The organism is Novosphingobium sp. FG90, assembly GCF_057808725.1.
Genome location: NZ_JBMDIO010000025.1, coordinates 1 through 57671 on the forward strand (window position 1 = coordinate 1; position 57671 = coordinate 57671).

A 57671-nucleotide genomic window follows, 5' to 3' on the forward strand; every position below is an offset into this window, starting at 1 on the left:
TGACGATGGCCCACGGCCACAGCCGAAATTACACCACCTTGACGGACGCGACCCGTATAGGCAGGGCTGGTATTCTTCCAGGTGCCGAACCAGAGCAACACCACGCGCTTGTCGTGGGCTCTCGCCTGGTCGAGCAGTTCCTGCAGGAACGTGAAATCGTACCGCCCTTCTTCGGGTTCCACCTGCTCCCAGGCGATAGGCACTTCAACGGTATTGGCCTGCATCGCATCGAGCACCGGCCACGCTGCCTTGAGCGGCTGCGCATAGTTGCTGGAATTGTTGACCTGCCCTGCCAGCATCACGAACGGCGCGCCGTCGACGATCAGGGCATGGCGCCCATCGCGCGTTTCGATCCGGGGGAGCGGCGCCGCCGGCTCGGCAACCGCGGGAGCTGCCAGTGCGAGAGCGAGCGTAAATGCTGCGATTGCCGTCGTTTTCTTCATCATTCCCCCTTGGCCGGATCGCCGGCAAGCAAGCCGCGTCCGTCCGTTGCCACATAGACGCGACCGAACAGGCGCGGATCGCCCGAAACCATGCGGATGCGCATGCCCCATTGATGTCGGTCGTCGTTAATTCTTGTCCACTGCGCGCCGCCGTCGATGGATCGCCAGATCGCACGCAACCCGCCGACCGAGCCGAGCGCATAAAGCGCCGGATCGGCCTTGCCCGGCGCCCCCTTGCCGAGACCGAAGCGTTCGACGCGAATGTCCCTTCCGGCGCGCTGCCAGCTTTCGCCGAAGTCGACCGAATGCCAAAGCCCGCCGTCGAGGTTGAGCCACAAGGCCCCCGACCGCCCCGCCTGCGCCAGTATCGGCGCAGGGGCCTCGCGGTTCGCGGAGCGCAGTGGGATCAGATCGGCCGGAAGTCCCCTGCCCTCGACTGCTCGGAAGGTCGCGCCGCCGTCGTCGCTGCGCACGATATGCCCCTTGTCGAAATCGACTGCGTAGAAGCGCCGCGCGTCATCCTTGTCGGAGGTCACCCGCACCCGCCGAGGCAGGCCCACGACCGGCTGCCACGTCGCACCCCGATCGCGCGACAGCAGCGGCACATCGGTCTCGACAAGGAATGTTGCCCCGTCGGCCGACACCGTGATGGCCGCATCGCCCGTCGCTTCAGGGCAAGGCGTGCCATCCGCGTGCGGTTGGCACGCCGGCACATGCAGGCCCGTCCAAGACCCGCCTCCGTCCGCCGACCATGCGAGCGAGGTATCTGGAACCACCGGCGCATGGGTATTGCCGCTGCGCACCATGATCTGCGGCGCACGGCCCGCGTAATCGAGCGTATTGGTATTCGTGAGGAATGGCTGAAGATGGATGCGCGGCGGGGAGACGGTCAAGTCGTCGTGCCGGAAGCCACCGATGTCTCCGAACCCGGACACGAGGTGCGCCCCGTCGGTCGGACTTGTGAACGTGATGACGGCAGTCTGCTCGATCCCCCGCGTCCAGGGATTCCAGCGCATCTCGCCAGGCTTGTCGAGATCGTGCGTGTCGTAGACGGTGGCGCCGGTGACATAGGCGGCGTGCCCCGGATCGAACGGATCTATGGCCAGCCCCGCGATCCAGTGGCCGAAGTTCGCCTTCCCGTCGAAATCGAGGAACGGCGTTTCCGACACATCACGGGTAGAGCGGCGCCAAAGCTCTTCCCAGTGTGCGCCTCCATCATGGCTGAGCCAGACGGTATCGACGGGCCGAGCACGATCCACGGTGCTGACCGCGATCGTCTTGGGATCCATTGCGGAAACAGACACCCCCATGTAGCCGCCTGTCGGCGCATCACCTGCCTTGAGGGGGGTCACATCGGTCCAGCCTCCGCTTGCCATGTCGAGCCGCCAGACCGCGCCTCGGCCGATGCCGTTAGGCCCGATCCCGTCATTCATCGTGACGGTAAGCATTCCGTCGCGGCCGGGCACTGCCTTGGCTGCCAGAAGGTCGGCGGCAGGCCCGCCGGTATTCGCCGCCCAGGTCGCGCCGCCGTCTTCCGATCGGTACATACGAGCCCCGAGTGGGTCCGCATTGCCTACGAAGATCCGCCCTTTGACAACCGGATCGAAGACCACGAACGACAGGCCCCCATGCGTCTGGCGCCGCGTCGTCGGCAGCCCCAGACCCTTGAGCGGGAAAGCCGCGACCTGCCGCCAGTGCCGCCCTGCATCCTCGCTCGCCCAAAGGCCCTGATGACGAGAGCCGAAGAACAACCGACGATTGTCGAACGGATCCACCGCCAGTCGCTCGCCCAGCCCCCGGCCGTCCTCGTTGCCCCCCATCGCAAAGGGCACCGGCGTCACCTGCCAATGCCCGCCGCGATCGGTGGATCGGAAAATAGCAGCCGGCAGGCGCGCAGCCATTCCGACCGCGAGGTACACCGTGCCCGCGTCGACAGGATCGGCCGCGATGCTCTCCACCCCCATGTAGCTACCCTCGGCGACGCCGTCCTGCAGGGGAATCCACGTTTGCCTGTCTGAATCCCAGCGATAGGCACCGCCCATGTCGCTGCGCAGATAGGCAAGGCCTGCCTCAACCGGGCTGAACACGATGCCCGGCGCAAAACCGCCGCCGCCAACGCGAACGTTGCGCCAGTCATAAGCCTGGACACCGCGTTTCTCCTGCGCCGAAGCAGTCCCACTGCAAATCGCCGTCGTCGCGAGCGCGATCATGAACGCACGCCCAACCCCCGGAATGCCCACGGCCCTATCCTCTTGCCATCGCACCGTCCGGCATGATGGCCTGTCTGACGACACCCTCACCGGATCGAGCCTAACGATAACGCTAACAATATCTCAGGGGAATACCTTGAAGCAGATAATCATGTGATTTATCGCAAATAGCGGAGTTCGAGAAAAGCCGACACGATAGCGCAATCATCGAGCATCGGTGGCCTCGTCCCGATCGCTCTGGAGAGAACGACGAGATGAACGACACAACCACATCCCGGCGAGCCCTGCTGGGGGGGATGACCATGCTGGCCGCCGCAAATTCCATCCCTGTGGCAAGGGCCGGATCGCGCAGGATTACGTATGCCGGTCCGTCCGTCGCGTTGTGGCCCGGCGACGCTCCGGGCGCGCCCGCGACATTACCGACGCCCGCGGTCGAGCAACGTTCTTCCAATCCTGACTTCGACGACCGCTGGGTTACCGGCGTGGGCAAGCCAACAATCGAAGTCCGGCGCCCCGCCTATCAGGACGGCTCTGCCGCGCTTATCATTCCCGGCGGCGGCTACGGTTTTCTCTCCGTCGACAACGAAGGAGAAGAACAGGCCCGTTGGCTCAGCGAACGCGGCGTCACCTGCTTCATCCTCTACTATCGCCTGCCGGGCGAAGGCTGGAAAGGTCGGTCCAAGGTTCCGCTCCAGGATGTGCAGCGTGCTATCCGGGTGGTGCGGTCGCGCGCCGCAGAGTTCGGCATCGACCCCAGGCGGCTTGCCGTGCTCGGCTTTTCAGCGGGCGGCCACCTCGCCGGCAGCATCGCCACCCGCTTCGATGAGCATGCGTATCGCCCGGTCGATGCGGCAGACCAGATTTCCGCCCGCCCCGATCTGGTTGGCATGATCTACCCGGTAGTGACGCTGGCCCAGCCGTTCGTCCATGCCGGCTCGCGCGATGCGTTGCTCGGTCCCGGCTCCAACGCGACGGAGCGTAACGCCGCATCGGTCGAAAACCGCGTGACGGAAGAGACGCCGCCCGTCTTCCTGACCCATGCCAGCGATGACGGACTGGTCCCCATCGCAAATAGCGTGGCAATGTATGGCGCAATGCTGGCGAAGAACCGGCCGACCGAATTCCACGGGTTCGACAAGGGCGGCCATGGATTCGGCGCACGCCTTGGGGCCGATGTGCCGGCACACACCTGGCCAGACTTGTTTCACACCTATGGCCGCAGGCAAGGCATCTTCGCTGGGTGAACCGCAAAAAAGCCGCCATCGAAATTACGATGCCGGCTTTTTCGTCTCCGGATGAAGCGGATCCGGATCGACCCGCTTCATCCGCTAGGTCAGAAGGTGACGTTCAGACCCATGCGGTAGCGACGATCGCTCTGGAACCAGCTGCGTCCGTAGAGACCACCCGGATACCCCCCCATGAGAGTCTTCTGAGTAGCGTTCAGGATATTGGTGGCCTGAAGCTGGACACTCACGTTCTCGTTGGCTCGAATGGTGAGCCCCGCATCGAGAGTGCCGTAATTATCACCATAGATAGGCAGGTTGGTGGCTCGGGGGTCACAGACGGCAGGCGTCGATTCACCATTGCAGGTGCCAGGGGTCAGATAATAGTTATAGCTCTGGTTGGTGCCATTGGCATTGGTCGACTGAAGGTACTTGGAGCGCCAGCTATACGCGATCCGAAGCGAGAACGGATTGTGTTCGTACAGGAACGCCAGATTGACGTTGTGCTTCGACAATCCCTGTAGCGGCACGTCATTATGCGCAACGCCGTCGATGTCGTAATACAGGTCTCCCGGGTTCTTGCTGTCAAGGAACGTATAGTTCGCTTCGAGACCGATGCCGGAGAGCCAGCCCGGCAGCTTGTCGAGGAACAGGCGGCCGCCAACTTCGAAGCCCTTCACCGTGGCCGCCTTGTCAGCCGTCCGCGCGTCGTTTGTCGTGGCCAGCGCCTGCTCGCTCGTCCCGTCCGCAAACTGGACCGTGAACGTGCGCTGGAACGAACTGTAGACTACAGAGTCGGTGATGCGCTTGTAGAAACCGGCGATATGCAGGCTCGTTCCGGCGCTTGGATACCATTCCGCCGAAAGGTCGAAGTTATTCGACATGGTGGGCTTCAAGGTCGGATCGCCGGTGCTGGTGGTGTAATTCGCGAACTCCGGCGGATTGCCTTGGCCCGTGGTCTGAACGCTCAGGTTGCCCGATGCACGCAGCGCGTTGAACGACTGATTGTCCATCGTGATATTGTAGGCTGCACGGATCTTGACCGGATCGATGGGAGAGTATGTCACGTTCACGGCAGGCAGGACGCGGGTAAATTCTGCCCCGCCGCTGCGCACTTGTGCCGCATCGGTCATGGTGAAAACCACACCGTTACGAACGAACTGCGCCGTATTCTGCTGGAAGTAGCCCGAGCTGGCGTTTTTCACGTTGACCACGCGCGCACCGATATTGCCGGTAAGCGTAGACTGATCCCACTCAGTGCCGAAGTTGAGCATGGCATAGCCGGCCAGCGTCTTGGTGCTGTAATCAGTCCGATCGTTCGGAAGTACGAAACCTTCAGGACGCCCTGCTTCGCCGCCATAGATGTCGTGGATCTCGTCCACGCCTACGGTCCTGGCGAAATCGGCGTCCGGGAAGTACTGGCTGGCCGGTAGCGAAATGCCGCCATGGAAAAAGTTCTTGAACGTATAGAGCTGGTAATCGCCCGGCCTCCCTTCCGAGAACGGGATGATCGGATAACCATTCCACACCTGTCCAAGCGCGGCCCAGGCATAACTGTTGTTGAAGTCGCGCTCGGTCCGCTTGGACCAGCGGCCTCCGACCTTGATCGACTTGAGCAAGCCGTCGCCAAGTGCGTAAGTGAGATCCATCTGCGCGGAATCAAGCTTGCCGCGATTATCCTCATCATGCGGCATGGCTGCCTGCCAGCTGTAGTTGGCAGGATCGAGAAGCGAGGGCACGAAGTTCGGATCGACGCTGATCGAAGGCAGCTTTCCACTGAGATCCAGGCCGAAGCTGGTCGGAAAGTCGACTGTCCGGAACAGGTTCATGCGATGCTGCTTGGACGACGAGGTGATGTGCTGGTACGCCGCATCCACGGTAAGCGGGCCGCCACCGGGGTTCCACTTGACCGAGCCGGAAATATCCTGCGTTTTGGTCCGGCTGTTCCACGCACCAGTGGTGCCGCCCGTGGTGATCGGAGCACCGCTTGCCCCGAAAGTCGAATTGTCACGCTGGAACACGGCAGGTGAAGAAATCAAACCGCCGAAGTCGTCGAACGTGCTCTGGCTGGGATCGACAGCCAGGTTCTGCGAGGTGACGAAAGAGCCGTATTCGTCGGAGCTGCTGCGATAGCGCGACTGGAAAAATACGCCGGTAAAGGTCAGGTCGTTACTGGGCGCCCACTGCACGGCACCGTAGATACCATCACGCTTGCGCTGGAAGTTCTCCTGGCCGTAAGCATACCCCCCGGGAATAAAGTAGTCGTCTCCATCGATACGGGTACGGAACATGGGCTCCATGCGAACAAACTGGGATACCGACGTAAGCTGGCTGTAGGCACCATCCAGGACGAAGCCGATATCACCGATACCGGTGTGCCATTTGCCTGCAACGAGGCCAGAAAGCGAGTAATCGGTCTTGTTTGCCAGATCTCCGAAGCTCAGATCGCCGCTGCCCGCGAAATGAAGGCCTTCGCTGAAGTCGAACGGCAATTTGGTGCGCAGATCCACCGACCCGCCTGTTCCGCCCTCGATCTGATCGGCGGATGACGACTTGTAGACATCAACCGCCTGCATCAGTTCGGGCGTAACGTCGCCCCAGAGAAGCGAACGTCCCGCGTTGGCACTGAATATCTCACGTCCATTCAGACGCGAAGCGACGCCCGACAAGCCACGAATCTGGATACCGGAGCCTTCGACCGAATAATGATCGGGGTCGTTGATCGCGGCAAAGCGGACGATGGTGACGCCAGGAACTCGCTGAAGGACTTCGGTAATGGAGTTATCGGGCAACTTGCCCGCATCATCCGCGACGACGGAGTCCACGATCGTGATCGCGTTCTTCTTGCGGTTCTCGGCGGATTCGAGCGCCGCTCGACGCCCCGTGACGATGATTGCCTCGGCTTCTTCGCCGCCCTGCGCGACGCTGTCACCCTGGGCTTGCGCAAATGCCTGTGGCGCGCCCGCCATGGTCATGACGGCCACGCAGATCGTGCTCGCACGGGTATAAAAATTCGATTTACGCATGTTCCCCTCCTGAAAGTTTATGGGAGGGCCTACTCCCCACCCCGCATCAACCATGTCGTTGTCACGACTATTTGTCAGACAAACGACTAGGACGCAGTTTTGCTGTCGTCAAACATTTTATGAGAGCGATAACATTTTTTGCGGCACGGCAGAAAATGTGGACTTCTGCAGGTTTCGGGTGCCTGACAACGGGCGTCCCGTGTCATCTTTTTGATCGAAAGATTCTGCCGTCAGAAATGTTTGCCGCATCGCATTTTGCCAACGCTGGCAACTAAGGTTTCACGCGGATGCGGAATGAGAAGCGTGAGCGCACTCTACCTCGAACATTCCATTCTGACAGCGCCATGGGCAGCCATGCCTGGCAGAGCCGGGGCGGCATTTGAGCCCATTCCGAGCGTTCGCGATTCCGCAAGTGCGAAGAACCGATTTACAATCCGCTTCGTCAGAAACGATGCAAATTGATCACAGTCAGTACGTCGAAAGAGGTCATGAAAAGCCGACCCGGAGCCAGTGCGCAGTTGGCCACCGGCTTGCCGGTCCCAATGATTCCCAACAGCCTTCCGTCCGCACTGCATACATGAACGCCCCCCGGACCGGTCGCGAAGACGTGGCCTGATGCGCTGACCTTGATGCCATCAGGCAAGCCGGGAAGGCCTTGCTCGTACTGCGGGCGCATTTCGCGGAAAACCCGTTTCGCAACAACCATCCCAGTATCATCGAGTTGATAGCAAAGGACTTCAGGCCGCCGCTCGTCGGAAAGTGCAAGATAAAGCGTGCGGCCATCCGGGCTGAGCGCGACTCCGTTTGGTCGACGGTGAGTACGATCGAGCAGCGCGACCTTGCCATCTGGCGTCAGTCTGTAAAGGCCGCACCATTCAAGTTCGCGTAAGGCTGATTCGTCGCCACCGGCGAGGCCGTAAGTGGGATCGCTGAAGTAGATCGCGCCGGATGGAGCAAGGCACAAGTCATTCGGACTGTTGAAACGCCTGCCTTCGAACCGATCGGCGAGTGTTACCCTCGTTCTTGTAGCAAGATCGACACGGACGATCGATCTCGATCCACTGTTCGCTGCTAGCAAGCCCCCCTTTCCATCCAGCGCAAGACCGTTGAGGCCCGGTTCGGCGATATTCGCCGGTACGGGAGCCGGGTGGCCGGACGGCGAAAGGAAGACCGAGATATCCCGCCCTTCCTGCCAGCGATAGACGATATTGTTGCCGGGGTCGCCAAAGAGAAGGCAATCGAGGTCCGGCACCCAGACCGGTCCTTCGGCCCAGCGATATCCCTTGCCCAACTCGGTCGGCATCGCATCTACCGGGACGATCCGATCGAGCCCGGGATCCAGCCGACGGACACCCGCGAAAGCAGGTTCCACAGCAGGCGCCGGTACGGCATCGAGCAACGGCAGTGTCGCGAGTCCGGCAAGCACGGTGCGCCGGCGCATCATGCAGAAAGGCTCACCTGGCATCGCTCTGCAACCGAGCGGTATATGGCCTCGATCACCCGCAAGTCCGCAAGGCCTTCTTCACCGCCGACGATCGGGTTCGTGCCCTCCAGGATGCACTGGGCCAAATGATCGAGTTGGCCTGCGAACTGGTTCCTGCCCTGGACCGGAAGCACACGTTGCTCGATCTTGTCGGCATTACGGATCCTCATCGCTTGCCCGACATAAGAAGTGGCAGGCTCCAGTTCGATCCAGCCCCGCGTGCCGATCACGCGATAGCTGTTGTGCGCCGAACTATAGCTGGAGATACAGTTGGCGACCGTGCCAGAAGGAAAGCGCAGCGCGAACGTCACCCTGTCTTCGACAGTCAGAAAACGGGGGTCCGAACGATCGGTGGATTCCACCGCGCTGACCGCCACCGGTTCCTCTCCCGTCAGGTAACGCGCGGCATTGAGGCTGTAGATGCCAATATCCATCATCGAACCACCGCCAGAGAGCGGCTTGTCGAGCCGCCACTGCTTAGGCTGGATCGGAAAGCCGTGTTCGGCGGTGATGAGGCGAGTCGCCCCGACATGTCCGCCGCGGGCCAGTTCTATTGCATGTCGATTGTACGGCTCGAATCGGGAACGGTAGCCGATCATCAGCTTCTTGCCCGCCTTGCGGCAGGCAGCGATCATCGCTTCGCATTCAGCCGTCGAAACTGCCATCGGCTTTTCGCACATGACATGCTTGCCAGCTTGCGCAGCCCGAATCGTGTACTCCGCGTGAAGGCTGTTGGGCAGCACGATGTAGACTGCATCGATATCCGGATTGTCGCGGATGCGATCGAAGTCGGCATAGCTGTAGCGATGGGTCCTGGGGATGCCGTATTCGGCCCCATACTGTTCCAACTTGGCAGGCGTGCCACTCACCAGCGCGACCAGGCGAGATCGCTCGCACCCGGAGAAATTGGGCATGATTTGCCGGGTCGCGTAGTAGCCGAGCCCGACCACCGCGTAGCCGATCTTGCGTGGTGCGCCCATGGCCCTGCCCGCACCCGTTCCCGCAAGCACGAGACCGGCGCCAAGTCCGCCCAGAACGTCGCGTCGAGTTCCTGCCGACATCACCTTCTCCCCGGTTCGGACCGACAATTCGGCCGAGCGTAGCTCAGAACGCCGCCGCGCCTTCAAGACGTCCTGCCGCGATCGCCGCCTGGGTCCGGTTCCGCACGTTGAGCTTGCGCATCAGAGCGGTCATATGGACCTTTACCGTGGCTTCCGCCATGCCAAGTTCGTAGGCGATCTGCTTGTTCAACAGGCCCGAATGGACACATCGCAGCACCTTGAGCTGCGTGGGCGTGAGATGGGGCGCCTCAGGCGCGTCCCGAACGACACAAGAATCCGCAACAAGGTGCATCTCTCTCTCCCTAGAAATGGCCCGGCTTGATGGCAGCAGCAGGGATATCGACCGCCGCTGCCGGATATCATTGAAGGCGATGATAAGGGAATCAGTCTGACAGGTTCAAGCGTAAAATCGCCGATACTTCGAAATTATCTAGTACATCGCTCAATTGAAGCTATAACCTGTCCAACAGATTTTCGGAAAAGCGCGCCGCAACGGCAGTCCGAATCGTCGACGAGGGAGAGGGAACGGATGACATCGTCATTACGTCGTATGCGGTTGCCCGAGGGCCAGCCCACACAGCATCTGGCAGGATGGAGTGCCCGTCCATGACGCCGGAGGACTATCGGCTCATCCTGTCCGCCGTCGCCGGTATCGCACTTTCGATCCTGCTGATCGTGCGCGGCCGCCTGCACCCGTTCATCGGCCTTTTGTGCGGCGCATTCACCGTGGGTCTACTTGCCGGCATTCCCCTCGACAAGACGGCGGAGGCCGTGGAGAAGGGCGCAGGGACAATTCTTGGCGGCACCGGCCTGGTGGTCGCACTCGGCCTTGGCCTCGGGGCGATGTTGCAGCTCTCGGACGGCGCAGGCGGTCTGGCACGGGCGGCATTGCGCGTCTCGGGCGTTCGCGGGGCACCATGGGCAAGCCTGTTCACCGCGCTCCTGATCGGCCTGCCGCTATTCTTCGAGACCGGACTGGTTCTGCTACTGCCAATCGTGGCTTCGGCGGCCGCTGCATTGCCAAGTGGGCAGAACGACGACACTGCCAAGCTTCGGCTGATGTTGCCGGCGCTGGCCGGCCTGTCGGTGGTGCACGCGCTGGTGCCGCCTCACCCCGGCCCTCTGCTGGCGGTCGATGCACTTGGCGCGAACCTTGGCCTGACACTCTTCTACGGCCTCATCGTCGGCATTCCGACGGCGATCATCGCCGGACCGGTGCTGGCCCGCTTTACCGCGCCGGGCGTAACATTGAGCCCGCCGCCGCTGCCGCCATCGACCGTGGACGTTGCCGCACCTCCGGTCGGTCGTGCCCTGACGGCCGTCCTGCTGCCGGTCGTACTGATCGCGGCCGGGCAGGCTCTGGCGCTTATGCCCCCTGCTCTCGCGACATCGATGGCGTGGCTGGGCTGGGTAAGCGATCCGGTCGTGGCGCTGCTCATCGCCAACCTGGTCGCGCTGCCGCTGCTGTTCGGGCACCGGTTGAGCGACCGCGCCATCCACGGCGCGATCTGGACCGAGGCCATGGCCCCTGCCGGCGGCATCCTGCTCGCCATCGGTGCGGGTGGCGCGCTGAAACAGGTGCTGGTGACGGCGGGGCTGTCGGACCTGCTTGTGCGCCTTGCGGGAGACGGGGCCATCTCTCCCCTGTTGCTGGCATGGGGCGTGTCTGTGTGCATCCGACTGGCGACGGGATCCGCAACCGTGGCGACAATCACCACCGCCGGCGTGATGCAGGGCCTGGTCGCGACCTCCGGCGTCGAGCCTGAGTGGATGGTGCTCGCGATCGGTGCGGGCTCGCTGTTCTTCTCACACGTCAACGATCCCGGCTTCTGGCTGGTGAAAAGCTACCTCGGCACTGATATGCCGGGGACTTTCCGCACATGGTCGATCATGGAAACTGTGGTCGCGGTGGTTGGTCTGCTGCTGGTGCTTGCCGCGAGCAGCATCTTCTAACAAAGGTGCAAACCATGATTCTTGCAGGCAGACAGGGGCTCCGATGAACCAGGAGCGGCTTTCGGACCATGCCTATGCGGGTATCGTCGAGATCATCAACTCGCGCGATCTGGAGGTCGGTGCGCGGCTGCCTTCCGAATCCCGGCTGGCCGAGATCTTCGGAGTTTCCCGCGCCATCGTTCGCGAGGCTCTGGTGCGCCTCGCGTCCGACGGCATCACCGAAGCGCGACGCGGCGCGGGCTCCTTCGTCAAGAGCCGTCCGTCCGAACGCCTCGCCGCCTTCGTGCCCGCGGCCGAACTGCCCTCGACGCTGGGCAGCTACGAAGTCCGCTTCGTGCTGGAGGCGGAGGCCGCACGACTGGCGGCAACGCGCCGCACCAGTCAGGAGATGGCGCATGTGGAGGAAGGGATGGACCTTCTGCGCCAGGCGCTCCTGTCAAATGCACCTGCCCACGCGGAAGACATGGAACTGCACCGCCGCATCGCAGCGGCGACCGGCAATCCGGCGTTCCTGATTGCGTTCGATGCCCTTTGGGCAGACGTCGAGAAGATCATGCGCGCTGGCGTCGACATCTCCCGTTCCCGCCCGCCCGAAGTCATTGCCACCATGCTGCGCGAACACGAGGTCATCGTCGGCGCCATCCGCGCACAGGACCCCGACGGAGCGGCGCTGGCTATGCGCTGGCATTTATGGGAAGGCCGACGACGCCTGATGCCCTGAACGGTCAGACGCTGCGCAGCCAGTCGAGGACCATGTCCCGCAAGGTTTCAGGCGATGCCTCCAGGGCCAGCGTCATCGTCGCCTGCTCCCGCTCGGGCGGCTCGAGCGTGGCGAGTTGGCTGTCAAGCAAGCTTGCAGGCATATAATGGCCCGGACGCTCCCCGAGACGCGCCAGCAGGCGCTCGCGGCTCTGCGCGAGGAAAACGAAGCGCACGGGCGCATCGATCGCAGCGCGCAGGCGATCGCGATAGGCAAGGCGCAGCGCCGAGCAGGCGACTACGACGACCCGATGATCCTGCAGGCCCTTTTCCGCCGCCACGCCAAGCCGGTCAAGCCAGGGCCAGCGATCTTCATCGGTTAGGGCCTCGCCGCCGCGCATCTTCTCGACCGCCTCCGCCGAATGGAAGCTGTCACCCTCAAGGAACCGCCCGCCCAGCGCGTCAGCCAGCAGGGCGCCAAGCGTCGATTTTCCGCAGCCACTCACACCCATCACGACGATGACGCAGGGAGAGATGGAAACATGACGGGGCGTGGCAGGCAAGACGGCGTCCTTCGTGACCCATGGGGGCGGAATGCCCTGCCTATACGGGCACGCCCAAAGGCTTGGGAACTACGACCTTTGTCGCAAGTGCGGTGATCTATGCGGCGCTCTACCGAAAAGCCAGGCGCAGCAAAGGCGCGATCGGATTTACACGCCGGGACAGGGGAAGCGATATGATCGGACGCAGCAGCGCGATGGCTATGATGCTGGCCGGGACGGCGCTCGTGCAGGCGAGCCCCGTGCTCGCATCGGGGGCCTCGGTGTTCCCGATGGCGCCGGACGAGCCCACCGCAGTCACCGTTCGCGCCCGCGGAGACGGCAAAGCCGACGACACGGACGCGATCCAGCAGGCGCTCGACAAGGCGCGGGACCGGACCGGTCACGGCATCGTCTTCCTTCCCTCGGGAATCTATCGCATCACGCGCAGCCTCGTCGTTCCTGCCGGTGTACGCATCTACGGCATAGGCCGGACGCGGCCGACGATCCTGCTCGGTGCCCGCACCCCGGGGTTCCAGAAGGGCGTCTCGACGATGATCGTCTTTGCCGGAGACGATCAGTACAACGTCGGAAAGGTTCCCGTACCCGTCCCTACCGTAGTTCCGCGCAACAAGGTCGTGCGTGACGCCAATTCGAGCACTTTCTATTCGGCGATGAGCAACGTCGATATCGAGATCGGCGCGGGGAATCCTGCTGCGGCGGGCGTGCGGTTCCGCCTTGCTCAGCACGCCTTCCTCAGCCACATGGATTTCCGCCTGGGCACTGCCTTCGCAGGCGTCTATCAGGCTGGCAACGTCATCGAGAACGTCCATTTCCACGGCGGTCGCTACGGCATCGTTACGGAGAAGACTTCCCCCGCCTGGCAGTTCACCCTCCTCGATTCCAGCTTCGACGGCCAACGCGATGCCGCCATCCGCGAGCATGAAGTCGGCCTCACGATGGTCAATGTCGCGATCCGCGATACGCCCGTCGGGATCGAGGTGGATCGCGGCTATGGCGACTCCCTCTGGGGCAAGGATGTGCGCTTCGAGAACGTCAGCGGTGCGGCGGTGGTGATCTCGAACGAGAGAAACGTCTTCACCCAGATCGGCTTCGAGAACGCCCTCGCGGCCGGCACCCCCGTCTTTGCCCGCTTTCGCGACAGCGGGCGGACGGTTTCGGGCAAAGGAGCCGTCTACAAGGTATCTGCCTTCTCCCATGGCCTCGCCGTGCCGGAACTGGGCAAGACCGGCGATTACGCGACGCAGGCGCAAATCGAAACGCTTGGCGCCATGCCCGCGCCGCGCAAGTCGGCCATCCGCGATCTTCCGCCGATGCCTGAATGGGTCAACGCCCGCACGCTCGGCATTGCGGGGGACGGCAAGGCGGACGACACTGCCGCGATCCAGAAAGCGATCGACGGGCACCGCGTGCTCTATTTCCCGGTCGGGTTCTATCGTGTCACGGATCGATTGAAACTGCGACCCGACTCCGTGATCGTCGGGCTGCACCCGGCGATCACGCAATTCACCATAAACGATGGGAATCCGGCTCACGCCGGGCTCGGATCGGTTGTGCCAATCATCGAGAGTCCGCGCGGCGGTGACAACATCCTTTCCGGCATCGGCCTGTTCACCGGAAGGGTGAACCCTCGCGCGGCGGCGATCCTGTGGCGTTCGGGGGAAGACAGTCTCGTCGAGGATGTGAAGATCATGGGGGGAGGCGGCACCCCCACGGCGGACGGGAAACCGCTTGGCGCGCTTGCTGCCCGCAGTGGCGATCCGGTGTCGGATGGACGCTGGGACGCGCAGTATCCCAGCATCTGGGTGACGGACGGCGGCGGCGGCACCTTCGCCGACGTCTGGAGCCCCAACACGTTCGCGCAAGCGGGCTTCACCGTCACCGACACCCGCACGCCCGGCCATGTCTACGAGATGTCGGTCGAGCACCACGCGCGTAACGAGTTCGTGCTCGACAACGTGGAGAATTGGGAATTCCTTGCGCCGCAGACCGAGCAGGAAGTGGGCGACGGGCCGGATGCGGTGTCGCTGGAAATCCGCAATTCGCGCAATCTGCTCTTCGCCAACTACCACGCCTACCGCGTCACGCGCAGTTACCACCCGGCCAAGAGCGCCGTTAAGCTGTTTAATTCAAGCGATATTCGCTTCCGCAATGTCCACGTCAATGCCGAGAGCGGCTACGCCAGCTGCGATGATGAGGGTTGCGGCACATTCCTGCGTGCGAGCAAGTATCCGTTCGACAATGCGATAGAGGATGTCTCGCGCGGCCTCCTCGTTCGTGAGCGGGAGTTTGCACGCCTGGATGTCGGACCGGCTGGCGGGGGCTCCACCCCTCCACCCCCATCGGCCGGTCCGGCGATCGAGAGGCTGGCTGACGGATTCTGGTCGATTTCCGGCGCGGCGGTGGATGCGAAGGGGCGGCTCTATTTCATCGACCGCAGATTCCAGCGGATTCATCGGTGGAGCAGTGCCAAGGGCCTGGAAATCGTTCGGGATCATGCACTTGATCCGGTAAATCTCGCGGTCGACGTATCCGGGCACCTGCTTGTCCAGTCGTCGCTGGGGGCCAAGGGCGGGGTCTATTCGATCGACCCTGACGGGCCGCAAGACCAGATAACGGTGATCGCGCCGACACCTGTCCGCAGCAACTCCGGCGCGCGCATCCTGTTTCCGGTAAACTGGTGGAACAACGGGGAATTCCGCGATCAGCTCGACCCGAGAACTTACGAATTTACCACGCTTTCCCAGATGTTTATACGCGATGTGGGGACACCGAAGGACCGCGAGTACGTATCTCCGGACGGCAGCCTTGCCCTGCCCGCATTCCGCACGTGGCAGCAGGGGCCGACCGACCACGTCGGCTGGCGCTGGTCCGACAGCCTCAACGCCAACGGCCTGATCGGCGGAAAACCGGGCGATCCGGTCTTCGTGACCAACGCATCGGAAAACGTCACGTACCGTGCAGTGATCGGCACAAAGGGGACACTGAGCGGCACCAAGGCGTTTGCGAACCGGGGTGGAGAGAGCGTCGCGGTCGATCGCAAGGGTCGCGTCTACGTCGCGAACGGACAAGTCTTCGTCTATGCCCCCGACGGCTCCGAGCAGGGCCGCATCGACGTGCCCGAACGCCCCTTGCAGATCCTGTTCGGCGGCGAGGACGGAGGCACCCTGTTCATTCTGACGCACCACGCCCTCTACGCCGCGCGGCCATGACCATGCAGCATCTACGACCTAAGTGGTAAGTGCAGTGAGAGCGCTAGCAGGATAACCAGAAAACAACGCCTCAGGGCGCGGCCGAGTCCGGAAAACCGGCGGCCGGGGAGATCGAAGGGGAAGGATTTCATGAGCAGGATCACCTCAGCGCACCGGCAACGCGCCGGCGTCAGTTTCGCAGCACTGGTAGCGGTTGCGCTCGCAGGCACGGCGCAGGCGCAGGAAGCCCCGCCCGCGCCGCCGCCCGCTTCCGAAGACAGCGCAGCGCCCGCAACCGCCGCCGAGATCGTCGTCACCGGCTCTCGCATCACCACCAGCGGCTTCAACGCCCCCACGCCGACCACTGTGATCGGCGAGGCGCAGATCACGGCCAATGCGCAGCCCAACATCTTCACCACCATCGCGCAGCTGCCCTCGCTGCAAGGCTCGACCGGCGCATCGACCGGCACCTTCAGCACCTCGAGCGGGCTCCAGGGCCTCAGCTCCTTCTCGCTGCGCGGCCTTCAGCCGATCCGCACACTGACCTTGCTGGACGGACAGCGCGTTGTCGGCGCGAATGTGACCGGCGTGCCGGACATCAGCATGTTCCCGCAGTTGCTGGTCAAGCGTGTGGACGTCGTCACCGGCGGCGCTTCGGCATCCTATGGCTCCGACGCGGTGGGCGGTGTCGTCAACTTCATCACCGATACCCGGTTCGAGGGCTTCAAGGGCAACATGCTTGGCAGCATCACCAAGTACGGCGACGATGAAACCGCGCTGGTACAAGCCGCCTGGGGCAAGTCTTTTCTCGACAACCGCCTGCACGTGGTCGTGAGCGGCGAATACGACCACGAAGGCGGCGTCGGCGCGGGCGACTTCGGCACCGACCTTGCCGGCAGCCGCGACTGGTATCGCGCGACGACGCTGATGAACACCGGACAGACCAACAACGGCCTGCCCCAGTTCAACTATCGCGACTATGCGCAGCCCTACCAGTATGCCCGCTATGGCCTGATCAACAACGGCCCGCTTCAGGGTATCGCCTTCGATGCCAACGGCACGCCCTACAACTTCAACTACGGATCGAACGGGCAACCGCTCGGCAACGGGCAAGTCAGCAACTGCTATCGCGGCAACAGCTTCTGCGAAGGTGGAGATCTTTCCGGCGCCCCGGGTTCGGGCGCCTCGCTCAAGTCCGCGCTGCAGCGCATCAACGGCTATGGCCGCATCGGCTACGACTTCGCCGACAACAACGAAGCCTACATCACCGTCAACATCGCACAGGTGAAGACCGACAACCAGCCGAGCCCGGGCTACGGCAGGCCTTCGCTGACGGTGCAATGCGCCAATCCGTTCCTGCCGCAACTGGTTCGGGATCGGTGTGCCGCGGCCGGCATCACCAGTTTCGGGTTCGGCACCAGCAACGCCTCGTTCCCCGACCCGCGCGTCTATACCGACCGCAAGCAGTATCGCTTCGTCGGCGGCCTCAAGGGCGCGTTCGACATGGCCGGCACTTCCTGGAACTACGACGCCTATTACGAGCACGGCATCACCATCTCGGACATCCGGGTGCGCGATATTGTGCTGCAGAACCGCTACGTGGCGGCGACCAATGCGATCTCCCTCGATGGAGCCATCGTCTGCGCCGATCCGGTGGCTCGCGCCAACGGGTGCCAGCCGATCAACATCTTCGGCAACTTCGCGCCCTCGGCTGCCGCGCTCGCCTATGTCGCCCCGCACGATAACGGCCCGTTCCAGCACACCAAGCTGACGCAGGATGTGCTCAGCGCGAACTTCTCGGGCAATCCCTTCGATTCCTGGGCCGGCCCGGTGTCGGTCGCGTTCGGCGGCGAATATCGCCGCGAGTTCTACCGCGTGAATGCCGATCCTTATGGCGCGGGCGTCTCCGATCTCAGCCCCAACAGCCCGGACTATCCGGCCGACCCGCTGCTCAACTCCACGCTGGGCAGCAACTGGGCGGCAGGCAACTACAAGAACGGGCGCGGCAAGTACGAGGTCTATGAGGGCTACGTCGAAGTCGATCTGCCGCTGCTCAACAGCGATGCGATCGGCCGGGCCAACCTCAACGGCGCGGCGCGTGCCACGCATTACAGCACGTCCGGCACCGTCTGGACGTGGAAGGTCGGCGGCACCTGGGATACCCCGCTCGACGGCATCCGCCTGCGCGCCGTGACCTCGCGCGACGTGCGCGCACCCAACCTTTCCGAACTTTTCGCCGCGCCGACCGTCACAACGGTGCCGAACTTCAACGATCCGTTCCGAAACGTGGCGGTGCAGATCTTCCAGAACACGATCGGCAACACTGCCCTCAAGCCGGAAGTCGCGCGCAATACGGAACTGGGCATCGTATTGTCACGGCCGTCCTGGCTGCCGGGTCTCAGCCTGTCGTTCGACTATTACCACATCAAGCTGGACGGCGTGGTCTCGACCCTTTCGGCCGACCAGATCGTGCGGTTCTGCTTTGACGGCAACCAGGCCTTCTGCGGCGGCTTCCAGCTTGACGGCCCGCAGGGCACGAACTTCGTCAACGTCCAGCCGTTCAACCTCGCCTCGTGGAAGACCAGCGGCTTCGACATCGAGGCCAGCTACCAGTGGCAACAACCGCTGGGCCTGCCGGGCAACTTCACGGTCCGCGCGCTTGCGACCCACATCCAGAAGTTCATCGTCAACGCGGGTGTTGCCGGCGTCGACCCGATCGACCAGGCGGGCGCCAACAACGGCGCGACGCCTGACTGGAAGTGGCTCGCGGTACAGACCTACGATAGTGACAGATTCAGCCTGACCGTGCAGGAGCGCTGGATCAGCGACGGTACTTTCGGCAACCAGTACGTCGTCTGCCAGACGTCATGCCCTGCCTCCACCGGCAACCATCCCACCATCGACTACAACAAGATGAAGGGCGCATTCTACGTGGATGTCGGCGCGACGATCAAGTTCGGCGACAACCTGCAGTTCTATGGCAAGATCGACAACCTGTTCGACAAGGATCCCGTTGCCTCGCCGCAGACCAACACCGGGCTCGACATCAATCCCGCACTCTACGACACGCTGGGACGGATCTATCGCGCGGGTGTCCGGTTCAATTTCTGACGCTTTCCGATACTGCCCCCCACAGACTGTCCCGGCCGAGCGGCCGGGACATTTTTGCCTTACGAAAGAGCCCTGAGATGAAACGCGGACTGATCGGAGCCTCCACCACGGCACTGGCCCTGCTGGCCGCCGCGCCGCTCGCCGCATCGCCCTCGGTCTACACGACCATGCCGGACGAACCCACCGCCGTCACAGTCGTTGCCAAGGGCGACGGGCAGGCGGACGACACCGCCGCGATCCAGCAGGCCATCGACAAGGCCGCCCAGGGGCCTGCTGGCAAGGGCGTCGGTGGCGGCATCGTGTTCCTTCCGCAAGGGACCTACCGCATAAGCCGCACTCTGTTCCTCTGGCCCGGCGTTCGCATATTCGGCGTGGGAGAGAAGCGCCCGGTCATCGTCCTCGGCGCCAGGACCCCCGGCTTCCAGCGCGGCGTCGGCCACATGCTCGTCTTCGCCGGTTCGGCGCGGGAACGCGACCCCAAGGATGCTCGCAAAGTCGCTTTCCCGCCGCCCGGCTCGGTGCCGTTCAACAAGGAAGTCGCGGACGCCAATCCGGGCACGTTCTACTCGGCGCTCGGCAACATCGACTTTCGTATCATGGACGGCAATCCCGCCGCTACCGCGATCCGTTTCCACTCGGCGCAGCACAGCTTCGTCAGCCACGTCGACTTCGATCTCGGCACCGGCCTGGCGGGGCTCTATCATGTGGCCAACGAGGCGGAAGACCTGCACTTCAAGGGCGGCCGATACGGCATCCTGGCCGAGAAGACCTCCCCCGCATGGCCCTTCGCGCTGGTGGATGCCACATTCGAAGGTCAGCGCGACGCCGCCATCCGCGAACATGAGGCAGGGCTGACCCTGCTCAACGTCGCGATCCGCGACACGCCGGTCGGGATCGAGATCGACAAGGGGTATGGCGACTGGCTCTGGGGCCAGGACGTGCGGTTCGAGAATGTCTCGAAGGCGGGCGTCGTCATCTCCAATCCGGGCAGCGTCTACACGCAGGTCGGCTTCCAGAATGCAGTGGCAGCGAACACGCCCGTTTTCGCCCGCTTCCGGGAGAGCGGAAAGACCGTTCCGGCCAAAGGCAATATCTATCGGGTATCATCCTTCACTCACGGTCTGACCCTGCCCGCCCTCGGCCGGATGGGCGAATACAGGACGCAGATGCAGGCCGAGGCGCTCTCCGCCCTGCCCGCGACCGGCGTGCCCGCGATCCGTGCGCTGCCGCCGGTATCCGAATGGGTCAGCGTTCGCAGGTTCGGCGCGAAGGGGGACAACGCGACCGACGACACCGCCGCGATCCAGAAGGCGATCGACAGCCACCGGGTCGTCTATCTGCCTGCCGGATTCTACACCGTCAGCGAAACGCTGCGCCTCAAGCCCGATACGGTGCTTGTCGGCCTGCACCCCAGCCTCTCGCGCATCGTGCTGCCCGACGGCACTCCCGCATGGCAGGGCGTCGGCGCTCCCAAGGCGCTGGTCGAAAGCGCGAGCGGAGGCGAGGCCATCGTGGCGGGCATCGGCATCGATACCGGCGGCGTGAACCCGCGCGCCACCGGCCTGCTCTGGAAGGCGGGCGCGGCCTCGATGGTCAACGACGTCAAGTTCCAGAACGGCCACGGCACCAACCGCTTCGACGGCACCCGGGCGGACCCGTACAACAACAATGCCACCGCCGATCCCGATGCCGCCAGGCGCTGGGACGGCCAGTACGCGAGCCTCTGGGTCACGCAGGGCGGCGGTGGCACTTTCGCCAACGTCTGGAGCCCCAGCACGTTCGCCAACCCCGGAATCCTCATCTCCGACACCCAGACCCCGGGCCGCCTGATCCAGGCCTCGGTGGAGCATCACGTCCGCACGGAAATCGGCCTCAACCGCGTCTCCAACTGGGAATTGCTGGCGCCCCAGACCGAAGGCGAGGCCGGGGAAAGCGGTGATGCCGTGGCGCTGGAAATCCGCAACTCCAGCAACATACTTGTCGCCAACTTCCATGGCTACCGCGTTACCCGCACGCGAAAGCCCGCGCCGGCGGCGGTCACGCTGTACAACTCCCACGATATCCGCTTCCGCAACGTCCACGTAAACGGTGAGAGCGGCGTCGGTACTTGCGACGAGAACGGCTGCGCGACGTTCCTCCGCCTCACCAAGTTCCCGTTCGAAAATGCCATCCGCGACGTCACTCACGGCATCGACGTGCGCGAACGCGAGTTCGCGGTGCTGGACGTGACGGCCAGCCCCGCCCCGGTCTCTGCCTCCACCTTCCAGGGTTCGAAAGTCGAGAAACTCGCAGACGGCTTCTACGCTGCGGGCGGCGGCGCGGTGGATGCGGCAGGCAAGCTCTACTTCATCGACCGCCAGTTCCAGCGCATCTGGAGCTGGTCGGACACGGGCAGGCTGGAGATCGTGCGCGACGCGGCACTCGACCCCGTGAACCTGACGGTCGATGCCTCGGGCAATCTGCTGGTGCTGTCCTCGTTCGGACGCAACGGCACCGTCTACAGCGTAAAACCGGGTGCGCCGGACACCGAGGTCACGATGATCGCCCCCACACCTGCCGCCAAGGGTCCGGCCAGCACGGTCCTGCCCGTGAACTGGTGGAACAACGGCGAATTCAGGGACCAGCTGGACCCGAAAACCTACGAATTCACCACCCTTGCCCAGATGTACTCGCGCGACATGGCCGCCCCCAAGGCGCAGGAATACCGTTCTCCCGACGGCAGCCTGGCACTCCCTGCATGGCGGGTCTTCGCGCAGGGGCCGACCGACCATCGCGGCCTGCGCTTCTCGGACTCGCTGGACAGCTACGGCTTCATCCAGGGCAAGCCGGGGGAGCGGGTCTTCGTCACCAACGGCTCGGAGAACCGCACCTACACCGGCATCGTCGGGGCGGGCGGCACGCTGACCGGTCTCAAGGTCTTCGCCGAGCGCGGGGGCGAAGGTGTCGCCAGCGACGCGCAAGGCCGCGTCTATGTCGCCAACGGGCAGGTGTTCGTTTACGCTGCGGACGGCAGCGAGATCGGCCGGATCGACGTGCCCGAGCGTCCGCTGCAGCTGGTGTTCGGGGGCTCGGAGGGGAAGACGCTGTTCATCCTGACCCATCACGCGCTCTACGCCGCGCGCATCGACTGAGGACTGGCATGATACGTTTCCTGCTGACGCTGTTCGCCTTCGCCCTTCCGGCAAGCCTGTTCCCGGCGGACGCCCGGGCCGATCCGCAGTACAAGCTTCTCGTCGTCGCGATCCCGAACAAGTACCACTACGAGTACATCCCGGTAGCGCGCGACAGCCTGGAACATCTCGCCAGACTGCATGCCTTCGACATGACCTGGACCAATCGGCCCGAAGTGTTCGAGGGCGACCTGAAACCCTATGCCGCCGTGATGTTCCTCAACACGTCCGGCGAAGAGCTGAACGCGGGGCAGCGCGCCGGGTTCGAGGCCTATATGCGCGGTGGCGGGAACGCCGTGATCGTCCACCGTGCGCTCATCATGCCGAAAAAGGACTGGCCCTGGTACGAGCAGCTGGTGGGCCGCAGCTTCGTGACCCATCCCATGCTTCAGACCGGGGTGGTGACGGTTGCGGACCCAGGCTTTCCAGCGACCTTCAGCCTGCCCGCGCGGTGGATATGGAGCGACGAGTTCTACGTAACCTCCAACCCATACGGCATCCGGATCAACACCGTGCTCGGCGTCGACGAGAGCAGTTACGATCCCACCCGCATCTGGCCGGGCCAGGTCGCCGGACCGATGGGCCGGGACCATCCCATCGCCTGGTACCACACCTGGGAGAAGGGCCGCGTCTTCGTGACCACGCTCGGTCATGACGTGGAGATGTACCGGGACCCGCAGTACCTCTCACACCTGATGGGCGGGATCTATTGGGCGTCGACAGGGTTGGGGCAGCGGAAGTAAGGGACGCCCCTTCTCCCCCTCCCTCAAAGAAACATGATCCGGCATCGCCGGTCGTGCACAGGCAACCTTGCCGCATCGGTCCGGCCGCAATCAGATCGAGATCATGATGCCGTCATCGGCGCACCGCCCCTTTGGAGGAGGGATCGGGGCGGTGCGCCGTGACCGTCGCCTTGCGCTGCGACGGTCAGCCGGTCCGGGCGTTGCCGATTGCCCGATACCGGAAATCCCGCAGCTTCGCCTGCCCTGCGCCCGCAACGTAGATGCCCAGGCGCAGGCTGAGAAAGCCGCCGAAGACGTTGTGATGAATGCCGGATACCTCCATGCGCGTGCCGTGGCGCTGCCACGTGCGACCCTCGTCGTAGGAGTAATGGTGCGTGACCACGTTCTCCTCGTTCGTCACGCGAAGGCGCACGCTGCGCGCCTGGTGCGGTACCGCCGCCCAGGGCAGGTCTTCGGAATATTCGTAGACCTTGAGCTTGTCCGGCGTGAAACCGAGCCCGACGAAAGCCTTGTGGTTGTAGAACAGCAGCACGCCCGCCTCGGCATCACCCGCAAGGTCGATAGAGATTTCAGCCTCGTAGCTGCGATCGCCGACCAGGCATGTCAGCGGCGAGGAATCGACCGGCGAGGTCCCGCTCGCGGCGATGACCAGTCCGCCCGCTTCGTAGCGCGCGCGTTCCGCTTCGCCGCGCCGGGGCGCGTGGAAGCTCCACTGTACCCCCATGCGGTCCTTCGCGAAGTCGTCCGACAGTCCGGGGGCCGATGCGCTCGGCCTCCCTCCCCGAGGCTTGGGCAACGGCATCGAGAGATCGCCGCCCCTTGCACGGAACCAGCCGTCCGCAGTCCATTCTACCGGCTCCAGCAGGGTCTGGCGACCAAGCGTCCTCATGCCGTTCTCATAGCCGTGATAGACCATCCACCAGTCGCCAGCCGGTCCTTCCACCAGCGTGGCATGGCCGCGCGACCACCATGGTTCGTCCGTGCTTACCGTGCGCACCAGGGGGTTGTGCGGGCAATGCTCCCACGGGCCGTGGATCGACTTCGCACGCGCGGCGATGACCATGTGCCCGGTCACCGGCCCCGCCGTGCCGCCGATAGCGGTGACGAGGTAGAACCAATCGCCCTTGCGCAGCAGCTTGGGTCCTTCGGGCGCGAAGTTTTCGACCACCCAGTCGTCCGGGTAGCGCCACGGATCGTAGGCCTTCTCCAGCGGTCCATCGGTGGCCAGACCATCGTCCGTCAGTCGGATTTTGCGAATGCCGTTGGTGAAGAGGTATCTCCTGCCGTCCTCGCCGACGATATGACCGGGGTCGATGCACCCGCTGATCTTCAGGTCGACCGGCTCGCTCCACGGCCCGGCGATGTCATCGGCCCAGATCACGAAGATCGACCAGCCCTCGCCTTTGGGATCGGCGGGGATGTAGATGAAGTAGCGACCGTCGTGCCTGACGAGGTCCACCGCCCAGATCGTGCCCAGGTTCCTGTGCAGCGCCGGGCCGACGGGTGCCCAGTTGACCAGATCGGTCGAGCGCCAGATGACCAGTCCCGGATAGGAATCGAAGGACGAGAACGTCATGTAATAGACGTCGCCGTCCTTTAGGATCGTAGGGTCGGGGTGGTCGCCGGAGACGATGGGGTTGCGGTAGAACCCGTTGCCGAGGTCCGCCTTGCGCTGCCCCTCCGCCCCGGCACCCCACTGCGGCGCGGATGCACCCTTCCCTGTCGTCAGTGCATGGGCGATCGTGGGGGCAAGCACAGGGGCGAGCGCGGGCGCTGCTGCGCCGGCAAGCGCTCCCTGGAACATGGTGCGGCGGGTGATGCTCATCGCGGTGTCCTCACTTGCCTGTCGGCTCCAGCGTGACGAGTGCCACGTCGTTGCTGCGCATCGCGACTTCGACGGTGGCGGTGCCATCCTTGCTGACGCGGATGGGCTTGTCCTGCTCGGGCCTGTCGGCGGTTTCGCGCTGGAGTTGCTCCAGTTGCACGGGGCTGAGCGAGGCCGGCATCCCCATGTCGATATAGGACGAGAGCGGATCGTTCAGCCGATAGCCGGTCTTGTGGACCTGCAGCCGATACGTGCCCTTGGCCAGATGCGAGAAACGGAATGTCGCCTTCCTGGCCGGCGTCGCGGGAACCTGCCGCGTGTAGAACGGCTTGTTACTGACGGCCTGCACCGGTTGCTGGAAGTCCCATACGAGCGCCGTCACCCGCTTGCCGTCCGCGGCCGCCATGGCCTGCGCGTCTCCGGTGGCGAGCGCCTGCCCCCTGATCGCATTCAGATACTTGTAGGCAAACCACGCGGGCTTGCGGATGCCTTCGCGGTTCATCAATCCGAAACCGCCGTGGAAGGGAGTGGGCGGCGGGCCGGGTTCCTCGAACAGGTCGGTATAGGCCCAGTAGCTCATGCCCTGCACCAGCCCCTGCGTCGCCTTGAGCTTGCTGAGGATGTAGGGCGCGCTCACATAGCTGTCGTGGACGAAGTCGCGCGGGGTATAGCTGGTGCTCCACTCGGTGAAGAACAGCGGGATTCCGGGGAAGGCCGATGCCTCGATTTCCCCGCGCACCTTGCGAACATCACCAACCACGGCGTCGGGCGAGGGTGAAAGCTTGGTGTCCTGCTTGCCTTCCTCGTCCAGGAAGCCGCCATCGACACCATAAGTATGCGTCGCCACGAAATCGACCGGCAGCTTGTTGTCCGCAGCATACCCGAGGAATTCAGGCACCCACGCGGCGCCCGCCGTCGCCGGGCCGCCGACGCGCAGCGCGGGGTCGATCGCCTTGATGGTCCGCACGGTGTCGGAATAGAGGGCGAAGTATGCGGCCTGGTCCGCCTTTTCCCAAAATCCGTCCAGGTTCGGCTCGTTCCACAATTCGAAATACCACTGCCGCACTTCCTCAGCACCGTAGCGCTCGCGCACATGCGTGACGAAAGCGGTGACGAGATCGCGCCACATCGCCGCATCGGGGTGCGAGGTATTGCCCTTCCAATAGAACAGCTGTTGCGGCGAGGTGCGCATCACCGCCGGCGTCCAGCCAAGTTCGACGAATGGCCGGATGCGCTTTGCCTTGAGGGCATCGTAAAGCTGGTCGATCTTCGTCCAGTCGTAGACGACCTTGCCGTCCACCTTGCGCACGGTGCCCAGCGCGTCATGGAAAATGTCGTGGAACCGGATGTAGCGGAATCCCAGCTCATCCGCAGCGATCTTGAGCTGCGCCTGGCTGTCTTCGCGGATCAGCGTACCCGGAAAGTCGGAACCGACCGAGAGGTCGAAGAACCTGTCCACCGGCCCGGTCGGCGCCGCAACATCGATGCGGATTTCGCGCGGTGATTGGCCCTCCGCCGCGACGGCCTGCTGCGCCGTCGCAACGACGGCAGCTGCAGCAAGTAGTCCGATCCTCACCATCCACTCCTCCATCGCATTCAATTCTGGCAGAACTGCCATTTCCCGGCGCCGTGCCGCAGCCGCTTCGCCCCGGACATTCTCCGGGGCTGCCGGGCATCAGACCAGCCGGTTGGTCCGCACCAGTTCCCGATACCAGTCAGCGCTGAGCTTGGGCGTGCGCTTCTGGGTCTTGAAGTCGACATGGTGGATGCCGAACAGCTTGGTGTAACCGTCCTCCCACTCGAAATTGTCCATCAGGCTCCAGAGGAAGTAGCCCTTGACCGGCAATCCCTCGCGCGCAGCGCGCTGGAGGTGAGTGAGGTAATTGCGCAAGTACATCACCCGATCGGCATCGTAGACCTTGCCGTCCTGAGCCACCGGATCGTCGGCGGAACAGCCGTTCTCCGAGATGTAGATCTTCTTGGGCTTCCACAGATCGTTGACGGTCCGCACGCCCCAGTACAGCGCCTCCGGCCCGACGTAGAGCCAGGGCGACGCCATCCGCGGCGAATTCGCGAGGTGCGGCAGCACCTCGTAGCCGCTCTGCGTATCGGCCGCGCGCACGAAGTTAGGCGTGTAGATATTGAGCGAGACGAAATCGAGCGCGCTGCCGATCGCCTTCATGTCACCGTCCTTCACCTTTGGCGCGTCGGCGCCCTGTGCGGCAAGGTAACTGTCGAGATAGCGGCCTTCGAGAATCGCGGTGAGGAACATCGCGTTCTCCTCGCGCATCGCCTTTCTGGTTGCCTCGATGTGCTCTTCGGTTTCGATGACCGGTACGAAGATCGTCGCATTGTCGGCAAGGCCAACCTCGGTTCCCGGCTTCGCCGCCGCACGGATCGCCTGCACGCCAAGGCCGTGGGCCAGGACTCCGTGGTGACGGACCTGGTTCACGTCGGCCATCGGCAGTTTCAGACCAGGCGCCTTGCCGCCGGTCATGTAGGACAGGTCGGTGAAGCAGCGCAGCTCGTTCACCGTCATGATGTGCTTCACGCGGTCGGACACCTTACCCGCCATGTACCCGGCGTAATCGGCGAAGGCGTAGGCGGTGTCACGCGATTGCCAGCCCCCCTTGAGACCGGTCGGCAAGTCCCAGTGGAACAGCGTCATGTGCGGCTCGATCCCCGCAGCGAGCAGTCCGTCTATGAGGCGATTGTAGTAGTCGAGCCCCTTCTGGTTCGGCTTGCCCCGGCCGCTGGGGAAGATGCGCGACCACGCGACCGAAAAGCGATACGCCTTGACGCCCAGCGCCTTCAGCAACGCGATGTCCTCGGCGTAACGGTGATAGCTGTCGCACGCGACGTCCCCGGTGCCGCCATCCGTGGTCTTGCCGGGCGTGTGCGAAAACACGTCCCAGTTGGTTTCGCCGCGACCGTCTTCCTTGACGCCGCCCTCGATCTGGTAGGCGGCGGTAGCGCATCCCCAGAGGAAACCCTGGGGGAACGAAAGCCCGTCCGCGCCCGGTCCTGCAGCAGCGGCGGCGACACCCTGCACTTGCGCCGCAGCGCCACGTCCGCCGAGCGCCGCGCCGAGTGCCGCAGCACCGAGCCCCATGCCAAGCTGGCGGCGGTTGATTCCGGTCATCGATTACTCTCCTGAAACGCTTGCGAAGACCGGCTTACCGCCCGCCCATGATCCTGACGAGGCCGGTCAGCGCCTGTCCGGTCGGCAGCGGCTGGCGGCTGGTGAGTTTGCCCGTGGCGTCGTCCCAGACGAGTTCGGCTTTCCTGCCGCCTTTGCCGCGATAGGCATTGGTGGTGCCGTCGTCGTCGTAAAGCGTGAAGGTCGCATTCGCGCCCGGATAGACACGGATGCTTTCCAGCGCCTGCTTGCTGGCGGTACTCTCCACCTGCGCGCCCAGCGGCACGATCGAACCGGCCTTCACGAAGACCGGGATCCGTTCGATCGGGGCATCCACCTCGACGGTCTGGCCGCCCTCATAGCGCTGGTTGGTCCAGTAATCGTACCATGCGGTGCCAGCGGGCAGGTACACGGACTTGCGGGTCTGTCCCTGCTCGGTCACCGGCGCGACGAGGAATGCCTTGCCCAGCATGTACTGGTCACCGATTGTCGTCACCTTGGGATCGTTCGGGAAGTCCATGAACAAGGCACGCATGAACGGCGCGCCGGTTTCATACGTGCCCCGGCCCAGCGAATAGAGGTACGGTATCAGCGTGTAGCGCAGGCGCAGGTTCTCGGCGAGGATGGGCTCTGCCGCCTTGCCGTATTCCCAGAGCGCAGTGCCGGGCCGCTGGCCGTGAATGCGCAAGGTCGGCGTGAAGACGCTGTATTCGAACCATCGGACAAAGAGTTCGGGATAATCGGTATAGTCCGCGCCCATCGCCGTCGCGCCCGCCGGATCGACAAGCGGCGCGTGCTGCGCCTTCGGCCCGCTCGGCCACTGCCAGCCGCCGATATCGCTGCCCCAGTAGGCCAGCCCCGTCGCCGTGAAGCCCAGGCCCGCCGGCACCTGCCGCCTGAGCGCATCCCAGGTCGAACGCACGTCCGACGACCAGAACAGCCCACCCGTCCGCTGCGAACCAAGGTAGGCCGCGCGAGAGAGGATCAGGTTGCGGAAGTTCGGACGATCACGCTCCGACCCTTCCGCGACGCCGCTCGTATGCACCAGCGGAAAGAGGTTGTGATATCGGTCGCCCGAACCGACCGAATAGAAATAACCGTCCGGCACCAAGTCGGGCTCGGTCTCGTCGAGCCAGAACCAGTCGAAGCCCTCGGACGCGATATTGTCGCGCAGCTTGCCCCAGAACCACGCCCGCGCCTCCGGGTTGGTGCTGTCGATCAGGGCGCCGGCACGGTCGAAGCGGACGGGCAGACCGTCGACCGTTTTGCCTTCCTTGTCCTTGAGCAGCCAGCCCTTGGAGTCGAGCATGTCGAAATAGCGCGATTCTCGTTCGAACCGCGGCCAGACGCTGATGATCGAGCGCATGCCCATCGACTTGAGCTGGTCGTTCATACCCTTGGGGTCGGGGAAGTAAGTCCGGTCGATGTCGAGTTGCCCCATGCGCGACCAGTAGAACCAGTCGAGCACCATGACGTCGATCGGCAGCTTGCGCTGGCGATAGCCCTGCGCGATGTCGAGCAGCTCCTTCTGCGTCTCGTATCGGGCCTTGCTCTGGATCAGACCGAACGCTGCCTTGGGCGGCAACGGCGTGGCGCCGGTCAGCTTCGCGTAACCCGCGTAAAGCTCGTCCGCGGTCTTGCCCGTGATGATGAAGAACGACACGCGCTCGCCGACCTGCGACTGAAAGCGCGTGCTGCCGTGGAGACCGGGCCAGACGGTGGTACGCGCCGGGTTGTCCCAGACGATGCCGTAGCCCTTGTTCGTGACCATGAACGGCACGCAGACGGTTTCACCGGCAGGGGCATCGTAGTTGTGCGCGCAGTCGATCTGCCGGCCACGAAGATCCAGCGTGCCCTCCTGGTTCTGGCCGAGCCCGTAATAATGCTCGTCTGCAGGGGAATCGAAGGTCGCCCCCATCTTGAACGTCTTCTCGCCGTTGACGGTAACGGGCGCCATCTCCCACCCGGTCATGCGGGCCAGCGGGGCGCCGTCGGCGGCCTTGACCGACAAGCTGACGGGCGGCAGCGAGGGCGCGAAGTAGCGCTCCATCATCGTCGGCGCCGGGGGATAGGGTTTGGCATCGACGGTCAGCGTCAGCGCGGAGGAGGTAAAGATGTCGCCAGAGGCATCGGCGCGATGGCTCCAGCCGGTAGTGTCCGCCTTAGCGTTCGGCCCTTCGCCGGGCGCAGCACTGGCAAGCTCGGGGTCGAGTGCGATCGTGACGCGCACGATGTTGGGGGCATAAGGTTCGATCGCCACGCGGCTGCCGTTGCGGTCCAGCAGCGCCATCGGCTCGGCCATGGCCGTACCCGCCGCCATACCCAGCGCGATCCAGGAGAGTCCCAGCGCCATCGCTGCCTTGCGCGCGAACACGCCCGCAATCGCCTTGTCCTTCATATCCCTCTACTCCCTCTACTTGCTCTCGCCTCCGGAGTTCGAACACGCCGTCTTGACGACGGTGCGCGACTTCCCAGGAAGCGCATTTTACGATGCGCTATTCCGCCTTTAGCGGCGCACACGGAGACGCGCCGCAGGTGCGACAGTCATCGCGGCCAAGACACCGGCCTGTCAAAATCACTGATCTTCACAAACGCATCCTCTCTTGCGCCTCGACCTCGCCGAAGTTCGTACTTCGGTCCGTCAACGCGAACAGACGAACGCATTGTTATCGCTATCATCAAAGTGTGTCGAGGGGGTGCGGCGCATGACGACGGTTTTTTCTCGGACTAAATGAAATCCAGGTGCACGCGAGCGCTCAACCTCGACTACGGTTACGCGGCCTTCTACGAGGCGCGGCATCGGACTGACGCCGGATTAGCGCATAATCCAGTACGACATGTGTCGTATGTCCGGACAGGTCTGCTTCCTTGCCACCCTCGTTGCGAAGGTGCCGGACGATCATGTCCACGGCCTTACGGGACATGTCGCTGATCGGCTGGCGGATCGTCGTGAGTTCAGGCCATATGGTCGTCGCAAGCAAGGTATCGTCGAATCCGCAAACCGTAAGATCGCCCGGAACATCGAGACCACGGCGATGGGCGACGGCAACCGTCGCGGCTGCCATGTCGTCGTTACTGGCGAAAATCGCCGTCGGCGGGTCCTTGAGATCGAGAATCTGTTCGGCTGCATCCAGTCCCGAGCGATATGTGAAGAAGCCCTGCGCGACCAGCGCCGGTTCGAGTTCCAGCCCGGCTTCCGCCAAAGCCGCCAGATAGCCTTCGTAGCGACGCTCGCTGGCCTGCTGGTTGGGGTTGCCCTTGATGAAACCGATCCGGACATGCCCCAGCGCGATGAGATGCCGCGTCATCTCGCTTCCGGCATGGAAGTCATCGATGCTGACGATCGCACCACCCTTGGGCGAGTAGCCGGTTGCGACAGAAACGGACGGAATTCCCGCGACCTGAAGCGCCTCCAGCATCTCGGGTGAATCGCATAGCGGCGGAGGCAGAATGATGCCGTTCAGTCGCCCTCGCTGCAGGTGCCGGACGAGCTCGTCCACCGACCGGCCATCCTCAAACTGCTCGACAAGCAGATGGACATTGTACCGGCTGGCCTGGTCCAACCCCCCCACGAGGAACTCGCTGAGATACGACGAAGAAGGATTGCTGTAGAGCAGCCCGATCCGCATTTCCTCACCGCCGGCCAGTGTCCGGGCCGCAACGCTCGGCGCATAGTTCAGCGCCCTGATTGAATGCTCCACCTTTTCCCGGGTGGACGGGCGAACGGTGGTCCGGTTGTTGATGACGCGCGACACCGTCATCTGCGATACGCCTGCATGCTCAGCGACGTCGCTGATCGTCGGCACGTCGCGATGACGGCGCGATGCCTTTGCGGAACCCTCGTTCTTTATCTTCTCGGACATTCCGGCCTTGTGAACCATCGCAACCGGCACGGCAATAACGACGGGACCATCATGCGTTGTCGCAAGGGATCGCTAACGCAACCTTCTCATCAGGCAAACGAAAGCGATTCCATCGATATCCCACCTTCGCGCCGAGTGATCATTCCAGACGGAAGATGGCGCTACCATGAGATGACAGCCGCGCCGTCAACCTGCCGTCTTGATTGCCGAGATCGCTACGCGCCCACAAGTCCCGAACGCTGACCGACCCCTTGATGCCCAGCGCCGCTAGCGGAACCGAAGCCTCGCGCGCCTCCTTGCCGAGATTGAACATGGCCAGATAGCGGGCCTTGCCGTCCTCGCTTGCGGCCGACCAAACACGCAGGCCGTCTTCCAGAAAGTGCGGGCGATTGTCACGGCTGGCCTGGTTGACCGCCAGAACTTCCGGGTTGGTCAGCAATGCAAGCGTCGGCGCATCGAGATGGCGCAAATCGCCTCCCATGATGAGCGGCGCACGGGTGATCGACCACAGGGTCATCAGCGTGCGCTGCTCGTCAGGCGTGAAACGGGTGTCCCTGTCGCCAAGCGCCAGACGGCCAAGAGGAAGCATGTCGGGATCCGGCCAGGACCCTGCCCCCCGGAATGGCGTCCAGTTCTCAAGCCGCGTGAACTGCGCTTCCAGCTGAGACCATTCATCCCAGAAATCATCCGATATGCGCCACATCTGCGCGTGGCGACGCACATGGTCCCCGCGCAACACCGGCGTCTCGCCGGGCGAGAGGCTAAGCACGATCGGACGACCGCAGCGTGCGATTGCACCCGCGACAGCTTCGATCTCGGGCGCGTGAGCGTCGTAAGGGCGGCTCATGTCGTCCATCTTCACGAAATCCACACCCCAGGAAGCGTAAAGACGAAACAGACCGTCATAATACTCCTGAGCGCCCGGCCTGGTCATATCGACGCCATACATGTCGGGATTCCAGGAACAGATGCTGGACGTATCCGCGATATCCTGCGCCCGCAGGTTCGTTCCTTCGATCGGCAGGTTCCGTTTCACGGCATGGCGCGCAATTCCGCGCATGACGTGAATGCCGAACTTGAGCCCCATTGCATGAACCCGCTCCGCGAGCGGCGCAAATCCCTTGCCGCCAGTTGCCGAAGGAAAGCGATTGGGCGCCGGAACGAGCCGCCCGTAAGCATCGAGAGCGGGGACCGGATTGGGGTTGTAGGTATAGCTGCTCGCTTCCGGCTCATACCACTGGATATCCACCGTGAAGACGTCGTATCCGAAAGGTAGCAGCGTTTTCTGCATGATGGCCGCAGTTTCGAGAGCCTGCGCCTCGTTGATGGTCCCCGCGAAACTGTTCCAACTGTTCCAGCCCATCGGCGGCCGCATTGCCAGCGATCCTGCACTCGTCTTCGAGGAGGCGGCAGACACCCGCGGAGCTGCCGCAAGTGATACCGCAGCCGCGGCAAAAAGTGCGGCTCGACGTGAAAAATCCACTCGCAACTCTCCTGACTCAAAATTATTTGTAGGAGTATTAAAGCGTATTCGAGACTTCGACAATGCCCTCGGGAAGATCTTGATCGCGAACAGGCTTCGGGGTCCGAATTGCGTGACTCGGCCGAAAAAGGACGACCGAAGATGCACTCAAGCCCAGCCTCGCCATTCTGCCCTCCTCAAAAATTGGACAAAATGGCCATTCCGCCTCTTGATCCGGCGACTGTTCTGGGCAATTTTACCGGTAAATAATATTAATGGGCGGATGGAGAATCGAGGGTGCAGAGAAGATCCGGCATCTTTGTGATAGCGCTAGCATTGATTCCGGCATGGCCTGCCTTGGCGCAGACCGATGCCGCAATTCCATCAGTCTTCGCGACATGCCGGGCCTGCCACAGCGTACAATCCGGCGGCAAGAGTGGTGTCGGCCCGAACCTCAAGGGTGTGTTCGGCCGCACTGCAGGCACCTTGCCCGGCTTCAATTACTCTCCCGCAGTCAAGGCATCGAAGCTGACGTGGGACGAGCAGGCACTGGACGAATATCTGGCCGCGCCGACCCGGAAGATTCCCGGCAGCCGCATGCCGATCGCCACGCCCGATCCCGCCAAGCGGGCGGCTATCATTGCCTATCTCAAGAGCGCGAAGTGATTGTGGTGAAAGGGGGATACGCTGCGACATGAGAACACTGACCCAAGGCCCCTGCGCGCTGCATACTTCGTCATTCCGGCCTGATCTGCGACGGATTCACGCTCGCCGACAGCCAACGTCCTAGCCGACAACAAAAGGGGACATGCTCCGATCGGCAAGGATCGGCGGAGCCAAGGGAGAGAAGCCGACATGACGGACATCAACCGGCGCAAACTATTCTGGCTGGGCGTCCTGGCGCTGTTCACCGCCTCGATGAGCGCATCGCTGCGCGCAGCCGTGGCAAGCAGCCTGAAAGCAGAGTGGATCGATCCGGTGACCCCCATCACGGCCGGGGAACTGATCGGCGCGGCGCTGGGATCAGCCTTCCTGGGATTTTCGATAACGGTTTTCGTTGTGAGCGCCCTGCTCGACAGGCTTGGAATACGTCAGGTACTGATTGGCTGCGGCATCGCCTTTCTGATCGGAACGACGCTTGTCATTGGCGCTGGAGCAATGGCTGGTGGCATGACCGTCTATCATCTTGTCTGGCTGGGCATGCTGTCGAGCGGCATCGGCTGGGGCTTTGCCGAGGCCTCGATCAACCCGCTGACCGCCCGTCTCTATCCGGAGGACACGACGCACCGGCTGAACGTCCTGCATGCCTGGTATCCCGGAGGTCTCATCGTCGGCGGACTGGCCGGCGTGTTCCTCGCGCCGCTGCTGCCGTGGCAGGCGATCATGGCGCTGGTCTATCTGCCCGCCATCGGCGTCATCCTGATCGCAGCGACCACCCGCTTTCCAGCCCCACCCCAGCCCGTTGGCGATCGGGGCATGAAGGACATGATGCTCGAAGTGTTCCGCCGGCCCAGCTTCTTCATCTGGTTCGGCGCCATGTTCCTGACCGCCTCGTCCGAACTGGCGCCCGGACAATGGCTCGACGTCGCGCTCAGCAACCGGGTCGGAATGCGCGGCATATTGCTGCTTGTCTATGTCAGCGCGCTGATGTTCGTCTTCCGCCATTTTGCAGGGCGTATCGCGGGCCGCCTGTCCAATCCCGGCCTGCTGTGGGTTTCCAGCCTGCTCGCCGCGATTGGCCTGTTCATGCTGTCGCGGGCACAATCTCCCGCATCCGCCATCCTCGCCTCGACCGTCTGGGGGCTTGGCGTGTGCGCCATGTGGCCGACCATGCTGGCCTCCGTTGCGGAACGCTATCCGCGCGGCGATGCCTGGGCGCTTGGGCTGGTCGGTTCGGCTGGCGCGCTTGCCAGCTTCTTCGTGCTGCCGCGCCTGGGCGAGATGTTCGACCTGGCCAAGGTGGAACTCGCCGGGGGGCCTGAGGCATTCACCCGCCTCGGCGGCGATGCCCTGCGCGCAGTGGAGGACGCCGCCGCATCGCAATCGTTCGCCCGTCTTGCTTTCGTGCCCCTGTGCCTTCTGGTCGTGTTCGGCGCGATCTGGCTGGCCGATCGACGAAGCGTTCACCGCAAGGAGGCTGCGGCGTGAAGGTGTCCCGCCGAACCATGATGGCGACGGGCCTTACCGCAGCCGCGGCACCTGATCTGGCCTTCGCCGCCGGCAAGGGAAGCTCGAACGCCGCGCGCTTTTCTCTCGGCTATGCGCCGCATGAAGGCAGCTTTGCCAGCCGCGGCGGGCTGCTGGAACAGATCGCCTATGCCGCCGGCCAGGGCTTTCGCGCCTGGGAAGACAACGAGGCGCGCCAACGACCGCCCGAGCAGCAGGAGGCGATGGCGCGCACGCTTGCACGGCACGGCATGATCATGGGTGTATTCGTGGCCAGCATGCCGAAATGGGCGGATTCGCGCCCCATCCTGGGCGGCGACGACGCTGCCGACCGGGAAGCGTTTCTCGCCGACATCCGCGCTTCGGTCGAAGTCGCCAAGCGGCTCAACGCGAAGCACATGACCGTCGTCCCCGGCTTCATGGATCGCAAGGTTCCCGAGGAGATACAGACGGGGCGCATCATCGACTGCATGCGTCGGGCCGGCGACATCGTCGCGCCGCATGGACTGGTGCTGGTGATGGAGCCGCTCAATACGCGCACCAACCATCCCGGCGTCTACATGCGCTCCATCGCACAAGGCTATGCAGTCGCTCGCGGAGTGGACAGCCCGGGCGTCAAGATTCTGGCGGACCTCTATCACGAGCAGATCCAGTCGGGGAACCTGATCCCCACGCTCGACACCTGCTGGCCCGAAGTCGGGTATATTCAGTTTGGCGACAACCCCGGCCGCAAGGAGCCTGGCTCGGGCGAGATCAACTACGCCAACGTCGTCCGCTGGCTGCGCGCACGCAATTATGGCGGCGTCATCGGCATGGAACATGGCAATTCGCTGGCCGGGCGAGAAGGCGAAGATCGACTGGTCGCCGCTTATCGCGCGATCGACAGGACATGAACGGGAGCGCAAACATGAAAGCCATTCGCATCGCGATCGCCGGTGCCATCCTGATCGGCGCACCGGCGCAATCCCAAGGTCCGCAGTCCCAGCCTCCGACATCGGACAGGCCGGGTTTCAAGGACACGCCGATCCTGCCGGGCGGCAAGTGGCATGTGCATGACCCCGACCGTCCCGCACCGGCCGTGGTCACTCCCGCTGCGAAGGCCGGCGGCGTACCTTCGGACGCGATCGTCCTGTTCGACGGGACATCGATGAACGCCTGGCACGGTGAACGGGGGCCGTGGACGCTGGACAAGGGCGTGATGACGGTCCCGTCACGGGCATCGAGCGGCGGCGAAAACAACCTCATCTCCAGGCAGGAGTTCGGTGACGTCCAGTTGCATCTGGAGTTCCGGTCCCCCAATCCGCCGACCAAAAGCTCGCAAGATCGCGGCAACAGCGGGATCTGGTTCATGCAGCGCTACGAGGTGCAAATCCTCGACGGCTATCGCAACGCCACTTATGCCGATGGCACGGTGGGTTCGGTCTATGCCTGGAAGCCGCCGCTGGTGAACCCGTCCCGTCCGCCGGGCGATTGGCAGAGCTACGACATCATCTTCGAGCGGCCGCGCTTCGCCGCCGATGGACGCCTGCTGCGCCCCGCCTACGTCACCGCGATCCTCAACGGCGTGCTGGTGCAGAACCATCAGGCAATGCTGGGAACGACCGCCTGGCGCAAGGTCGCCCGGTACCAAGCCCACGCGGACAAGGCGCCGATCCAGTTGCAGGATCACGATAGCCCTGTGTCGTTCCGCAACATCTGGGTCCGGCCGCTGCCGGAGGATGCCATCTCGCAGGATCTGAAGGGAGCAGAACAATGATGGATCGCAGATATGCTCTGGCGGGCATGGTTGCCATGTTCGGCGCCGGGTTGTTCGCCCCACTGGCGCGCGCGGCCGGCATGATCCCGCCCGGCGCCGTCATTGATCAGGGCGCGCCCGGCCTGCAGTTGTTCACGCCCGACCAGCGCGCGCTGATGACCGCGCTGTGCGAGCGGATACTGCCCGCGACAGATACGCCCGGCGCGATCGAGGCCGGCGTTCCCGCGTACATCGAGAAACTGCTGGCGGACTGGTCCGTGGCGGAAGACAGAGATCCGATCCTCATGGGCCTGGCGGAGATCGATGCGCGCTGCTGGCAGGATTACAAGGTGTCGGCAGTACAGGCATCACCGGAACAGCATGACGCCCTCCTCACCCTGGCGATGAACGATGAGATACCCAAGGGCGAGGAGTTCTTCGAGGCGTTCCGACAGATGGTGATCACCGGCTATTACACGTCCGAGATAGGGATCACCCAGGAACGCGAATACCTGCCGGTCCCGGGCGAATACAACGGCGCCTTCCCCTATTCCCAAGTCAACAAGGTCTATTCCGCATGATCCTCGACCGTCGTTCCATGATGCTGGGCGCAGGTGGCATGGCCGCGCTCGCTGCCGTACCCTTTCAGGCCAATGCCGCCCGGGCAGGCAGAATTCCCACCATCGGCCTGCAACTCTATACGGTGCGCAACCTGTTCGCAGCCGATCCGGTCGCCACTCTGGAGCAAGTCGCCCGGGTCGGTTACCGTGAGGTCGAATTCGGTGGCGGGGGCTATGACGCCATGGATCATGGGCTGCTGCGCGCCGCCATGGACCGGTTGAACCTCAAATGCCCTTCGCTTCACATCGGTTACGACGCACTGCTCGAGAAGTTCGACACCAGCGTGACGATGGCCAAGACGCTGGGCGCGACAACCGTGGTCCTTCCCTACATGGTCGACAAGTATCGCAATGCAAAGGCCTGGGACGCCGCACTGGTCAACATCAACCGCTTCGGCCAGCAACTCAAAGCCGCTGGCCTCGACTTTGCCTACCATAATCACGACTTCGAGTTCACGATCAGGCCCGACGGGATCAGCCTGTTCGACCGGCTGACAAGGGCTTGCGACCCACGGCTGGTGAAGATCGAACTGGACCTGTACTGGGCCGTCCATGCCGGACAGGATCCGAAGGCGCTGATCCGCAGCCTGGCGGGCCGCATCTACTCCTATCACGTCAAGGACATGCGCGCCGACCGCAGCATGACCTCGGTCGGCAGCGGCACGATCGATTTTGCCGGTATCTTCAAGCTCAACGGCGTCGCCGGCGTGCAGCATTTCTATGTCGAGAATGACGAGGCCCCGCCCCCCTACATTCCCGACATTACGAAGAGCTTCGAGACGCTGCGCTCCCTGCGCTTCTGACCCTTCACCTTCTGTCTCTGACATAAAAGCTCCAGGAGAGGATCATCATGGCTTCGACGGACAGGTTCGATGCGATCGTCATCGGTTCCGGAATCAGCGGAGGCTGGGCGGCCAAGGAACTGACTGAGAAAGGGCTCCGCGTCCTCATGCTCGACCGTGGCCACATGGTCGAGCATGGCGAGGATTACACGTATGACGGCAAGCCCGCATATGAAGTACCTGCCCGCAACATCATGCCCGACCAGCTTATGCAGAGCGACTATTTCATCGCCCGGCACGGCTATGTGTCCCCCAGCAACCAGGCGTTCTACAACAACGACCGGCTGAACCCTTACGACTACGCCTCGGGCAGCAAGTTCTACTGGATCCGGCCCGGCGCGGTGGGCGGAAAGTCGCTGATATGGGGACGATGGAGCTTCCGCTGGAGCCCGGCCGATTTCGAAGCGAACAAGCGCGAAGGCATCGGCGGCGACTGGCCTATCCGCTACGAAGACCTGTCTCCGTGGTACAGTTATGTCGAGAAGTACATCGGCGTATCGGGCTCGCGCGAGAAGCTGCCTTATCTGCCCGATAGCGAGTTCCAGCCGCCGATGCCCATGAACATCGCGGAAAAATGGATGAAGCAGCGCCTCGAATCCCAGTTCCCCGGCCGCAAGCTGATCAACGCCCGCCTCTCCAACATGACGGAAGACAAGCCCGAGCAGAACCGCACCAAATGCCAGCTGCGCAACCAGTGTTCGAACGGCTGTTCCTTCGGCGCCTATTTCTCGACCCAGGCCGTGACCCTTCCCGCTGCACGAGCCACGGGGCGCCTGACACTGCGCCCGAGCGCCGTAGTTACCAACCTCGACTATGATCCGGCCACGAGGCGCGTGACCGGCGTGCGCTTCGTGGACACGAAGACCGGCCAGGCGGAAACGGTGACCGCGAGACTGGTATTCCTGTGCGCTTCCACAATGGCTTCCACCCAGATCCTTATGAATTCACGCCCCGAAGGAGGCGAGAGGAGCCGTTTTGACAGCAGCGGTACGCTGGGCCGCTACGTCATGGACCATATCTTCCGCGTCAACGTCAAAGGCGACATCCCGGGCATGGAGGAGTTCATCGAATATGGCAGGCGGCCGGGCGGCGTCTACGTGCCCCGTTTTCGCAACAATGCCGATGGCGAGGACGTCGGCTTCAGGCGCGGCTACGGCTATCAGGGCAGCGCCTACCGCGAACCTTCCAAGCCCGTCGGGTTCGGCGCATCGATGAAGGAAGGCATGCGCCGATACAGCGGATGGAAATTCGGCATGGGCGCATTTGGGGAATGCCTGCCCTACGAGGATAACCATATCGCGCTCAATCCCGACAAACGTGACAAGTTCGGCATGCCGCTGGTGCAGTTCAACGTCACCTTCCGCGACAACGAGATGCGCATGATGGCCGACGCGCGCGAACAGGGCGAACACATGCTGCGCGCGGCAGGCCTGACCAACGTGACCAGTTCGGTGAAGGAACATGTGCCGGGCGATGCCATTCACGAAATGGGCGGGGCACGCATGGGGGCCGATCCACGCTCCTCGGTGCTGAACAAGTGGAGCCAGGCCCATGATGCGGCGAACCTGTTCGTTACAGACGGATCGCAGATGGCGTCGATATCCTGCGTCAATCCGTCGTTGACCTTCATGGCGCTGACCGCACGGGCAGTCGATCACGCCGTCAAGGAAATGAGGGCGGGCAGAGTCTAGGTCCGGCACAGGCTGGTGGCGATACGAAGGGACATCGGCGTGACGATCCGCGTCGTCGCGCAGAAGGCCGCCTGATGCATAACCTGCGCTATCCTGCGCCCTATCGAAGGAAAAGACCATGGAAGCGAGCAGAAGAGAAATGGCAGCGATGATGGCATTGGGCGGCGCCGGGATCGCCCTTTCCCCCGCCAGGGCAGCCACACCGACAGGTTCGGCGGCGACTCTGGTGCATCACGTCTTCTTCTGGCTCAAGCACCCGCGTTCCCAAGCCGATCGTGACCTGCTTGTCGAAGGTCTGCGCACCTTGCACGCCATCCCTGTCATTCGCGACCTGCAGATCGGCGTCCCGGCGCCTACCGAGGAGCGTTCCGTCGTCGACGCAAGTTACGACGTGTCGGAACTGATGTATTTCGATAGCGCGACCGACCAGAAGATCTACCAGGATCACCCGGTGCATCAGGCATTCGTCAAGCAATGCGAACATCTCTGGCAGAAGGTCGTGGTTTACGACATGCAGATCATTCCGAGGCAAGATTAGTGACGGCAACCATGCTGTCACCTTGCGAGTGCAGGAAATGCCTGCCGCGACGATCCCTGGACCGGGGCGCCTGTTACCGGTGCCGGATCGGAACTTGACCGAGAGCGTGGCCCGGATGCTGCGCGGCGGCTTGCAGCAAAGCTGGTCATCGGCACCGTAGCCCGACTGCACGGCCTTGGCATTGACATCGGCGACGGGCGGTGCCGATGGGGATCACGCTCTTGGCAAAGACGTGCTCCGAATGGGCAGGGCCGTAAATAGGCGCCCCCGCCATTCGCGCGATCCCCGATATCAAGCTTACTTGGAAGTGCGCGCATCGGCCAAAGGCGGTACGTCCTTCGGAGCACGCGCCACCCGCCTTGCCCGCCGCGCCTTGCCGTCGGTCTTGGCAGGTGCCACGTCGGCGGGCGCTTCAGAAACCGTTTCAGCGGCCTCACCGCCCTTGAACAGCCCGAGCTTGCCACGGCGTTTGGCCACCGGCTTCGCCGTCTCCGCCACGGAACCGGACACCGCCTTCCTTTCCGGTGTCGGCTTGGCAATCGCGTCCTTGGTCGCCCTCGGCTTAACGTCCTTCGACTTGACCACTGCCTTCTTCCGGCGCGGCGCTACGGGCTCCGCCGCCGCCACATCGGGGGACGTGGCGACAGAACGGACGGTTTCCGGTACATCGCTGTTCTCTGCCGCCTTGCGCGGCTTGCGCTTCGTTGCCGGCTTTGCCTTCACGGGGACGGCAGCATGCACCTCGGGAGCGGCGACCTCCGTTCCGGCCTCGGTCGATATGCCTGCGATGGCAGCGCCGGAAGGTGACTTGCCCTTGTTGCCAAGACCAATCTGTTCGGCAATTTCGCGACGACGCGCTGCGAAAGTGGGCGCGACCATCGGGTATGTCGCAGGCAGGTTGTAGCGCGTGCGATACTGTTCCGGGGTCAGCCCGTTACTGGCCAGATGGCGCTTGAGCGTCTTGTACGGCTTGCCATCGATGAGACTAAGAATGTGGTCGGGCGAGGACAGACTTTTGCGCACCGAAACCGCTGGTGTGTAAGTGGGTGCTTCGGGCTCTACTTGCGCCGGTGCGGCGTCGTCGACGAGCGCCTTGCGGGTAGTTCGGATCAGGCCAGCAAGATCGTCCGCAGCAACGGTGTTGTTTGAGAGGTATGCGCTCAGGAGTTGTACAGTCAAAGCGGCAATATCGGATGTGGTTTCAGTCTCAGGCATCGATCGCGCCCTCTCTCCATCGGTGTTGCGTGAAGTTCGGCTGTTGCCGGATTGACAAGGTGCTCAGGCATCGCCGCAATTGCAATGCCTTTCAAGGTGAAAGGCTTCGATTGCACAATACCGGGACATGTTCGACGCAATCCATTGGCCATGTGCCAAGTCGTGCGCTGTCGCCGGCCGCCTTCCCGGAGCCGGAATGCCAGAGGCGTGACCCGCGGACAACGGCCCCGGCACCAAGGGCCACCCTTGCTGCTCCGGGCTTCGCAAGGTGTGATCGCAATGACGAACCGAAGTCAGGTCATCCTGCCTTGCGGATCAAGGTCAGGCCGGTGCCGTCGTCCAGCAGGCGCAGGCCTGGCTGGCCAGCAACGATATCCCGGAAGCTGTTGAAGCGCGGCGGCTTGAGCAGATAGCCAGCCGCGCCCAGTTCCGCCGAACGTCGCTGGTCGGGCTCGTGGTCAGACCCGCTGCACATGATCACCGTGATTTCTTCAAGCGCCTCGTCGTGCCGGATCTGACTGAGCAGGCTGAACCCGTCGATATCAGGCATATTGATGTCGAGAAGGATCAGATCCACACCGTTCCCCGGGTCCGACAGGATACGGTGCGCCTCGCGACCGTCGCGCACGCTGCGCAGGTTGCAGCGCAGGCGGGGGCGGCGGAACAACGCCATTTCCGTCAGTTCGAGATCGGCCTCTCGGTCATCGACGATGAGGACTGTCGCCACCTCGGAGGAATCGGCCCGTTCATCGACCCGCGCCGCATCGCCGGGTTGCTCGGCCTCTTGCAGCGAGAATTGGAAGGTCGCTCCTAACCCCGGCGCAGACAGGCAGGCGATCCGGCCGCCATAGAGCGTGACGATGCGCCGACAAATCGCCAGCCCGAGCCCGGACGCATCGTTGCGGTGGACCAGCCGGCGGAAGGGCTGGAAAATCTGCTCGCGCTGTTCCTCGGGGATGCCCATGCCGTCATCGCTGACGAAGAAAGTACTGCGGCCGTCGACGATCTCCTCGCCGATGGTGACCGTCACCCCCGGCTTGTTGTGCAGGATGGCATTGCTTATCAGGTTCTGGAACAGCTGCCGCAGATGGACCGGGTCCGCCATAACTCCCGGCAGCGGACCATGCACTATCGTGGCGTCGCGCTCTGCGATGATGCGGGCGAGGTTCCCGCGTACATCGGCGATCACGTCGGCCAGCATGCATAGCGAATGCTCCGACCGCTCGGGCGCGTCGAGCCGGGTGTACTGCCCGACCGAATCGATCAGCGACCCCATCCGCTCGGCCGCTTCGCCGATGTAGCGCAGATAGGTTTCCTCCTTGTCCTGCGGCCCCTGCCGCAACAGTTCGGAGAACGCGATCAGTGTTCGCACCGGCTCTCGCAAGTCATGGGCCAGCGCGCGGGTGAACACGCCGAGGCTGGTGTGCTGGTCGCTGATCCGCAGCTTCTGCTCCTGCAACGTGCCCACCATGGCCTGCAGACGCATGTAGAGTTCGGCGTTCTCCAGCGCCACGGATGTCGTATCCGCCAGCGCCTGCAGGATAGACAGTTCCTCCGGCGAGGGTACGCGGTGGTCCGACCAGTAATTGCCGATAGCCCCGATCGGAGCGGTGCGACGGATCGGCATCATCGCCAGGCTTTTCACGAAAGTGGGGCGATAGGCTTCGACCGGGACCCTTGGATCGGCATAGACGTCGGGGATCACCACGCTGCGCGCATTCAACATCGCCCAGCCGCTGACACAGACGCTCATCGGGAAGCGCCGCCCCTTCCACAAAGGGGCGATGGCGTTTTCCTCGACGTAATAGCACTGGTCGCCGTCTCGCAGCACGAAGGTCGCGCCGTCCGCCCCGGTGAGACTGCGCGCCGCCTCGCGCACCACGGCGGTGACGGCGTCGAGATCGCGCGCACGGGACAAGTCCTGCACCACTCCGACGAGCCTCTCCATGGCCGCGACATAAGCGCCCGAGGCATTGTCAGGATCGGCAGGTGTCGGATCGGCATCCATCGCGTGCGCCCTTTCATTCTTACGGAAATGGGTCCGGGCTTCGTGGATATTCTCCAGACATTGCCGCCACTTTAATCGAGGCTAGGCACATTCGCGGATGGCCTCTGGCCCTGATGCTGACGGATCGCTACACCTCCTCGACCCCGGTCTTCGATCGGGAAGGCATCCCGGCCAAATTGCGCAAGGGCGGCGACGAATAGGGCAAGAGATGGATACCGACCACCAGACCGCACCGGAACAGGCCGCTGCGCCGACTGGCATGACCTGGATCGCGGGCGGCGCCTTCACGATGGGCTCCGAACGCTTCTACCCGGAGGAAGCCCCGCTGCGCCGGGTTTCCGTGGACGGCTTCTGGATCGACACCGCGCCTGTCACCAACCGCCAGTTCGCCGCCTTCGTCGAGGCAACCGGGTACACGACAGTCGCCGAGATCGCGCCTGACCCCAAGGACTATCCGGGTATGCTGCCTGGCATGGACCGTGCCGGATCGCTGGTGTTCCACAAGACCACGATGCCGGTGGACACATCCAATCCCGGCAACTGGTGGCGCTTCGAATTCGGCGCCGACTGGCGCCATCCGCTCGGCCCCGACAGCGACGTCGACAGCCTCGGCCTATGGGATCACCCCGTCGTGCAGGTCGCCTATGCGGACGTCGAGGCCTATGCCAGGTGGGCGGACAGGGATCTGCCGACCGAAGCCGAATTCGAGTTCGCAGCGAAGGGCGGGCTGGACGACGCCGACTATGCCTGGGGAAACGAACTGGCGCCCGATGGCGCGATGATGGCGAACTACTGGCAGGGACTGTTCCCCTTCGCCAACCAGATGCTCGACGGGTGGGAACGAACTTCTCCGGTCGGCACCTACCCCGCCAACGGCTACGGCGTGCTCGACATGATCGGCAACACATGGGAATGGACTTCGGACTGGTGGAGCGACAAGCCCGATTTTCCGCGCAAGAAGACAGGCCAGTCGTGCTGCACCGTCAGCAATCCCCGCGGCGGCAAGCTGAAGGACAGTTTCGATCCCGGCCAGCCGCACGTGCGGATCGGCCGCAAGGTGCTCAAGGGCGGATCGCACTTGTGTGCGGCCAACTATTGCCAGCGCTACCGGCCGGCGGCGCGCCATCCCGAGATGATCGACACCGCCACGTCGCACATCGGGTTCCGCTGCGTGCTGCGCCCGAACGCCCGAGCCGTGCAGCCATGATCATTCGCCCCGGATCGAAGAGCGTCTGATCCCTCCCGGTCCCGACCAGTCCCTAGGCGGCGCTGTATCCTCCATCGACGTGGATGGCGTCCCCATGCACGTAGCGCGCCGCACTGGAGGCGAGGAATGCCACCGCCTCGGCGACTTCGGCAGGTTCGACGAAACGGCCCATGGGGTTGCCCGAGGCTACGCCTGCACGCAGTGTCTCCACCGGTGTGCCGCCCATGATGCGCGAATAAGTGGCGAGGATGTCGTCCATCATGGCGGATTCGACCACGCCGGGATGGACCGAATTAACCCGGATCGGCATCTTGAGCGCAGCGAACTCCACGGCCGCCGCGCGGGTCAGCATTCTTGCGGCAGCCTTGCTCACGCAGTAGGCGGCGCTGAATGCGGCAGGCCGGTCCGACGCACCGGAGCACAAGTTGACCACCGAGGCGCCGCCGGCCCGCCGCGCGCCGCTGCGGGTCAAAAGCGGCGAGGCGAGCTTCAGGCCCAGGAACATGCCTTCCACGTTCACCTGCTGACAGCGGCGCCAGTCCTCCAGCGCCATCGCATCGATGCGCTCCATCGGCGCGATCCCGGCGTTGTTGACGAGAATGTCGAGCGCGCCGTGGCGGTCTTCGACGGCGGCCAGGGTCTCCGCCCAGCTTGCCTCGCTGGTGACGTCGAGAGGCAGGAATTCGCCGGAAACGCCGGACCGCGCGCGCAAGTCGGAGCGCACGACCAAGGCCCCCCGTTCCTCGAGCAACCGGCAAACCGCCGCACCGATGTCGCCGTTGGCGCCGGTCACCAGCGCGACCGCGCCATCCAGTCTGGTGGCATCCATGGATCGTCTCTCCCTTAGTCTCACCGGCCCGCAATCGTGCCTGCAAGCCATTCTGCGCTGCGCCGCCGAGGCAGTTCAACTGGCTGAAATGACGGCCCGTCTCAGGTACATGCCAGCGTGTAGACCGGGTCCGCCTTGCCGCGCGTTCCATGCAGGTCAAGCGCCGCGTACATCCCGCCGGTCATGTCGCGCGTGCTCGGCTCGGAGCGCAACCAGTCGAGCACGAAAGTCCGCTCGGCGATACGCCAGACGCCTTCGCGGCGCTCGAAGCGATCGATGTAGCGCCCCCCGGTAAGAGTATCGGTCCTGTCTTCGCCGCGCGAAGTCGATACGGCGATCACGTAAGTCTCCCCGACGGCACCGTCGCCGTCGATCTCGATCCACTGATTTGCGATAGAATGAAAGGTCTGCTCGAACGTCGCCTCGGCGAGCTTGCAGATTTCGGTGGCGAAGGTCGGGCCATCGCCGTTGAACGCCCCGCTGACTACGGTGCTGTCCTGGTGGAATATACCTGCCAGGAGTTCCGGGTCGGCGCGATCCACGCCCCGGCAGTAGGCCATGGTGAGGTCGGCGATCTGCTGGCGAGAGATCACCGCATCGATCGTGCTGTCGTCATAGGTCATCAGTCGGGTTCCTCTCGTCATATTGCCAGAGGCGGCATTTCGGGCCTTTGCCTGCGCGAGCAGCGCAATTCCGGCGTCGGCGCTGCCGTGACCACCGGTCGGCACGTGACCGCCGAGCGGGCCGAGACCGGGCAGCGGCAGTCCGCCCGTCCAGTTGACGCTGGTGTCGAGCACATACGTGCGGTGGCTGATCCGCCAGCGGCCGTCGCGACGTTCGTGGCGATCGAGGTAGCGGCCGCAGATCAGGTGCTGGGTCGCCGGGCCACTCTCCCCTGCGCTGGAAGCATAAGCCATGATGTAGCTTTCGGACGCGGCGCGCTCGCCCTCGACCTCGATCCACATCTGCGCGGTGCGGTGCAGCGTAACCGGGGCGGCCTTCTGCGCGCCCGCCAGGATCGTCGCGAACTCTGCAGCGGGGCCGGCGTAAAAGCGATAATCGACGGTGCCGCCGGAATGATAGCAGTCCGCCAGCAGGCCAGCGTCGGCACGGTCCACGCCGCGACTATGCTGCGCCAGACGATTGGCGATCGCCTGCCGGTCGGCGACTTCCGCGATTGTCATCCTCACTGTGTTCACCCCAGGGTCTCCCCGTTGTCGATGACGATATGCGTGCCGGTGATCTGGCGCGATTCCTCTGAGGCGAGGAACAGGACCAGGTTGGCGACGTCCTCAGGACGTCCCTGTCCGTGGGCATTGACCTGATCGAGTCCGGCATTGTCCTGCGGTAACTGGTCGAGCGCCTGCCGCGTCATCGGCGTGTCGTGTGCGCCCGGAGCGATGGCGTTCACGCGGATGCCATAGCCCTGCTCCCGGCAATGCACCGCGACGCTGCGGGTCAGCGCGATGACCCCCGCCTTGGCCGCGCTGTAGGCGGGAATCGCGCTGATCCCCTTGAGCGCTGCCACCGAGGCGACGTTGATCACCGAGCCGCCGCCTCCCTTGGTCATATGGGGCAGCGCGCTCTTGCAGCCGAGGAAACAGCCTTCGACCATGACCTGCATCTGCAGTCGGAAGATGTCGAGGTCGCAGTCCTCGACATTGCCGAAACGCACCAGTCCGGCGTTGTTCACCAGCACGTCGAGCCTGCCGAACCGGGCGATCGTCTGCGCGACCACATCCTGCCACTGCGCCTCGTCACGCACGTCGTGCCGGAGAAACAGTGCGTCCGGGATCGATGCGGCAACCTCTCCACCGAGATCGGCCTGCAGGTCGGTGATGACGACTTTGGCGCCCTCCGCCGCCAGCAGCCGGGCATCGGCCGCGCCAAGGCCGGAGGCTCCCCCTGTGATGAGGGCGACTTTACCTGATACGCGGTTCATCCTGCTCTCCCACTTCGTCGTCCGGGGGTGAGCCCGGACGACGGCATCCATCAGAACTCGAAGTTTACCGAACCGCCCCACTGCCGCGGCGGCGCGTACCCCGCGAGCCCCGCATAGCCGGGACTGTCGTAGACGGTTGAAAGATAGCGCGAATCCAGCAGATTGGTCGCCCACAGGCCCACCGACCATGCGCCGCCTTCAGGCTTGTAGGTCAGCGAGGCATCGACAAGATGCGTGGGCTGGATCTTCGAGCGCGGCGTATCGAGGATCGCGGTGTAGTACTTCGAACTGGTGTAGGTATAGCTGACATCGCTGACGAGTTCGGCGCCATTGCCGAGCGGGATCACGAAGTTCGCCCCGAAGCTGGCGTTCCACTTGGGCGCATTCTGCAGGCGGTAGCCCTCCAGATCGATGATCTGGCCCGAGAGCGGATCGCCGTAGAGAAATTCCTTGTACTTGGCATCAAGGTAGGCAAGCGAAGCCCGCAGGGTCATCCCCTCTACCGGGACGGCGGTTGTCTCCAGTTCGAAGCCCTTGATCTCGGACTTGCCGGCGTTGAGGATTCGGTTCCCCTGCGTGCTGGTATCGGCGTCGAAGTAGATTTGCGCCACCTGCATGTCGCGGTAGTTGGTATAGAACGCCGCCAGGTTCACGCGCAGGTGCCGGTCGAGGAAGTCGGCCTTGATGCCTGCCTCGAAAGTATCCACCTTCTCCGGATCGTAGGGCGTGTCGCCGTCCGCCGGAACGCCGACGCGCGCGGTGAAACCGCCCGACTTGAAGCCGCGCGCCCAGCTTGCGTAGAGCAGGGTGTCGTCGGCGACTTCATAGTCGGCGCCCAGCTTCCACCCGACGTTGTTCCAGCTCTTGGTCCCGCCCACGGTGAAGCTGCCGATGACCGTGTTGCCCACGCCGGTGTAGTTCGACCCCGCCGGATCGCCGATGCTGGTGATGAGGCTCGGCGTCGATTCGGTCTTCTCGTGCGAATAGCGCAGACCAGCCTGCAGCTTGAGCCTGTCGGTCGCCTGCCAGTAGGCCTGCGCGAAACCTGAGATGGAATAGTTGTCCTGATCCTGCAGGTTTGTCTGCAGGAGGCCGGGTGCGGCGAACTGCAGGCGATAGGCCTGGATGTGGTCGTAATGGTTCTTGAGGTAGAAGCCGCCGACAAGGACGTTGAGGCTGTCGGTCAGTTCCAGGTTGGTCCGCAGTTCCTGGCTGAATTGCCAGCCCTCGGTACGGCGGTAGGTGTCGTTGAGGAACAGCGGAGTGCCGTCCTGATCGGTGTACTCACGCAGCTTGAAATGCTTGTAGCCGGTGATCGCGGTCCAGTCACCGAGGCCGGTGTTGCGCCAGTTCATAGTAAGCGTGCCGGAATAGGTATCCATGTTGGACTGGTCGGGCACCGAGTTGTTGGCACCATAGTACTTGTCCGGCGCGATGCACATGCCGGTGGTGGCGCAAGGACTGGTGTACATGCCTCCGGTGCCCGGTCCGGCAGTGCCGGGCGCTACATAGAGCAGTTCACCCGTCCGCGCGCCGTTGATGACGATGGGCGAACCATTGCGGGCGTTGACGTATTCGCCCTGCAACGTCGCATCGAAGTTCGAACCCGGCGTGAAGCGCAGATAGGCACGAACGGCGTCGAGGTTCTTGCGGCCGAGGTCCGAGCCATCCACCACATTGGTGACCCAACCCTTGCGCTGCGTGTGAATGCCCGCGACCTTGAGCGAGAGCACGTCCTCGACCAGCGGAGCCTCGATCGAACCGGTCAGATCCATGCGGTTGTAATTGCCGTACACCGCCTTGACATGCCCGCCGAACTCTCCGGTCGGCTGTGTGGTAACGACATTGATCACGCCGCCGGTGGTATTTGCACCGAAGAGCGTTCCCTGGGGACCGCGCAGCACCTCGATGCGATCGACGTCGTAAAGGTCGAGCAACGCGCCCATCGAGAAGAACTGCGGCACGCCGTCGACGACGATGGACACCGTATTGCCAGCGTAGGGATCGGGCTCGATGACGCCGATGCCGCGCACCGTGAAGACCGCGCTTTGCGGCGTATTGGCGAAATTGTCTATCTGGACGTTGGGTATCTGGCCCTGCAACGCCTGCAGCGAGGTGCCCTGCGTGGCAGCGAGCGCCTCGCCACCGACCGCGGTGATCGAGATCGGCACGTCCTGGATGTTCTCGGACTTCTTCTGCGCGGTAACCACGATCTCCTGGATGCCGCCCTGCTGTTCGGCCTCCTGCGCGAATACGGCATGCGGCGCGATCAGCGCCGCCGCGCCGAGCGCGAGCGGCGAACTTGCATGGAGCCATTTCATCATCTTCGTTCCTCCCTTTACATTTATGTTCTCTGGACGCGGTTCACCGTCAGCCCGGCACAGGCCCGGATCGTTGGTAGTTGGATCAAAACTGGCCGCGAGATGCCCGGAGGCAAGTCCGGCTGTGTCACGGCCTGCGGTCCCGGCCTCGCCGGGATGGCGTCAGCGCCGCCCCTCCAGATAGTCGTTCAGCACCTCGTGAAAGAAGCGCACGCGCGTCTCCTGCGCCGCCAGATAGGCGTCGGTATAGCCGCGCGAATACATGCCTTTCTGCTGGCCTTCGGCAAGCAGCATGTCCTGGTAAACGATCTGGTCCCTGATCTCCGGCACACCGCGGCCGTTGTCGAAGGCCCGGTGCTGCATCTGCGCCTCGCGCAGCGGCTGGGGGCCGGCCATGATCGATTCCACCACCGTCTGCCCCTCGACCGGGAAGGCCATGCACCACAGGTCGAAGGTGCACTTGTTGGGGTCGGTCGGGTGCGGCTCCGTGCGGAAGAAGATCAGGTTGTCCGGAAGGAAGCTGATGGTGACGTTCGGGAACATCACCGTGTGCGGGCTGTCGGTGATCTCCTCGTCGTCCATGTGCTCGTAATGGACGTAGCCGCGCTCCTTCCACAGGCGCTTCTTGGCGGCCTTGAGATCGAGCCAGCCCTGCATCGCCTTGGTTTCATAGTCCGGGTAGGAATCCGGATCGATGTCCCAGGCTTTCAGAATCATGTCGAAGGGATGGTCGACGCCTTCAGGCAGGCGGTCCGAGAGCGAAGGGCGCATCGGCTGTACGGTGCGGCCATGGCCGTTCGCCCACATCTCGTGACGAGCGGTGTCGACGTCCTGGTCGATCCATGGCGGAACCTGCGGGTGCGCTGTACGGGTGTGGTAGCTCTCGGAGAAGTTGTCGGTCGCGAACTTCCAGTTTGTTTCCAGGTCGATCTTCATCCAGAACACGCGCACGGCGGTATCCATCGGATAGTTCTTGTAGAGGTCCGGCATCGGCGACAGGAATTCGAGCAGTTCCGGGGCATTTTCGTCCATCGTGTACCAAACGAAACCGCCCCAGGTGGCGCAGCGCAGTTCCTTGAGCTTCAGCTTCCCGCACGGGTTGCCTTGCGGGAAGTCCTGCGGATCCTGAGCGTAGTTCAGGACGCCGTCCTTGCCCCAGACCCAGCCGTGATAAGGGCACTGGAACGAGTCCTGCGAACTTGCGTCCCAGACCAGACGCATGCCGCGGTGGCGGCACGAGTTGTAGAACGCCTTTATAGAGCCGTCGTCCTGCTTCACGCAGAACACCGACTCGTTCATGAAGTTGTGGACCACGTAGTCGCCCGGCTCCTCAAGCTCGGCCGTGCGGCCGGCGACGTGCCAGATGCGGGTCCACATGTGATCCCATTCGCGCTGCATGAATTCGACCGAGGTGTAGCGGTCGCCGGTGATCGGGTCGCCGCGAAGATTGTCGGCATTGCGGCCGTCGATCATCAGCGCGTCGATGTCTTGCCTTCCCATCTCTGCTCCTTTCAGGACCTCTGCCGGGTCCGTCTCGTCGCGGCGCAGGATAACAAAACTGGTCGATCGACCTACCTGATAAAACTGTCAGGAGCCGCTGCCACGACTCCAGACAGCGTAAACCCTTGCTCCTTTGCACCGGGCACGGGCACATCGCCCTGGCTGCAGGCGCAGAGTGCCGGTGAGAACGCGAGAAAGGCGGCCGAAGCCGGCCAGCAAAATGGCCTCATGCCCTCGGCGGCGCGATTGACCTTTTTCGCCGCCGACCAGGATTGTTGCCCATATGTCACGCAACAGCAATATTTTGACATATTGAGGAAATGATATTTGAAATCGCCTGTTGAGCCGAGCAATGACCCGCCGTCGGCGCTCCCGTGAGCGCTCACCCACCCCCCCCCGGCGGCATCTGCCGTCCCCCTCGGAGCGGATTTGGTCACGCAAGCCGTCCCGGGTCATGGACAAGGAACGACATCCAGTGAAATCCCCCCGCCTTAAGGCCGCGCTGTGCTGCGCGTCCGGCCTTACTGCATCGATTCTTCTGATCGGCACCGCGCATGCGCAGGACGCTGCAACCCCGCCGTCAGCAGATGCAGCCGAAGAAAACACGATCGTCGTCACTGGCTCGATCACCCGTAACCCGGCGGCAGCAACCGCCTCGCCGGTCGTCTCGGTCACCGCCGACGACCTGACCAAGCGCGGCATCACCACCGTTTCCGACGCCCTCCAGACGTTGACGGCCAACAACGCGGGCACCATCCCCGCCAGCTGGTCGGCCAACGGCTTTACCACCGGCGCCACCGCGCCCTCGCTGCGCGGCTTCAACAACGCCTACACGCTGACCCTGTTCGACGGCATGCGCACCGCGTACTACCCCCTTGCGGACGACACCCAGCGCAACATCGTCGACATCAACTCCATCCCGAGCAGCTCGGTGCAGAGCATCGACACGCTGCTTGACGGTGCCTCGGCGACTTACGGCTCGGACGCGATCGCCGGCGTGGTCAACGTCATCACCAAGCGCCAGGTCCAGGGCCTGCACCTCGACGGTTCGATGGGCATCTCGCAGCGCGGCGACGGCGGCGAGCAGCGCATCAACGCCACATACGGCTACGGCGACCTGAACGAGCAGGGCTTCAACATCTACGCCAGTGCTGAATACCAGCACAACGACTCGCTGTACCTGCGCGATCGCAAGGGTCCGTGGAGCACCGCCGACCAGAGCAGCATCTGCGGCACCGCGGAACAGGGCTGCCTGAACAACGGCATCCGCAACGGCATCCAGGCGGACGGCAGCTACAACGGCTTCCAGTCCACCACCATCAATTTCGGTCAGGCGACCCAGACGACCATCGACGCAAACGGCAATTACGTTCCGGTCTACAGCACCGGCGACAAGCCGGCTCTGCTGTACACCGGTCCGAACCAGCTGCTCAACGCCGCGGCCGGTTGCGGCAACCTGACCGCCGTGACGCTTACGCCCGAACAGCAGGCTGTCGGCCGTAATGCGAACAACGGCGTCAACACCGCACCCTCGGTCGTCTGCCAGCAGGACCTGGTCAACGACTACAGCATGTACACGGCGGCAACCACCCGCAAGGGCGCGTCGGTGCGTGGCACCGTGAAGGTGGGCGACAACGCCGAAGCGTTCATCGCGCTCAACTACTACAACGTGAAGACCGCCAACGAGACCGTGAACTCCTCGTGGGCGGGCCAGACCGCGGCCGGCGGCACCCAGGTCACCGCGACCAACGTGTTCCTTCCGGTATACGTCTGCCCCACCGGGACCGCATCGGTGGTCGGCGGCAACCTGCTGGCGACGGGCTGCAATGCCTCGAACGGCACGCTCAACCCGAACAACCCCTACGCGGCGCAGGGCCAGCTTGCCCGTCTGGTCGGCATGCCCGATCAGCCGCGCAGGACCTTCACCAACGCCAAGACCTATCGCGCCGCAGCGGGCATCAACGGCAGCTTCGGTGACGGCTGGAACTACTCGGTCGGCGCGACGGCTTCGGAAGTCACGCTGGACGTCAAGAATACCGGCTATATCTACCTGCAGGGCCTGATGGACGCCATCGCGCAGGGCACCTACAACTTCGTCGATCCCTCGGCCAACTCCGCAGAGGCACGCCAGCAGATCTTCCGCGACCAGAACAAGCGCGCCACCTCGAAGCTGGCGCAGGTCATCGGCACGCTCAGCAAGGACGTGTTCGAACTGCCGGGCGGCATGGTCAACGTGGCCGTCGCGGGCCAGTACCGCTACGAGTCGATCAACAACCCCAGCTCGAACGCCCCGAACGACGACAACCCCTATGCACGCTACTACGGCATCAACGCCGTGGGCGTGAAGGGCCACCGCGACGTCTGGTCGGCCTCATACGAAATCGCCGTGCCGATCGTGGACCAGTTCCGCGTGAAGCTTGACGGTTCATACGATCACTACTCGACCGGGCAGGAGAATTTCTCGCCCAAGTTCGAGGCAGAGTTCAAGCCGATCGACCAGTTCAAGCTGCGCGGCACGTTCTCCAAGGGCTTCCGTGCGCCCAACCTGAACGAATCGTTCCAGCTCCCGGCAACCGGCTACAACAACGCGCAGATCGTGTGCACGCAGGCGCTCTACGCAGCGTTCTGCGATGCCCACAAGAGCAATCCGGCCTATTATGCAGGCACGTATTCGCCCGGCACCACCTCTTCGGGCAACCCGGACCTGAAGGCCGAGAAGTCCACGTCGTACACCTTCGGCGCGGTGCTCCAGCCGACGCACAACCTGACGTTCACGCTCGACTACTGGCATACCAAGATCAAGAACCTGATCACCAGCATCAGCATCAGCGAAGTGATCTCCCAGTACTACAGCAACAACGGCGTGGTGAACATTCCGGGCGTCACCGTGACCCCGGGCCAGCCCGATCCGCTCAACCCCACGGCACTGCCGTTGCTGGGCCTGGCGAGCAGCTCGTTCCGGAACCAGAACGCGATGCTCGGTTCGGGCCTCGACTTCTCGGCGGATGCACGCATCTACCTGAGCGACAAGATCACCTGGCAGAGCAAGGCCAACGCATCGTACCTGATCCGTCTCCAGCAGGAGAACGCGGACGAGGAGCATACGGTGTGGCGCTATGACGGCTCGCTTGGCGGCTGCAACCTGACCTCGTGCTCTGGCGCTCCGCGCTTCCGCATGACCTGGCAGAACACGCTGGACTTCAACGACAAGGCCAGCCTGACCCTGACGGCCAACTACACCAGCGGCTATTCGTCGACTTCGGCGGACGCCGGCGGCGTCTACAAGGACTGCACGCAGAGCGGCGCCAACGGCCAGCTCCTCACCTACGACAACGGCGATCCGGTACAGTGCCACGGGCCGAGCACCTTCGATCTCGACGCCCATGGCGAAGTCAAGGTTGCCGACCAGTTCAAGCTCTACTTCGACGTCCTGAACGTACTTGACGGCAAGCCCAAGTACGACCCGAACGCCGGATACGGGCTGTACCAGTTCAACCCGGCCTGGCAGGATCGCCTCTTCATGGGCCGTTACCTGCGCGTCGGCGCGAAGGTCGACTTCTAAGCAAGGCATGCCCCGGCCCTCCTGTTGGGGAGAGCCGGGGCCAGCCTGACCTGGAGCCTGAATTTTCACCCCCAAGGCGAAATCAGGCGTCCTGTGCAGGCCCATAAATTCACGAGGTGACCGTTCCTGCCTGCCGCCGGACAGCCGACGAAGGCGGGAACGCGAAGCGGGGCCAGGGATAGGTCCCTTGTTCCTGGCCCCGCTTCGCAATCAGTTTCCCTCGAAATCTATCGCGAACCAGCCTTACCGGGCTGTGCCCGAATTGGCCGGTCCTTCCAGACTGAAGACGTCACCGTGCCTGCATTTCGAGGACGCCTGCCGCGCCCTGCCCGGTCAGAAGGCACCTCCTGCTCCGAGCCGACGAACGACGTCGGTGATCAATGATCGCAGCCAGCGATGGGCCGGGTCGTGGCGGTAACGGACGTGCCAGGCCATCTGGACCGGGAAGGTGCCGAGATCGACCGGAGCGGGAAGCACTTTCAGCCGCGGATCATGTCTGAGCCGACTACAGATCAGTCGCGGCAAGGTAGTGCAGTAATCGGTCACCGCGACCATCTCGGCCACCGCGAAGAAGTTCGTTACGGAGATCGCCACGTCGCGCTTCAGCTGCTGCTGGGCCAGCGCCTGAAACACGCCGCTGCGGATTCGGCCGGGCGGCATCACGTTGACATGGCGCAGCCGCTCGAACTGCTCGCGGGTGATGGCATCGCCGACCTCCGGATGATCCGCACGCACCACGCATTCCAAGCTCTCGTCCATCAGGTGCTGAACGACGAGATTGTCCGGCGGATCGACGATCCGGCCAAGCACCATCGCCGTCGTGCCGGATATGGCCCCGGTTTCGGTCAGGTCATTGCCATAGGGGGTAAGGCGCAGCTTGATGCCCGGCGCCACCTCGGCGAGTTTCGCGACGATCGCCGGGACCAGCACGAACTCGACATAGCCGTTGGGTGCGATCGTGAAGAGCTGCTCGGCCCGCGCGGGATCGAAATCCTGCTGGCCGAGCACCGCGTCATCGAGCCGGGCAAGCGCCTCGGCGACTACCGGCGCCAGTTCGAGAGCGATGGGAGTCGGCTGGATGCCGTAGCGCTCGCGAATGAAAAGCTGGTCCTGCAGCATGGCCCGCAGCCGGCCGAGCGCATTGGAGAGAGCCGGCTGCGTCATGCCCAGGCGAACGGCGGCGCGGGTCACGTTGCGCTCCTCCATCAATGCCACGAAGATCGGCAGCAGGTTGAGATCGTAGCGCATCCAGTCATCATCTCATCGGTATATCTAAAATCCAAGAAATAAAGTTCTGGAATGGCCGCGAACACGTCATCTTCGGGGCATCGGCGGATCGTCGCCGGATGCTGGAAATTCGAAGGAGGTTCAGATGACCAAGGGTAAAGTGCTCGTAATTGGCTCCAACGCCACGCAGATCGAGGTCCGGGGTGGCCATGGCGCGACCGACGGCGCTGCTACCGGATACGCTGCTACCGGATACGCTGCTACCGGACAGTATCTCAACGAAACGGTGGTGCCGGCGATGGCGCTGATCGCCGCCGGTTACGAACTCGTGCTCGCGACGCCGGATGGCACCAAGCCGATCATCGACCCGGCATCGGATTCCGCCATGCACTTCGAAGACGACGTGGCGGCCTATGAGCAGGCGAAGGCGTTCTACGCGGACGATCCGTCGATGAACGAAGTGCGCACCCTGCGCGCCGTGATCGCGGAGGGCCTGGACCAGTTCGCAGGCGTGTTCGTGCCGGGTGGTCAGGCGCCCGTGATCGATCTGATGCAGGACGCCGAGACCGGCACGATCCTGCGGCACTTCCATGCGAAGTCCAGGCCGACCGCACTGCTTTGCCACGGCCCTATCGCCCTGGCTTCGGCGATGGCGAATGCGGTGGCCTTCCGTGCCGCACTGGTTGCCGGAGATGATGCCGGTGCACGGGAACTGGCTGCGGACTGGCCTTATGCCGGCTATCGGATGACGATCTTCTCCGCCTCGGAGGAAACCTATGTCGAGGAGCAGGTGCTCAAGGCCAGGCTGTATTTCTCCATGCCGCAGGCGCTGAGCGATGCAGGCGGTGAGGTGATCGTCACGCCGGTCGACTTCGAACCCCACGTCGTCATCGACCGCGAACTCATTACCGGGCAGAACCCCCGCTCGGACCACCAGGTCGCGCGGGCCTTGATCGAAGCGCTCGACCGGGCCTCGCAAGAGACAGGTGCTTGAAGACACGTATGACCGGCGGGGCACTTCGCATCCGCCCCGCCGGACCGCCAGCAAGGACAGGAACGATGACCGATACCATCAAGATCATGGCAATCCTCACCGCCAGGCCCGG

Annotated in this window: 40 protein-coding genes (1 of these 40 running past the window's edge); 19 read left to right on the forward strand and 21 right to left on the reverse strand. The window is 63.6% G+C overall.

Annotated elements, in window-relative coordinates:
• A partial coding sequence (locus ACODRZ_RS18870; RefSeq protein ID WP_488971447.1) for a beta-galactosidase occupies positions 1-446 on the reverse strand: 446 nt, incomplete at its 3' end.
• Entirely contained in the window at positions 443-2653 is a 2211-nt protein-coding gene (locus ACODRZ_RS18875) for a WD40/YVTN/BNR-like repeat-containing protein (protein WP_488971448.1), read from the reverse strand. The genes ACODRZ_RS18875 and ACODRZ_RS18870, both read right to left, overlap by 4 nt.
• A 254-nt stretch (positions 2654-2907) precedes the next feature.
• On the opposite strand from ACODRZ_RS18875, the gene ACODRZ_RS18880 reads away from it, so the two are divergent.
• Complete coding sequence (locus ACODRZ_RS18880; RefSeq protein ID WP_488971449.1) at positions 2908-3897, forward strand: alpha/beta hydrolase; 990 nt, start codon at positions 2908-2910, stop codon at positions 3895-3897.
• 89 nt (positions 3898-3986) lie between these two features.
• Here the strand turns inward: ACODRZ_RS18880 and ACODRZ_RS18885 are convergent, their stop codons facing one another.
• From ACODRZ_RS18885 to ACODRZ_RS18900, 4 genes are all read right to left on the reverse strand, one after another.
• The gene (locus ACODRZ_RS18885; RefSeq protein WP_488971450.1) at positions 3987-6902 is read right to left on the reverse strand and encodes a TonB-dependent receptor; all 2916 of its coding nucleotides are present in this window, start codon (positions 6900-6902) and stop codon (positions 3987-3989) included.
• A gap of 442 nt (positions 6903-7344) precedes the next feature.
• Positions 7345-8346 carry an SMP-30/gluconolactonase/LRE family protein gene (locus ACODRZ_RS18890; RefSeq protein WP_488971451.1) on the reverse strand — a complete coding sequence of 334 codons (1002 nt, stop codon included), beginning with the start codon at positions 8344-8346 and terminating at the stop codon, positions 7345-7347.
• Positions 8343-9446 (reverse strand): Gfo/Idh/MocA family protein, encoded by a 1104-nt coding sequence (locus tag ACODRZ_RS18895; protein ID WP_488971452.1) that lies wholly within the window; start codon positions 9444-9446, stop codon positions 8343-8345. Before ACODRZ_RS18895 ends, ACODRZ_RS18890 begins: the two co-directional genes overlap by 4 nt.
• A gap of 43 nt (positions 9447-9489) precedes the next feature.
• The gene (locus ACODRZ_RS18900) at positions 9490-9738 is read right to left on the reverse strand and encodes a helix-turn-helix domain-containing protein (RefSeq protein WP_488971453.1); all 249 of its coding nucleotides are present in this window, start codon (positions 9736-9738) and stop codon (positions 9490-9492) included.
• A 314-nt stretch (positions 9739-10052) separates the two neighbouring features.
• Between ACODRZ_RS18900 and ACODRZ_RS18905 the strand changes: the two genes are divergently transcribed.
• Both ACODRZ_RS18905 and ACODRZ_RS18910 read left to right on the forward strand, forming a co-directional pair.
• Complete coding sequence (locus ACODRZ_RS18905) at positions 10053-11399, forward strand: GntP family permease (RefSeq protein ID WP_488971454.1); 1347 nt, start codon at positions 10053-10055, stop codon at positions 11397-11399.
• A gap of 43 nt (positions 11400-11442) precedes the next feature.
• Entirely contained in the window at positions 11443-12120 is a 678-nt protein-coding gene (locus tag ACODRZ_RS18910; protein ID WP_488971455.1) for a FadR/GntR family transcriptional regulator, read from the forward strand.
• Positions 12121-12124: 4 nt separating this feature from the next.
• Here ACODRZ_RS18910 and ACODRZ_RS18915 read toward each other — a convergent pair whose 3' ends face one another.
• Positions 12125-12610: a gluconokinase gene (locus ACODRZ_RS18915; protein WP_488971512.1), complete on the reverse strand. Its 486-nt coding sequence runs from the start codon at positions 12608-12610 to the stop codon at positions 12125-12127.
• 224 nt (positions 12611-12834) lie between these two features.
• Between ACODRZ_RS18915 and ACODRZ_RS18920 the strand changes: the two genes are divergently transcribed.
• The 4 genes from ACODRZ_RS18920 to ACODRZ_RS18935 all read left to right on the forward strand — a co-directional run bounded on the left by ACODRZ_RS18920 (position 12835) and on the right by ACODRZ_RS18935 (position 22873).
• Entirely contained in the window at positions 12835-15870 is a 3036-nt protein-coding gene (locus tag ACODRZ_RS18920; RefSeq protein WP_488971456.1) for a glycosyl hydrolase family 28-related protein, read from the forward strand.
• Between the two features lie 129 nt (positions 15871-15999).
• Positions 16000-18960: a TonB-dependent receptor plug domain-containing protein gene (locus ACODRZ_RS18925; RefSeq protein WP_488971457.1), complete on the forward strand. Its 2961-nt coding sequence runs from the start codon at positions 16000-16002 to the stop codon at positions 18958-18960.
• A gap of 77 nt (positions 18961-19037) precedes the next feature.
• Positions 19038-22091 carry a glycosyl hydrolase family 28-related protein gene (locus ACODRZ_RS18930; protein ID WP_488971458.1) on the forward strand — a complete coding sequence of 1018 codons (3054 nt, stop codon included), beginning with the start codon at positions 19038-19040 and terminating at the stop codon, positions 22089-22091.
• Between the two features lie 8 nt (positions 22092-22099).
• On the forward strand, positions 22100-22873 hold the full coding sequence (locus tag ACODRZ_RS18935; RefSeq protein WP_488971459.1) for a ThuA domain-containing protein: 774 nt from the start codon (positions 22100-22102) through the stop codon (positions 22871-22873).
• Positions 22874-23057: 184 nt separating this feature from the next.
• Here the strand turns inward: ACODRZ_RS18935 and ACODRZ_RS18940 are convergent, their stop codons facing one another.
• The 6 genes from ACODRZ_RS18940 to ACODRZ_RS18965 form a co-directional block, all read right to left on the reverse strand.
• A complete protein-coding gene (locus ACODRZ_RS18940; protein WP_488971460.1) occupies positions 23058-24698 on the reverse strand; it encodes a family 43 glycosylhydrolase in 1641 nt (546 codons plus the stop codon).
• 10 nt (positions 24699-24708) lie between these two features.
• Positions 24709-26277: a GH39 family glycosyl hydrolase gene (locus tag ACODRZ_RS18945; protein WP_488971513.1), complete on the reverse strand. Its 1569-nt coding sequence runs from the start codon at positions 26275-26277 to the stop codon at positions 24709-24711.
• A 96-nt stretch (positions 26278-26373) separates the two neighbouring features.
• Complete coding sequence (locus ACODRZ_RS18950) at positions 26374-27840, reverse strand: GH1 family beta-glucosidase (protein ID WP_488971461.1); 1467 nt, start codon at positions 27838-27840, stop codon at positions 26374-26376.
• Positions 27841-27874: 34 nt separating this feature from the next.
• Positions 27875-30235 (reverse strand): glycoside hydrolase family 31 protein, encoded by a 2361-nt coding sequence (locus ACODRZ_RS18955; protein WP_488971462.1) that lies wholly within the window; start codon positions 30233-30235, stop codon positions 27875-27877.
• Between the two features lie 358 nt (positions 30236-30593).
• Positions 30594-31700: a LacI family DNA-binding transcriptional regulator gene (locus ACODRZ_RS18960; RefSeq protein WP_488971463.1), complete on the reverse strand. Its 1107-nt coding sequence runs from the start codon at positions 31698-31700 to the stop codon at positions 30594-30596.
• A gap of 139 nt (positions 31701-31839) precedes the next feature.
• Positions 31840-33330: a glycoside hydrolase family 27 protein gene (locus ACODRZ_RS18965; RefSeq protein ID WP_488971464.1), complete on the reverse strand. Its 1491-nt coding sequence runs from the start codon at positions 33328-33330 to the stop codon at positions 31840-31842.
• A gap of 189 nt (positions 33331-33519) precedes the next feature.
• Between ACODRZ_RS18965 and ACODRZ_RS18970 the strand changes: the two genes are divergently transcribed.
• From ACODRZ_RS18970 to ACODRZ_RS19005, 8 genes are all read left to right on the forward strand, one after another.
• The gene (locus ACODRZ_RS18970; protein ID WP_488971465.1) at positions 33520-33828 is read left to right on the forward strand and encodes a c-type cytochrome; all 309 of its coding nucleotides are present in this window, start codon (positions 33520-33522) and stop codon (positions 33826-33828) included.
• Positions 33829-34017: 189 nt separating this feature from the next.
• Positions 34018-35310: an MFS transporter gene (locus tag ACODRZ_RS18975; protein WP_488971466.1), complete on the forward strand. Its 1293-nt coding sequence runs from the start codon at positions 34018-34020 to the stop codon at positions 35308-35310.
• On the forward strand, positions 35307-36221 hold the full coding sequence (locus ACODRZ_RS18980; RefSeq protein WP_488971467.1) for a hydroxypyruvate isomerase family protein: 915 nt from the start codon (positions 35307-35309) through the stop codon (positions 36219-36221). Before ACODRZ_RS18975 ends, ACODRZ_RS18980 begins: the two co-directional genes overlap by 4 nt.
• A gap of 14 nt (positions 36222-36235) precedes the next feature.
• The gene (locus ACODRZ_RS18985; RefSeq protein ID WP_488971468.1) at positions 36236-37084 is read left to right on the forward strand and encodes a 3-keto-disaccharide hydrolase; all 849 of its coding nucleotides are present in this window, start codon (positions 36236-36238) and stop codon (positions 37082-37084) included.
• Positions 37081-37644 (forward strand): gluconate 2-dehydrogenase subunit 3 family protein, encoded by a 564-nt coding sequence (locus ACODRZ_RS18990; RefSeq protein ID WP_488971469.1) that lies wholly within the window; start codon positions 37081-37083, stop codon positions 37642-37644. Before ACODRZ_RS18985 ends, ACODRZ_RS18990 begins: the two co-directional genes overlap by 4 nt.
• Positions 37641-38486: a sugar phosphate isomerase/epimerase family protein gene (locus ACODRZ_RS18995; RefSeq protein WP_488971470.1), complete on the forward strand. Its 846-nt coding sequence runs from the start codon at positions 37641-37643 to the stop codon at positions 38484-38486. The genes ACODRZ_RS18990 and ACODRZ_RS18995 overlap by 4 nt, the downstream gene beginning before the upstream one ends.
• Positions 38487-38533: 47 nt before the next feature.
• A complete protein-coding gene (locus tag ACODRZ_RS19000; RefSeq protein ID WP_488971471.1) occupies positions 38534-40216 on the forward strand; it encodes a GMC oxidoreductase in 1683 nt (560 codons plus the stop codon).
• 118 nt (positions 40217-40334) lie between these two features.
• A complete protein-coding gene (locus tag ACODRZ_RS19005; RefSeq protein ID WP_488971472.1) occupies positions 40335-40754 on the forward strand; it encodes a Dabb family protein in 420 nt (139 codons plus the stop codon).
• A gap of 297 nt (positions 40755-41051) precedes the next feature.
• On the opposite strand, the gene ACODRZ_RS19010 is transcribed toward ACODRZ_RS19005, so the two are convergent.
• Positions 41052-41969 carry a Ros/MucR family transcriptional regulator gene (locus ACODRZ_RS19010; protein ID WP_488971473.1) on the reverse strand — a complete coding sequence of 306 codons (918 nt, stop codon included), beginning with the start codon at positions 41967-41969 and terminating at the stop codon, positions 41052-41054.
• A 298-nt stretch (positions 41970-42267) separates the two neighbouring features.
• Positions 42268-43977: an ATP-binding protein gene (locus ACODRZ_RS19015; RefSeq protein ID WP_488971474.1), complete on the reverse strand. Its 1710-nt coding sequence runs from the start codon at positions 43975-43977 to the stop codon at positions 42268-42270.
• 208 nt (positions 43978-44185) lie between these two features.
• Between ACODRZ_RS19015 and ACODRZ_RS19020 the strand changes: the two genes are divergently transcribed.
• Positions 44186-45184 (forward strand): formylglycine-generating enzyme family protein, encoded by a 999-nt coding sequence (locus ACODRZ_RS19020; protein ID WP_488971475.1) that lies wholly within the window; start codon positions 44186-44188, stop codon positions 45182-45184.
• A gap of 52 nt (positions 45185-45236) precedes the next feature.
• Here ACODRZ_RS19020 and ACODRZ_RS19025 read toward each other — a convergent pair whose 3' ends face one another.
• The 5 genes from ACODRZ_RS19025 to ACODRZ_RS19045 form a co-directional block, all read right to left on the reverse strand.
• Positions 45237-46013, reverse strand: a complete 777-nt coding sequence (locus ACODRZ_RS19025) for an SDR family NAD(P)-dependent oxidoreductase (protein WP_488971476.1) — start codon at positions 46011-46013, stop codon at positions 45237-45239.
• A gap of 101 nt (positions 46014-46114) precedes the next feature.
• On the reverse strand, positions 46115-47212 hold the full coding sequence (locus ACODRZ_RS19030; RefSeq protein WP_488971477.1) for a nuclear transport factor 2 family protein: 1098 nt from the start codon (positions 47210-47212) through the stop codon (positions 46115-46117).
• Entirely contained in the window at positions 47209-47955 is a 747-nt protein-coding gene (locus ACODRZ_RS19035; protein ID WP_488971478.1) for a glucose 1-dehydrogenase, read from the reverse strand. The genes ACODRZ_RS19030 and ACODRZ_RS19035 overlap by 4 nt, the downstream gene beginning before the upstream one ends.
• 50 nt (positions 47956-48005) lie before the next feature.
• Entirely contained in the window at positions 48006-50279 is a 2274-nt protein-coding gene (locus ACODRZ_RS19040) for a TonB-dependent receptor (protein WP_488971479.1), read from the reverse strand.
• Positions 50280-50438: 159 nt separating this feature from the next.
• On the reverse strand, positions 50439-51776 hold the full coding sequence (locus ACODRZ_RS19045) for an aromatic ring-hydroxylating oxygenase subunit alpha (RefSeq protein ID WP_488971480.1): 1338 nt from the start codon (positions 51774-51776) through the stop codon (positions 50439-50441).
• 475 nt (positions 51777-52251) lie between these two features.
• On the opposite strand from ACODRZ_RS19045, the gene ACODRZ_RS19050 reads away from it, so the two are divergent.
• Positions 52252-55338 (forward strand): TonB-dependent receptor domain-containing protein, encoded by a 3087-nt coding sequence (locus ACODRZ_RS19050; protein ID WP_488971481.1) that lies wholly within the window; start codon positions 52252-52254, stop codon positions 55336-55338.
• Positions 55339-55671: 333 nt separating this feature from the next.
• Here the strand turns inward: ACODRZ_RS19050 and ACODRZ_RS19055 are convergent, their stop codons facing one another.
• Positions 55672-56586 (reverse strand): LysR family transcriptional regulator, encoded by a 915-nt coding sequence (locus tag ACODRZ_RS19055; RefSeq protein WP_488971482.1) that lies wholly within the window; start codon positions 56584-56586, stop codon positions 55672-55674.
• Positions 56587-56710: 124 nt separating this feature from the next.
• On the opposite strand from ACODRZ_RS19055, the gene ACODRZ_RS19060 reads away from it, so the two are divergent.
• Positions 56711-57559 (forward strand): type 1 glutamine amidotransferase domain-containing protein, encoded by an 849-nt coding sequence (locus tag ACODRZ_RS19060; RefSeq protein WP_488971483.1) that lies wholly within the window; start codon positions 56711-56713, stop codon positions 57557-57559.
• Between the two features lie 65 nt (positions 57560-57624).
• On the forward strand, positions 57625-57671 hold the beginning of the coding sequence (locus tag ACODRZ_RS19065; RefSeq protein WP_488971484.1) for a putative quinol monooxygenase. The gene runs 250 nt beyond the window's last position; the window shows 47 of its 297 coding nt (coding positions 1-47); its start codon is at positions 57625-57627; its stop codon lies off the right edge, out of view.

Excerpts from the sequence above, each read along its gene's own strand:
- ACODRZ_RS18875 (WP_488971448.1), bottom strand. The coding sequence starts at position 2,653 with ATGATCGCGCTCGCGACGACGGCGATTTGCAGTGGGACTGCTTCGGCG.
- ACODRZ_RS18880 (WP_488971449.1), top strand. The coding sequence starts at position 2,908 with ATGAACGACACAACCACATCCCGGCGAGCCCTGCTGGGGGGGATGACC.
- ACODRZ_RS18885 (WP_488971450.1), bottom strand. The coding sequence starts at position 6,902 with ATGCGTAAATCGAATTTTTATACCCGTGCGAGCACGATCTGCGTGGCC.
- ACODRZ_RS18890 (WP_488971451.1), bottom strand. The coding sequence starts at position 8,346 with ATGATGCGCCGGCGCACCGTGCTTGCCGGACTCGCGACACTGCCGTTG.
- ACODRZ_RS18895 (WP_488971452.1), bottom strand. The coding sequence starts at position 9,446 with ATGTCGGCAGGAACTCGACGCGACGTTCTGGGCGGACTTGGCGCCGGT.
- ACODRZ_RS18900 (WP_488971453.1), bottom strand. The coding sequence starts at position 9,738 with ATGCACCTTGTTGCGGATTCTTGTGTCGTTCGGGACGCGCCTGAGGCG.
- ACODRZ_RS18905 (WP_488971454.1), top strand. The coding sequence starts at position 10,053 with ATGACGCCGGAGGACTATCGGCTCATCCTGTCCGCCGTCGCCGGTATC.
- ACODRZ_RS18910 (WP_488971455.1), top strand. The coding sequence starts at position 11,443 with ATGAACCAGGAGCGGCTTTCGGACCATGCCTATGCGGGTATCGTCGAG.
- ACODRZ_RS18915 (WP_488971512.1), bottom strand. The coding sequence starts at position 12,610 with ATGGGTGTGAGTGGCTGCGGAAAATCGACGCTTGGCGCCCTGCTGGCT.
- ACODRZ_RS18920 (WP_488971456.1), top strand. The coding sequence starts at position 12,835 with ATGATCGGACGCAGCAGCGCGATGGCTATGATGCTGGCCGGGACGGCG.
- ACODRZ_RS18925 (WP_488971457.1), top strand. The coding sequence starts at position 16,000 with ATGAGCAGGATCACCTCAGCGCACCGGCAACGCGCCGGCGTCAGTTTC.
- ACODRZ_RS18930 (WP_488971458.1), top strand. The coding sequence starts at position 19,038 with ATGAAACGCGGACTGATCGGAGCCTCCACCACGGCACTGGCCCTGCTG.
- ACODRZ_RS18935 (WP_488971459.1), top strand. The coding sequence starts at position 22,100 with ATGATACGTTTCCTGCTGACGCTGTTCGCCTTCGCCCTTCCGGCAAGC.
- ACODRZ_RS18940 (WP_488971460.1), bottom strand. The coding sequence starts at position 24,698 with ATGAGCATCACCCGCCGCACCATGTTCCAGGGAGCGCTTGCCGGCGCA.
- ACODRZ_RS18945 (WP_488971513.1), bottom strand. The coding sequence starts at position 26,277 with ATGGTGAGGATCGGACTACTTGCTGCAGCTGCCGTCGTTGCGACGGCG.
- ACODRZ_RS18950 (WP_488971461.1), bottom strand. The coding sequence starts at position 27,840 with ATGACCGGAATCAACCGCCGCCAGCTTGGCATGGGGCTCGGTGCTGCG.
- ACODRZ_RS18955 (WP_488971462.1), bottom strand. The coding sequence starts at position 30,235 with ATGAAGGACAAGGCGATTGCGGGCGTGTTCGCGCGCAAGGCAGCGATG.
- ACODRZ_RS18960 (WP_488971463.1), bottom strand. The coding sequence starts at position 31,700 with ATGTCCGAGAAGATAAAGAACGAGGGTTCCGCAAAGGCATCGCGCCGT.
- ACODRZ_RS18975 (WP_488971466.1), top strand. The coding sequence starts at position 34,018 with ATGACGGACATCAACCGGCGCAAACTATTCTGGCTGGGCGTCCTGGCG.
- ACODRZ_RS18985 (WP_488971468.1), top strand. The coding sequence starts at position 36,236 with ATGAAAGCCATTCGCATCGCGATCGCCGGTGCCATCCTGATCGGCGCA.
- ACODRZ_RS18990 (WP_488971469.1), top strand. The coding sequence starts at position 37,081 with ATGATGGATCGCAGATATGCTCTGGCGGGCATGGTTGCCATGTTCGGC.
- ACODRZ_RS18995 (WP_488971470.1), top strand. The coding sequence starts at position 37,641 with ATGATCCTCGACCGTCGTTCCATGATGCTGGGCGCAGGTGGCATGGCC.
- ACODRZ_RS19000 (WP_488971471.1), top strand. The coding sequence starts at position 38,534 with ATGGCTTCGACGGACAGGTTCGATGCGATCGTCATCGGTTCCGGAATC.
- ACODRZ_RS19005 (WP_488971472.1), top strand. The coding sequence starts at position 40,335 with ATGGAAGCGAGCAGAAGAGAAATGGCAGCGATGATGGCATTGGGCGGC.
- ACODRZ_RS19010 (WP_488971473.1), bottom strand. The coding sequence starts at position 41,969 with ATGCCTGAGACTGAAACCACATCCGATATTGCCGCTTTGACTGTACAA.
- ACODRZ_RS19015 (WP_488971474.1), bottom strand. The coding sequence starts at position 43,977 with ATGGATGCCGATCCGACACCTGCCGATCCTGACAATGCCTCGGGCGCT.
- ACODRZ_RS19020 (WP_488971475.1), top strand. The coding sequence starts at position 44,186 with ATGGATACCGACCACCAGACCGCACCGGAACAGGCCGCTGCGCCGACT.
- ACODRZ_RS19025 (WP_488971476.1), bottom strand. The coding sequence starts at position 46,013 with ATGGATGCCACCAGACTGGATGGCGCGGTCGCGCTGGTGACCGGCGCC.
- ACODRZ_RS19035 (WP_488971478.1), bottom strand. The coding sequence starts at position 47,955 with ATGAACCGCGTATCAGGTAAAGTCGCCCTCATCACAGGGGGAGCCTCC.
- ACODRZ_RS19040 (WP_488971479.1), bottom strand. The coding sequence starts at position 50,279 with ATGATGAAATGGCTCCATGCAAGTTCGCCGCTCGCGCTCGGCGCGGCG.
- ACODRZ_RS19045 (WP_488971480.1), bottom strand. The coding sequence starts at position 51,776 with ATGGGAAGGCAAGACATCGACGCGCTGATGATCGACGGCCGCAATGCC.
- ACODRZ_RS19055 (WP_488971482.1), bottom strand. The coding sequence starts at position 56,586 with ATGCGCTACGATCTCAACCTGCTGCCGATCTTCGTGGCATTGATGGAG.
- ACODRZ_RS19060 (WP_488971483.1), top strand. The coding sequence starts at position 56,711 with ATGACCAAGGGTAAAGTGCTCGTAATTGGCTCCAACGCCACGCAGATC.